Origin of the sequence: Streptomyces sp. 8L (genome assembly GCF_020176795.1) — a bacterium.
Classification (GTDB): domain Bacteria; phylum Actinomycetota; class Actinomycetes; order Streptomycetales; family Streptomycetaceae; genus Streptomyces.
In genome coordinates this window covers 1-43,661 of sequence record NZ_JAIUKE010000007.1, presented here as the reverse complement: position 1 = coordinate 43,661, position 43,661 = coordinate 1, and the positions used below count along the sequence as shown (strand labels likewise).

Below are 43,661 nucleotides of genomic sequence, written 5' to 3'. Positions count from 1 at the left end.
GTCCCGGGTCTCGCGGTCCTGGAGCCCGAGGACGAGCGCGGCCGCCTCCTCGTCCAGGACGAGAACGTCGTCCAGGGCGGCGGCCCGCGCCCCCCCCCCCGGCGCCGGGGGGGGGGCCCCCCCCCCCGCCCCGCGGCAGCCGGGCCGCCGGGCCCTCTCAGCCCCGGCGGGCCGGGAACCTCCAGTAGACCGAGCCCGCGCGGGTGACCGCGTTCAGGCCGAAGCGTTCTGCCGGAGGGTGCCCGTGCCGGACGAGCGCGTACAGGTCGGAGAGGATCGAGGAGTTGTCCCCGATGTACGAGTGGCCCGACAGGCCGGTGTCCAGGTCGGAGGCATCGACGGTGTCCACGCCGTCCACCAGGAGCATGCCGCTCCCGGACTGGCCGGCCCGTGGATAGCCGGCGAGCCGCCGGGACAGGGCCAGGGCCTTGTCGTTGGAGGAGGCGTAGAGCGTGCAGCCCCGGGCCCTCGGCACGAACGCAGGGGCAAGGTCGCGGAAGACCTCGGCGTCGATGTCGGGAGCGGCGAAGACCACTTGTCCGAGCGGCGCTTCCGGTGCGGGTCCCGGTTCGTGTCCGGGGTCCGCGAGGGCGTCGGCCACCACCCGGCACCCCATGCTGTGGGCCACGATGTGCACCTGGCCGGTGCCCGCCGCCGCGCGGACCACGCGCAGGAACTCCCGGAAGTGCGGGACGGTCCAGCGCGCGTTGTTCTCGTCGTGCGTGTAGCTGAGCACACTGCCCCTCGACGGCCAGCTGTAGAGGACCGCGAGGCCGGGGAACTGGAGGTCGTAGACGATCTGCGCGGTGCGGGTGAGGGCGTCTTCGAAACCCACGTGGTAGCCGTGCACGAAGACGAGCACGTCCTTGGCGCCCGCGGCCTCCCTCTCCGCGCCCGTCCCCGCCCAGGTGCGGGCCCGCTCGACGAAGGCCTCCCGCGACAGTGCCGTGACGTCGCCGACCAGGACGTCCCTCGCCGGCCTTGCCCGGAAGCGCAGGGACCAGCGGGCGGGCTTCTCCAGTACGCCCATCCGGTGATCGTCGGGCACGCCGACCCGGGCCGCTCCGAACACCAGAGGCCCACGCCGCCCGCCGAAGGCAGAACCCGGCCGCCCGCCGGTGGTGCTGACACCGGTCTGCGCGCTCCCGGCGTTCCGCGGGGTCCCGGCCCCGCGCCCCGCGGCACGGTCCGTGGCGTACAGGACCGTCAGGATCAGAGAGCGCAGGTACGGGACGCCGCCCGGCACGACGGGCCCGGCCTCGTCGTCGGAGAAACCGCCCTCGTCCTCGGCCGCGAGCTCGGCCAGCTCTGCCAGGAACCGGTCCGCCACCTCGGGCCTACGCGTGAAGAGCGACGCCAGACCGGCCGCGGCGCGCCGCCCGGCCTCGGCGGATTCCGCGCCTTCGACGGCGCGCAGGGCGATGACGACGGCGGATTCGAAGGACGCACGTTCCTCCGGGCACAGCAGGCCAGGGATGTCACTCCACACACCGGCCACCGCGCAGACCGTTGAGCTCGGCTCGTCCATGGTTCCCCCCCGTCGTGCAACAGCGGTGTGGCCATGATGATCGCACGGGGAAGGCAGGGGAATACCCCTGTTGTGCTCCTCTTGTCGAGTCCGCCTGCCCGTCAACTGCCGTACGCGTCCCGGTACACGGAGATCCTGACCGGTGCGTCCCGGCCCGGGCGCGCGGGTGCGGCGGCCGGGGCGGGAGGCGTCGCGGGCCGCTCCGGTTACGGCCCCGGCCGGTGTCACGCGGGTCGCCCGCGTCGCCCGGACTCCGCTCACACCCGTCGCCGTTGCACGCGGCCGACGGTCCGACTTGACGTCGCGTCGGGCGGCCCTCCGCAGGAGGCGGCGGACCGGTGGCGGTCGGCGACGAGAGCGGGCACGGCCGGGGCCGCGCTCGATGGATTCCACCGTGCGCGGGAGCCCGGCGTGCCGTCGGTGTCCGCGTGGTCAGTGTGGTCGGTGTCGTTGGGGTCGTCGGTGTCGTTGGGGTCGCCGGTATCGCCGGCGCCGTTGGTGTCGTCGCGGCCGGTGAAGGAGCCGTGTGGGCAGCCGCTCGCACCGGACCGCGCCCGACAACGTAACGGCCGCTGTCCGTCAGACGCTTGCGACGCCGTTCGTGTAGCTCTTCATGTTGAACGTGCCGAAGCCGTTCTGCACGGGGTCACCGGTGTTGTTGACGCAGTGCAGGATGCCGCCGCCGCCCGCGTCGTTGAGGCAGACGGTCATCAGCGAGGTGAAGACGACGCCGGGGGTGTCGGGGACCTCGTAGGCCCGATCGGTGTAGATGTCGGCGTCGAGGTTGAAGAAGCAGTAGCTGCCCAGGCCCCAGGCGTGGTGCTCGGAGACGTGGTCGCCGACCTTGTAGGCAGCGTAGCCGTTGGTGTCGCCGTGCTTCCAGGCGGACTGCGTCGGGACGTCGTAGGGGTGCTCGTTCTGGAAGAAGTAGGTGCGGCCGTGGTTGCCGTTCCAGAGCACCTCGTACTTCTGATGGTGCTCGACGAACAGGCCGTAGGCGGTGACCCGGTCGCCGTTGACGAGGAAGCCGGTGCCGGCCGGGTTGACCGACCAGCCCACCGTGCCGTCGAGGCCGTGGTCGGCACGCCAGGCCCAGACGTGGTCGACGATCACGTCGTCGCTGTCGATCTGGATGCTGACGTCGGTGCCGCCCGCGACGGCGCCGCCGATGCGGGGGAAGACGTCGAAGAGCGCGGTGGGCCGCGCGGCGTGGTTCCTCCTGCTGAACCTGTCGCCGACCCGGAGCAGGACGGGCGACCTGGGCGAGGCGGCCTCGAGGATCAGGCCGGCGACGGAGACGTCGTCCACGTCGGCGACCTCGATGAGCGAGTTGCCGTGGACGGCCTGGAGGGTGGCCAGGCCCAGGCCGAGGACGACGGTGCCGGGCCGGAGCACCAGCAGAGGGGCTGACAGCGGGTAGACACCGGGCGTGAACAGGAGGTGCTTGCCGAGGGCGAGTGCCAGGTTGATGGTGGCGGCGGAGTCGCCGGGCCGTGCCACGTGGAAGTCGGACAGCGGGACGCTGCGGCCGGCGGCCGGTCCGTGGGCCCAGGAGGTTCCGGTGCTGTTGCGGCGCAGCGCGGGCACGAACACCTGGTAGTCGCCGTGGCGGTCGACGGTCAGGAACGGCTTCTCGCGGACGGCCGGGGTGCGGTCGACGGTGGTGTACGGCGGGGTGGGGAAGGACGTGGCGGGGGCGCCCTCGACACCGACGAAGACCATGTTCCAGTTGGAGCTGGTCCAGCTGCCGATGGTGTCGTTGCGTGACAGCCACTGCTGCTGCGAGCCCGAGTCCACCTGGCCGTCCACCACGCTGTCGGCCAGGTAGCCGCCGCTGGACCACCCGTTGCCGGGCGGGCTCGGCATCAGGTTCATGTCGCCCTTGACGTGGACGCGGCGCAGCGGGCCGGCCTGGGCGACCGCCCAGCGCTCAAGGCCGTCCGGCGGCACGATGGTCAGGTTCTCGGCGGACCGCCAGAAGTCCTGGGTGCCGTTGCCGTCGAACCACTGGGCGTCGACGGTGACATGCCCGTTGATCACGACGTCCGAAGGGCTCTCGCCGAGTCCCAGGACGTGGGTGTAGAACCCGACGTTGACGTCGACGTGGTAGGTCCCCGGCTTGAAGGCCAGGGCGTACCGCTCGGTGCCGAACTGATTGGACGCCTGGGCGGCGAACACGGCGTCGACCCGGGCCTGGATCGCGGCATCGCCCATGGACGGGTCGAAGACAAGGACGTTCGAGCCCAGATCGACGGGTCTGCGCGCGGGCGGCGAGGCGAAGGCCGAGGTGGTGGCGATGCCGCCGGCCAGCGGTATCGCGGCAGCGGCGGTCGCCCCGCGAAGGACGGAACGGCGCGTGGGAATGACGGACACGGCTCTCCCTGAAGGGTGGACGGGGAAGGCGAATGCGGCTGGCCCAACCGCGAGAGAGCGCTCTCAGGGACGAAGTGAATCATTGCGGTTATGCGGCGTCAATAAACGGGACCGCCATAAATCGGTTCACCCGGCCCGCGTCCGGGGCCGCCGCGAGGCGCACTCCGTTGCGGGCGAGGCCACGCCCGTCGAGCCCGGGGCCGGGGCATCGCCAGCCCCTCGTTCCGGGACACCGCGAGCCTCGGTTCCAGGACACCGGAGTCCAGGTTCCGGGGCCCCGCGAGCCCGGTTTCCGGGCGGGCCGCAGCAGACGGGCGCGGCGTGCGATCTGCACGAGCGGGCTCCGGCAGACGGGCGCGACCTGTGACCCGCAGCGATTCCCAGGCGATTCCCGGGCGGGCCCCACCAGGCGGGCTCGGCGCGTGCGACCCGTACCGATTCCCGCGCGCCTGCCGAGTGAAGTGCCGCGCCGTGCGCCATTTGGTGCACTGCACCAAGTTGGCACAGCGCACCAAACGTGCCATCATGGGAGGCGTGACAACGTCGGAACGCCGGGCTCAGCGGCGCAACCAGGTGCTCTCCCGGGAGCAGATCATCGAGGCCGCGATCGAGCTGCTCGACTCGGGCGGCGAGGGCGTGCTGACCACCCGGGCGTTGAGCGAGCGCCTGGCCACCGGGTCCGGCGCGATCTCCTACCACGTCGGCAGACGGGACGACCTCCTGGACGCCGCGACCGAGACGGTCGTCACCGGCGCGCTGGCGACGCAACCCGCACAGGCCGGGGAGGCGCCCGCGGACGAGATCCGCGCCGCGGCGCTGGCTCTGTTCGACGCGATCGCGGAGCACCAGTGGCTCGCCACGCGGCTGACGCTTCAGATCATCCGCAACCCGGTGGGTCCTGTGACGGTGGGCATCTTCGAGAGGATCGGGGGGCAGCTGGGCGCGCTGGGTGTGCCGCGGGCCTCGTGGTTCGACGCGGCCTCCACGCTCGTGCACTACATCCTCGGAGCCGTCAGCCAGAACGCCCGCGTCGAAGGCGACACTTCCGGTGTCGAGCCCGACGCGGACCGCGGGGAGTTCCTCGGCGCCGCGTCCATGGCGTGGCAGGAACTCGCCCCCGAGGATTACCCGTTCATGCACGCCATCGCCGGCCAGATGGTGGACCACGACGACCGTGAGCAGTTCCTCACTGGCATCGCCATCATCCTCGACGGCCTCACCCGCCTCCGCTGACCTGCCCCGTCCGGCGGGCCGGCCCTCTCGCACCGGTTCCAGGAGGAACGCTCTCATGCACGACGTCATCATCGCGGGCGGCGGCCCGGTCGGCCTGTTCCTGGCCGGCGAACTCGCCCTGTCCGGCTGCCGCGTCCTGGTCCTCGAACGGGACGAGGAACCCAGCGCCCCGCTGAAGGCACTGCCGCTCGGGCTGCGGGGGCTGAACGCCGGTTCCGCCGAGGCCTTCTACCGCCGCGGCCTGCTGCCGGCCATGACGAAGGCTTCCGGCGTCGACGAGAAGAAGGTCGGCGCGGACCCCGAAGCCCTCCGGGCGCCGGCCCCGCGCGAGGTGAGCCACTTCGCGGGCATGACCCTCGACGCGGCGGACATCGACGTGGCCGCCCTCCCCGACCGGCTGCCAGGACCGGCCATGGAGGGCTTTTTGACCAGCCTGGAAGCGGTCTGCTCGGTACTGACCGAGCGGGCCGCCGTGCTCGGCGTGGAGATCGTACGGGGCGCGCCCGTCACGGCCGTGGTCCAGGACGGCCGGACGGTCACCGCGACCGCGGGCGGACGCGAGTTCCGGGCGCACTGGCTGGTGGGATGTGACGGCGGACGCAGTACGGTGCGCACGCTCGCCGGCTTCGACTTCGTCGGCACCGAGCCGCTGTTCACCGGCTATATAGCCCAGGTCGCCCTCTCCGAGCCCGAGCGGCTGCCCCTCGGGTTCAACCTGACCCCGAACGGCATGTACCTGCGGACCCCGCTGGAGGGGTACTTGGGCATGATGGACTTCGACGGCGGCACGTTCGACCGCTCCAAGCCGCTGACCCGCGAGCACCTGCAGTCGGTCCTGCGCCGCATCACGGGCACCGATGTGACACTGACCGATGTTCGTCTCGCTTCCAGCTTCACCGACCGCGCCATGCAGGCGACCACCTATCGCCAGGGGCGCGTGCTGCTCGCCGGAGACGCCGCGCACATCCACTCCCCCCTCGGCGGTCAGGGCCTCAACCTCGGTTTGGGCGACGCCATGAACCTCGGCTGGAAGCTCGCGGCGACCGTCCAGGGCCACGCTCCCGACGGTCTGCTCGACACCTACACCAGCGAGCGCCACCCCGTTGGCGCGTCCGTCCTCGACTGGTCGCGAGCCCAGGTGGCGACGATGAAGCCGGGTCCCAACGCTCCCGCCCTCCGGCAGCTGGTCCTCGACCTGATGAGCACTCCCACCGGGACGACACACGTCCACCGCAGGACGTCCGGGCTGTTCCACCACTACGACCTGGGAAGTGGCCACCCGCTCGTCGGCCGCACGGCCCCGGACTTCCGCTTCGAGGACGGCACCCACCTCGGCGACCTGATGCACGAGGGCCGGAGCGTACTGCTCGACTTCAGCGGCACTGACGGCCTGCGGACCGCTGCCGAGGGCTGGCGGGGCCGCCTGCGGTACGCGTCCGGTCCGGTACGCGACGGCCTCGGGCTGGAGGCCGTACTGATCCGGCCCGACGGTGTCGTGGCCTGGGGCGGTGAACACGCCTCCGACAGCGACACGTTCGAAGAGGCCGCGGCCCGATGGCTCGGCAGCCCGCGGCGGTAGCAGCCCACGATCCGGCGAACCGCGCACCACGACATCGACCATTGAGGGGCGATCATGACTTCCGGCATCACCCGACCCGCAACCACCGAGCACTGGGTCCGCACCTGGGGCGCCTCGCCGCAAGCGCCCGACAGCTCGGTCAGTTCCATCGAGCCGCTTGAGAACGCGACGGTGCGCCAGGTCGTGCGCGTCAGCGGCGGCGGACACCGCGTCCGCGTGCGCATCAGCAACGAGTACGGCGGGACCCCCCTGACCCTCGGCGCCGCCTCCGGCGCCGTCGCGGGCTCCGAGGGCGGGGACGGGGAGGGGAGCCCGCTAGCGGTGACGTTCAGCGGTCGGCCGTTCACGACCGTTCCGGCGGGAGCGCCCGTGCTCAGTGATCCCGTCGACATACCGGTCGCCGCCCTGTCGCGGCTGGTGATCAGCCTCTACCTGCCCGGCCGGGTCGACACCGTCACCTGCCACGGGACCTTCCACGCACTCGGCTGGACCGTCCCCGGCGACGCCACGCCGCACGCCTCAACTCCCGCGGACGCCACGCCGATGCCGGCGGGGGCCCTGCTCACGGCCGTGGAGGCGCAGACCGCCACGGCGTCGAAAGCCATCGCCGTCCTCGGTGACTCACGCGTCGACGGCATCGGCTCCACGCCCGGCGCGGACCGCCGCTGGACCGATCTGCTCGCCGAACGGCTCCTGGCCCGAGAGGGGGCGACGCCCTACGTGATCAACCAGGGCATCGGGGGCAACCGCCTCCTCAACGACGGTATCGGCACCGCCGCCGTCGCCCGCTTCGACCGGGACATCCTGTCGACTCCCGGTCTGGGTCACGTGGTTATCGCCGTGGGCAACGACGTTGTCTTCTCCTTCGCCCCGCGCACCGAGGAGACGGCCGGGTTCCTCGACATGTTTCCCGGCGCGCCCGTCACCGTGGACGACATCGTCGCGGCCCATCTCCAGCTTGCCTCCCGGGCCCGCGCGCACGGCGCCAAGGCGTACGCCGCGACCATCGCCCCCTACGGGGGCTCGGAGATGTACTCGGCCGACGGCGACAAGGCGCGTGAGCAGGTCAACGCCTGGATTCGCTCCAGCGGTGCCTTCGACGGCGTGCTCGACTTCGACGCGGTCTGGCGCGCCCCCGACGACCCGACGCGCATCCGCGACGGGCTGCACATGGGTGACCACCTGCACGGCAGTGACGCGGGGTACGCGGCTCTCGCCGAGGCCGTCGACCTCTCGCTCTTCGACTGAGCCCTGTTGCCTGATCCCTGACCGAAATTCCTGACCGAAATTCCTAACCCTGACTCCTGATCCCTGGTCCGGGATTCCCGACCCCTGATCCGGGACTCCTGACCGTGATCCCTGATCCGGGATCCCTGATCCCTGATCCCTGATCCGGGATCTGGCGGCGCCCGCGCCGAGCGGTTCGCGTGCCGGTCCGGTGCGAGCCGCCTGTCGTGGCGACGTCCGCTCGAACAGGCCACGCCCGCCGGCCTGAACTCCAGCCACAGACACGTCCGTCAAAGCCGAAAGCCGCACGGCGATCGTCGAGATCACCGTGCGGCTCCGGCCGCCTCCTCGTAGACCACGCCCGGGCGTCCGGTCAGCGACGTCCCAGGCGCGTCGAGAAAACGGGTCCACCCGCGGCGCCGCGCGGGCCGCTCCCGGGCGCCGGCGTCGTGCGGCGTCCGGGCAGCAGGCTGCCGGCCGCTCAGCCCAGGCCGGGCTTCGCGTCGCTCGTGGCGGTGACGCCCTGCGCGAACTGGACGATCTGCGCATTGGTCAGGCCCAGTTTGACGGGCACCTGGATCAGGACCTTCTGGCTCGCCTCGGACGGGAACATCAGCCATGTGGCTTCTTTGTCGCTGGTGAGCCCCAGCTGGCCCGTCCTGCCCTGCACGGTCACCTTCGTGAGGGACGCGCCGGCGGGGAACCGGGAGAGCCCCTGGAGCATGACGGCGATGCCGTTGGCGAAGGAGACGTCACCCTGGGGCGAGGGGCTCTCGTGCGTCCCCGGCGGCACGGCGACGAACTCCTCCTGGCTGACGGAGGTCACCTTCCAGCCCTTGGGAAGCGTGGAGACCTTGAACCCGACGGGCTGCGCGCCCGTGTAGGCGGCGAGCTCCAGCGTGCTCGACGGCACCGCGGGCGCGGACGACACCGGAACCCGCGAGGTGTGCCGCGCCGCCACGTCCGGCGCCTGCCCACCGAGGGGACCGGTCACCGCGGCGGTCACAGCGGCCGCCGCGACCGCGGCCGTGACGCCCACGCCCGCGATCCGCAGGCGGCGTCGGCGGTTCAGCGCGGAATGTCCGCGGGCGACGTCGGCTGCGAGCTGTTCCGTGCCGGGGTCGGGCTGTGCGGCCGTGGTACGGAGCGTTCCGAGCGCGTCGATCATGTTCTGCACGGGAGATTCCTCCATGGTGTGGTCCTGCACCTTTCAGACGTAGGCGTTCTCGTGGCGGGCGAAGTTGGCGCGGAGGCGTTCCAGGCCGCGGGCGCTCTGGCTTCTGACGGTGCCCTCCCGGCAGCCCAGTGCCTTCGCAGTGTCGGCCACGTCGAGCCCCTCGACGTACCGCAGCACGACCGCGGCCCGCATCCGGGAGGGCAGTGTGGCGAGCAGGGCGACGAGCCCCGTGTGGTCCGCGAGGTCGAGCTCGGCGAAGGCCACATCGGGAACCTCCGCGTGGGCCTGCTCGCGGCGGCGGAAGACACTGCGCCGTTCGTCTATCGTCGCGTTCACCACACAACGGCGTATGTAGGCGTCCCGGGTGTCGGGGCGAATCCGGGGCCAGGCCAGATACAGGCGGGTGAGCGCCACCTGCACCGCGTCCTCCGCCCTGTTCGGGTCGCCCGACAGCAGGAGGGTCGCCAGGCGCACGAGTTCGGTGCGTCGCCTTCGCACATACTCGCTGAATTCCAGGTCTTGTTCGCTGGTCGATCTCACAGATCTGCACCCTCCGGCGTCGGCACGTGCCACATGGACACCTCTTGTACGACGCCGCCCTCTCCCGCGTTGCACGACGCTCGAATATCTTTTCGTCGAACACCGGACGCGACGCACGCGGGGCCGGTTCCCGGCCGGTCCTCCGCCTGAGCGCACTCCCCACCGCGCACACCGCGAACTGTTCATCGCTCACTGCTCCGGGGGGCCCGAGACGAAATGGCCGTTCTTGTCATAGGGCCAGGCGTTGGCGACACATCCGTGCAGGCCCTTGATCTGCTGCATCATCACCGGCGCCGGCCTTCCCTGCCCCGGGCACGCCTGGTGCTGGAAGCCCAGGAAATGGCCCATTTCATGGTTGATGATCAGCGCCCGGTAGTCGTGGATCGGCCCGTCGAACGTGGGTGAGCCCTTGACCCAGCGTTTGAGGTTGACCACGACCCCGCCCGGTACCTCGCAGTCGTACTCGCCCGAGGTGTCCTGGTGTATCCCCGCCCAGCACAGGGCGTCGGTCGTGCCCGGTGTCGCGATTTTCACCACCAGGTCGTAGGGCTCCGAACTCACCAGCTGGAACGAGGAGGTCCCGTTGCGGGTCCAGCCCCGGGGAGCTCCGAGTATGTCCGCTATCTCGTTGGCCGCCTGGGTCGGCGACACGTCGATGCCGTCCTCGACCTCGACCTTGTAGCGGAGCAGCTTCGCCCCATGGCCGACTCTCGCACCGGATGCCTGAGCGGTTTCGAACGTGCCGGGACCGGTCGCGGGGACCTTGATCTCGGTGGGAGTCGGGCTCGGGGACGGCGGTGTCGGTGTGGGTGTCGGTTTGCGCGCTGCCGACCGGGACGGTGTGACGTGTGTCTCGCTCGCAGCGTGCGGCGGGCCGCTCGACGCGTCGCTCCGCGCCCCGTTGACCAGGAACGACGCGGTGCCCACCAGGGCCACGGCCGCCACGATGCCGAGCAGGGGCCCCCGGCGCCGGCGGGCGCGCCGATGGGAGGTCCCGTTCCGGATGTCTCCGCCGTGCGACGGCGTGGCACGCTGCCGGCGCGTGGGCGTGCCGGTCACCGAACCCCCGGCCGGGGCCCGGGGCGCGTGAGGGCAAGAGGTCCGCGCCGCGTACGAGTTCGGTACGTCATGGGCTCACGCGTTCACTGAACTCGGGGTCTCGTGCGGTGGTCGCTCTCACAGATATGCACCTCTCGTCATAGGCAGGGGTCACACGGACACCTCTTCTACGACGGCGGCGCGCCCCACGTTGCACGACATGGCAAACCGGCGTGCCGAGGGCGCCGGTCCTCGTCCGGCCGGTCCCGCTCCGACGCCCATCGGCCGAAGACCCACCGGGTTCCGGCATCCGAGGGCCGGCGCGGGGCGCTGAGCGGCTCAGCGGCGCAGGGCGCGCCGTGCGAGCCAGTTGCCGAGGAACTGGCCGGCCTGCACGATCACGACGATGGTGGCCACCGTGATGTAGACGATGGGCCAGTTGTAGCGCTGCGACCCGTAGGTGATCGCGAAGTCCCCGAGCCCGCCACCGCCGAACAGGCCTGCCTGGGCCGACATGTCCACCACCGCGACGAAGATGAAGGTGTAGCCGAGGACGATCGGACCGAGCGCCTCGGGGACGAGCACGGTCACCAGGATCGCGATCCGGCGCGCGCCCGACGCCCTGGCCGCTTCGACGACACCGGGCTCCACCGTGAGCAGGCTCTGCTCGACGATGCGGCTGACGGCGAACGCCGCCGACAGCGACAGCGCGAACGTCACGGCGTTGGTGCCGATCGTGGTACCGATGGTGTGCAGCATGAGCGGCTGGATGGCGGTCAGGAAGATCACGAACGGCACCGGCCGCACGACGTTCACCAGGATGTTCACCACCACGAACACCGATCGATTGGCCAGCAGGTTCCCCGGCCTCGTCGCATACAGCACCAGACCGAGGACCAGCCCGAGCAGACCGCCCGCCGCGACGGAGACGAGGACGATGAAGAACGTCTGCCGGATCGCCTCCTGGTAGACCGACAGGTTGTCGACGAATTCGTGCACGTCAGGATTCCTCCTCGATCAGGTCGACGCCGTCCCCGCGCAGTGTGTCCAGTGCCGCGTCCACCGCGTCGTCGGGGCCGACGAGTTCGAAGGTGAGGCTGCCGATGGGGCGTTCCTGGAGTTCGCTGATGCCGCCGAAGATGATCTCGGCGGCGACCGCGTGGTCCAGGAACACCCGGGCGACGTCGGTCTGGAAGCCCGTACGGTCCTGCACCCTGATGGAGACGATCCGGCCGGTGTGCCGCAGGCGCAGCCGTTCCAGGGTCGCCGCGGACGGGCGCTCGCGCAGTGCCGCGCCGACCAGACGCGCGGCAGCCTCGGTCTTCGGGTGCGCGAAAACGTCGTAGACCGCGCCCTGTTCGACGATCCTCCCCGCGTCGAGCACGGCGACCCGGTCCGCCACGGCGCGGATGACGTCCAGTTCGTGCGTGATCATTACGACGGTGACGCCCAGGGTGCGGTTGACGCGTCGCAGCAGGGCCAGTACCTCAGCGGTCGTCCCGGGGTCGAGTGCGCTGGTCGCCTCGTCCACCAGCAGCAGCGAGGGCTCCGTCGCCAGCGCGCGGGCGATGCCCACGCGCTGTTTCTGCCCTCCGGACAACTGCTCGGGATGGTCGTGGGCGCGGTCCAGCAGGCCCACGAAGTCCAGCAGGGCGGCGACCCTGTGGTCGCGCTCGGCCCGTCCGGTCCCGGCGACCTTGAGCGGATAGGCGACGTTGCCCGCGACCGTCCGGGACCGGAACAGGTTGAACTGCTGGAAGACCATTCCGATGTCGCGCCGCACCTGCCTGCGGTCCCGCTCGGTCAGCGCGGTGAGGTCGTGCTCGCCCACGCGCACCGTGCCGGACGTGGGCGTCTCCAGGCCGTTGATGAGCCGTACGAGTGTGCTCTTGCCCGCTCCGGACTGCCCGATGATCCCGAAGACCTCCCCTCTGCGGACTTCCGCGCTGATGCCGTCGAGTGCGACGAACTCCTCGCCGCGCCCGCCCTTGCCGGGAAACGTCTTGCGGATGTTCTCCAGGCGGACGTGGACCGCGTCAGGACGGACGGTCGGCTCGCCGCCGGTGATGTTCTTCGCTTCGGCCACGGCTACTTCGTCGCCGCCCTGGCCTGCTTCTCCACCGTCGTGAGCTCCGCACGCAAGCGTGCCGGTGCGACGGTGCGGAAGACGGCGGTACCGCTGTTGGCCTTCTGGACGCCCTTCTGGACGGAGGGGTCCTGGTAGAGGGCGGCCAGCTTCAGGTACGTGGGGTTGTCCTGGTCGGCGGCGCGGGCCACGAAGACGTTGACGTACGGTGCGGCGATGGCGCTCGACGGGTCGTCCTGGAAGATCGCGTCCGACTGCGACAGCTTCGCGCTCGTGGCGTAGTTGTTGTTGACGACCGACGCGGCAACCGAGCCGCTCTGCACCGCTCCCGCGGTCTGGGAGGCGTCCAGTGTCACCACGTCGACCTTGTGTGTCGCGATGTCCGAGGTGCTGGAGAACGCCGTGCCGCCTGCCTTGAGGGTGATCAGTTTCGCCGCCTGGAGGACGAGCAGCCCCCGCGCCTCGTTGATCGCGTCGTTCGGGATGGCCACCTTGGCACCGGCCGGCAGCGCCGCCGCGTTGTGGTATTTCAGCGAGTACAGCGGGAGCGGGTAGACGGCCGTGGCTCCGATGGGCTGGAGGTCGTCGTGCGCGCTCACGTTGTAGTTCGCGAGGTACTGGATGTGCTGGAACTCGTTGAGGTCGAGCCGCTTCTCCTTCAGCGCCGGGTTGGGCTGGCTGTAGTCGGTGAAGTTCACCAACTTCACGGTGACGCCCAGCTTCTTCTTGGCGAGCGCCGAGAACGTCTTCCAGTACGGCTGCGAACCGTCGGTGACACCGATGGTGACGGCTTTCGTGTCCCCATCGCCGCCGGTCCCGAGGACGAGGCCGACGACCAGCGCCGCGACCACGATCACCGCGCCTGCCACCAGCCAGATCACGCGCCGGCGGCTTCCTCCTCGACGCGGTGGCAACTGGGGCTCTTCCGGCGACCCGTCGGCTATGGAAGAAGTGGACATGACAATACCTCCGGAAGGCCGCGTACGCGCAGCGAAGGGGACGGGGGTGCGACAAGGGGTGTTCGAGGTGGCACGGGCTGGGGTGATACGGGCCGGGGGTGGTACCGACCGACCGCCGCGTTCGGCGACGCCACGGGAGGTGTGTGCGCCGTGCGGTCAAGTACGGCTGTGGCAGCCCGGGTTACCGGTAGAGGCCCGTGCGGAGTCGGAGGACGGCAGCGGGCGGTCCGCCCGGCCGCGTGTCAGTGACAGAGGCAGCTGGCGACGCGCGCGTAGTCGATCACACGTCGACTTGTCAGCAGCACGGGGTCCATGGCGGACACCCTAACAGTCCCGCCCGGCCGCTCGCACCGGGGTGTGATCCAGGGCCATGGCGCCGCCCGCACACACCACTTCGCGGACGTGCGGGCAGTGTCACACCGTGACCGCGACGGCGAGACCCGCCCCCGGGGAGGCCGCCGCCTCTCCGGGGCCGGGAGTGTCGTGTCGTACGGCGGGCGCCCCGGGACGCGGTGTGCGGGGCGCGGCCCGAGGCGTGATCGGGCATCGGGTACGGCGACGTGCTCGGCCGTAGTGCACGGGACGTACGGGGTCGCGGCCTTCCGCGCGGGACGCCGGGGTCCGGTGTGAGCGACCCTAGGACCCGCGGGCCGGGGCCGGAAGAGACACCGGGAACCGCAACACGACCGCAACGGCACGCAACACGCGGCAACACCGGCGCAATGCTGTGAGCGGGGTGCGAATGCCGGAGGTACGCGCACCCGCGGGTGCAGCAGGTACCGGATACGGACACGCACACCGCGGCGTCGGTAAATGCGTCGACAGCGCCCCTCGGCCCCGGCACAGTGGCCGTCCATGACGAGCAGTGAGCTGTGGAGCCGTGCGACCGCCGAACGCTACGACGCAGGGGAGGCCGAGACGTTCTCGGCCGCCGTTCTCGGACCGACCGTCGCCTTCCTCGCCGAGCTCGCCGGACGCGGCCGGGCGCTGGAGTTCGCCATCGGGACCGGACGCGTGGGCGTCCCGCTCCGAAGACACGGTGTGCCGGTGGTGGGCATCGAACTGTCCGAGCACATGGCCGCGGTGCTGCGCCGCAAGCTGGACGAGGACACACTCCCGGTGGTCATCGGGGACATGGCCACCACCGTCGTCCCGGGCGGGTTCACCCTGGTCTATCTCGTCTACAACACCATCACGAACCTGCTCACACAGGACGAGCAGGTCGAGTGCTTCCGCAACGCCGCACGTCATCTGGAGCCCGGCGGCCGATTCGTCGTCGAACTGGCCGTGCCGCCCCTGCGGTTCCTGCCGCCCGGCCAGGTCGCGGTGCCGTTCGACGTCTCCGAGCGGCATCTCGGCTTCGACACCTTCGACCTGGTCGAGCAGATGCTCGTCTCACATCACTTCACCCGCGACGGCGACGGCGGCCGCTACCGTCGAGACCAGTCCCGGCACCGGTACGCCTGGCCGGCGGAGCTCGACCTGATGGCGCGGATCGCCGGGCTGGAGAGGGAGCGTCGCGTCGGGGACTGGGACGGGGCGCCGTTCACCCAGGACTCCGCGAAGCACATCTCCGTATGGCGCAAGCCGGGCTGAACTCGCCGCGGCACCGCGTCCGGACGGTGCCGAGCCGGGCGGCGCCGGCCCCGCGCCGGTCGCCCCGCTCGGTCGGCCCGGGCCCTTCGCTACCCGTCGTGTTCCGTCAACCGCGCGGGTCCGCGGCCGATGAGCACCGCGACGACTGCGGCGCCGACGGCGAGGGCGGTGCCTCCGACGAGGAAGACGTCGTGGAAGCCCTGGACGGTGGCGGCGGGGATGCCGCCGGGATGCGCGGCGAGATAGGCGCTGGTTCCGCTCGCGGCGACGGCGCCGAGGACGGCTATGCCCAGCGACCCGCCGATCTGCTGGGTAGTGTTGACCAGTGCGCCGGCGGCTCCGGCGTCGGTCTCGTCGATGCGGGTCATGGCCGTGTTCGGTGCGATGACGAAGACGAGGCCGCAGCCGATGGCGGTGACCGCTTCGCCCGGAAGGACGTGCGCGAGGTATCCGCCGGAGACGTTCAGGCCGGCGAGGAGGAGCATGCCGCCTGCGGTGATGACCAGCCCGGCGACGGCCAGTGTGCGGGGCGCGAGCCGGCTCATCAGGCGTCCGGCGACTCCGGAGCCGACACCGACGCCGACGGCGGACGGCAGGAACGCGAGGCCGGTGCGCACGGGGCTGTACCCGCTGACTCCCTGCATGTAGTACGAGAGGAACAAGAAGATGCTGAACAGCGCCGCGCCGGAGAGCAGGCTGGTCAGGTAGGCGCCACCGCGCGACCGGTGCAGCACGATCCGCGGGGGCAGCAGCGGGTGCGCGCTGCGCGCCTCGATCACGACGAAGGCGACGAGGAGCACCACGGCCGCGATCAGCGCCTCCGATGTCACAGCAGCCGTCCATCCCTTCTCCTGGCCTTTGGTGATTCCGAAGATCAGACTCATGAGGCCGAAGGTGACCGTGAGCGCTCCCGGCACGTCGTACCGGCCCTTTCCTCCGGCTCTGCTCTCGGCGAGCACGACGGCGCCGATCACCGCGGCGATGACGCCGACCGGCACGTTGATCAGCAGGCACCAGCGCCACGACGTGTACTGCGTCAGCAGTCCGCCGACGATGAGGCCGATCGCCACGCCCGCGCCGGAGACCGCGCCGTAGACCGCGAAGGCGGTTCCGCGTCCCTTCGTCCGGGTGAAGGTGACCGAGAGGATCGCCAGGCCCGCCGGCGCCATCAGGGCCGCGAACGCTCCCTGGAGCCCGCGTGCGACGAAGAGCACCGACGCCGTCGTGGCGAGGCCGCCCAGTGCGGAGGCGGCGGCGAACCCGATCAGGCCGGTGAGCAGGACGCGTTTGCGTCCGGCGAAGTCGGCGATCCGGCCGCCGAGCAGGAGCAGACCGCCGAAGGTGAGCGCGTACGCGGTCACGACCCATTGCCGCGAGGCGTCCGAGATGTCCAGCGTCTCCTGCACCTTCGGCAGGGCCACGTTCACCACCGACGCGTCCAGCGCCAGGATCAGCTGCACCAGGGCGATCAGCCCCAGCACCCACCAACGCCATGGAACGGGCTCCGTGTCGGTGTTCGTGTCCTCGGGGCTCTCAAGCTGGGATTCCGGCATCGTTCGCATCCCTCTCGCGTCTCGCCGCCGATGACTCGCGGACCGAGACTCTAACAATGTTCGACTTGAGCAATGTTTGACTTGAGCGATGTTAGAGTCATGCCGTGTTAGAGTCAAACAACGTTAGGGTTTTGCTGAAGGAGGTCACGATGGTTCAAGTACGGCGCGGTGATGTGGTCGCCGGCGGCCTGGAGCTGCTCGACGCCGAGGGCCTGGAGGCCTTGACGACTCGCAAGCTGGCCGCCCACCTGGGCCTCCAGGCCGGCAGCCTCTATTGGCACTTCCCCAGCAAGCAGGCGCTGCTTGAGGCCATGGCCGACCAGATCGTCGCGGGCGTGGGCTCACCCTCGCCGGGAGGCACCTGGGACGAGAAGCTGGCCGAGTTCGCCCACGGGCTCAGGCGAACGCTGCGAGCGCACCGGGACGGCGGGCGCGTGGTCGCCGGTTCCTACGTCACCGAGCAGAACACCGTCGCCGTCAGCCGCGCCTGGGTCCAGGCCCTGCGCGATCACGGCCTCGCCGTGCGGGACGCGGCGTGGGGCGGGTTCGCCGTGTTCAGCTTCGTCCTCGGCCACGTCATCGAGGAGCAGGGCATGGCGGAGCTGACCCCGGAGCAGCGGTCAGCGAAGTCGGGGACCGTGCTGCCGGACGGCGACCGCCCCGACGAGGTCACCGCCGCGCTCGTCGACGCCGTACTCGCCGACCCGGACGACCGCTTCGAGTTCGGCCTGAGCCTCTGTCTCGACGGTCTCCGGCAGCGGCATACGAGCACGGCGGCGCGGACACCGGATGCCCGGAAGGCCGACTGACATGTCGTTGCTCCCCAGCGTCCGCCGGCCGCGCGAGCGGGCCATGGTCACCCTGGAAGTCCTGCGCGCCGAGCGCCTCAGCCCGAGCTTCGTCAGGGTGACGCTCGGGGGCGCCGAGCTCGGCAGGTTCCGGCCCAGCGGCCCCGACCAGGCATTCCGGATGTTCTTCCGGCGCCAGGGACAGCGGCGGCTGACGATGCCGACCTTCGCCAACGAGGCATGGATGGCGCAGCTGATCATGCAGCCGGTCAGCCGCCGGCCGTGGGTGCGCATGTACACCGTGCGGGCCATCCGCCCGCAGCTCGGAGAGCTCGACGTCGAGATCGCCCTGCACGAAGGAGAGCACGGTCCCAGCCCCGCCACCGCATGGGCGCTCAGCGCCGCCCCCGGCGATCCGGTGGGCGTCTTCGACGAGGGCTACACCTTCCGGCCCGCCCCGACGGCGCGCCGGCAGCTTCTCGTCGGAGACGAGAGCGCGCTGCCCGCCGTGCTGGCCGTCCTCGATCACGCCTCGCCGGATCTGCGGGCGGACGTCTTCCTCGAAGTCCCCACCGAGGCGGACATCCGGCCCGGCATCCACCGTCCGGAGGGCGCCGTCGTTCACTGGCTGCCGCGCGACGACCCGGCCCTGCGGCCGGGGGCGCGTGCGCTGGAGGCCGTGCGGGGCGCGGAGCTGCCGGCCCCGCCCGACTACGCGTGGGTCGCGGGGGAGTCGGCGCTCGCCACGGGCGTCCGCCGCCACCTCGTCAACGACCGCCGCCTCCCCAAGTCCGCCATCACCTTCACCGGCTATTGGCGCCACGGGCACGGCTCGCCCGGGTAGTCCGCGGCGCCAGTGCCGCGTGTACAGCTCGCTCAGGTAGTCCGCGACGTCGGCGCCGGGTGCACAGCTCGCCCGGATGGTCCGCGGCGCCGGCGCCGGGTGTCAGGAGAACAGGCGGTCGATCCACCGGTCGCGGGCCGCGACCATGTCCTTCGCGAGAGTGGTGTGCGACGCGAAGACGTCGAAGGCGTGGAACCCGCCGGGCCATACGTGGAGCTCGGCCTGCCCTCCCGCGGCCCAGATCCGGGTCGCGTAGGCGACGTCCTCGTCCCGGAAGACCTCCGCGGAACCGCAGTCGATGAAGGTCGGCGGGAGACCGGACAGCTCGGCGGCGCGAGCGGGCGCCGCGTAGACGGAGACGTCGCCGGTACCTCGGCGGGTCCCGAGCAGCGCGGTCCAGCCGGTGCGGTTGCTGCCGCGGTCCCACATGCCGACGCCGTGGATCTGCGCCGTCGAGACGGTGTCGTCGCGGTCGTCGAGCATCGGGTACATGAGGAGCTGGCCGGCGAGAGCCGGGCCGCGCCGGTCGCGGGCGAGCAGGGCGGTGCCCGCGGCGAGGCCGCCGCCCGCGCTGCTGCCGGCGATGACGAGCCGGTCCGGGGCGATGCCGAGCTCGCCCGCGTGCTCGGCCGTCCAGACGAGTCCCGCGTAGCAGTCCTCGACCGGGGTCGGGTCGGGGTGCTCCGGCGCGAGGCGGTAGCCGACGCTGACGCCGACGGCGTCATAGCGCAGGAGCCAGTCCGCGAGCACCTCGACGCCGCCCAGCGCGTCGCCGAACATCATGCCGCCGCCGTGGCAGTAGTAGAAGCCGGGCCCCGCGCCGGAGTGGCCGGCCGGCCGCACGACGCTGAGGACGACGGCCCCGCCGTCGTACGAGGAGATGGTGACGTCCCGTACGTCGAGGCCGCGCCGCGTGAGCGTCTCCCGCGCGTCGGGCCCCTGGCCCATGGCCTGCCGCATCGGCTGGATCATCTCAGGGGTGATCGTGGGCGGAAGCTGCGCGGACAGGGTGTCGAGGACGGCTTGAAGCTCCGGGTCGAAGGGCGGGCGCGGGAGCGGTGTGTCCGCCGCGCTCATCACTGCTTGCTCTCCAGGCGCCCGCCGGGCTCCGCCTGGGCGCGCAGAGCGTCCGCCGCCTTGGTCCAGGCGTCGGGATCGTCGAGGACGGCGGTACGCAGGTAGGCGGTGGTGAGGCGCTGGACGAGCTCGACGCGCTCGGGGTTCTCGTCGGTGGTCGCGGCGGCCTCGTAGCCGTTGATGCCGCCGAGTCCGTGCTCGCCGCCGAAGAGGGTGAGCAGGGTCTTGTTCGCGGGGCTCATCGTGTACACGTCGGTGAACCAGTCCGGACCGCGCGTCGACAGGGGAGACTGGTCGTGGTCGCCTGCGGCGATGAACACCGGGGCGGAGAGCTCGGTGAAGTCGGGGCGCATGAACGGGAAGTACGTCTGCGCCAGCTCCGTGAGGCTGTCCCCGTCGCCGGGGTGGGCCAGCAGGACGCCGACCGTGAAGCGGGCATCCCTCATGCTCGCGCCGGCGACGCCTGCGGTGTCGCGAACGCGTTCGCCGAGCAGCATGGCCGCGGTCTGGGCGCCGTACGAGTGGCCGGCGGCGACCAGCCGGCTCCGGTCGATCCGCCCGGCCAGGCCCGGCACGGCCTGCTCGACGAGACCGAGGCTGTCGGCGACGAGGCTCATGTCCTGCACGCGCAGCCGCCAGATGTCCGGGGTGCGCGAGTCGTCGGGGGCGAGGCCGAGCGTCTTGGAGTCCAGGAAGGTCGGCTGGACGACGACGAAGCCGCGGGCCGCCCAGTAATCGGCCAGCGGGGCGTAGTCGCGGGAGGAGAGGCTGAAGCCGTGGGCGAAGACGATCACGGGCAGGCTGTCGCCGGAGCTCGGCGCGGATACCTTCACCTGCAGGTCCTGGCCGCGGTGCGGAGCGGGGACCGTGACAGGCGAGACGGTGATGACGGGAGCCGGATCGGTCGTGGTGGTGGTGGTCATCATGGTGCTTTCTGAGAAGTTGCGAAGGCAGGGGGGTGTGTCGAGGTCGAATCCGCTATCATCGGCTAAGCGGATCAACGATCCACAACGATACGGAACACCGATCCGTTTAGCAAGCACCACGACGTGAGGACAGAACGCTGACGGCGAACAGCAGGGAACCGAGCGAGGCGAAGAGGGCCGACGCCGTGCGCAACGCGCGGACGGTGCTGGACGCCGCGGCCGCGGTGTTCGTCGAATCCGGCGTGGATGCGCCGATCCGCCAGATCGCCGCCCGTGCGGGTGTCGGCATCGCGACCATCTACCGCCACTACCCGACGCGGCAGGAACTCATCGTCGCCGTCTACGGGCATCAGGTGGAGGCCTGCGCCGCGGCCGCCCCCGAACTCCTCGCCTCTTCACCCTCACCCCGCGCGGCCCTGCGGAGCTGGGTGGGGCTGTTCGTGGAGTTCCTCACCACCAAGCACGGACTCGCCTCCGTGATGAGCTCGGACGACGGCGAGTTCGGCACCCTGCACGCCTACTTCCTCGACCGGCTGGTGCCCGCGTGCGCTCAGATCCTGGACGCGGGGATCGCCCAGCGGTCGCTGCGGACGGACATGCCGCCCGCACTCCTGCTGCGGGCCATCGGCAACCTCTGCGTCACGAGCCGGTTCGACCAGGGCGACGAAACCCAGACCATGGTCGACGTCTTCCTCGACGGACTCACCGTGACCCCCGGTCCCGACGGGGCCTAGGGGTGCGCGCCGCTCGCGAGGCGCCGCTGACACGGCTCGGTCGCCAGTCCGGCCGCCCCCGAGATCCGCATCCCCGCGGACCGGAGTGGTCTGCCCCTCCGCCATCGCGACCTCGGCCGCGCACACCCACGGCAGCCAAGGCCGGGGGCGCGGCGGTCCACTAGGGCGTTGTCTCGCCGGGCCGGGGTCTCCGGGCTACATCAGAGCTGCTCACCCACCGAGGAAGCAGACCTGCGCCCGGCGTTCCGTATGGGCCGCGCTCCTGTCCGCCGTCCCCGTTGCTACGACGCGTGACCGGCGACCGGCGACACGATCACGGCGGACGAGTGCGGAGCCGATTGCGGGGACGCCGCTCAGGGGCCCGGTCGCCGCCCAGGGTCAGCCGTGCGCGGCCGCACCGGTCGGGGCGTGGGTACCGAACTGGTGGCAGTGGTAGACGAGCGGCGCGAGGTCCTCCCCCACGCAGGCGTCGGTGACCAGGCCCGCCGCGATGGTGTGATCCCCACCCGGAAGGAACTGCTCCACCACGCACTCCACCCAGATGCTGACGCCCGCCAGGCGGGGCAGGCCCGCTTCCTCGTGCCAGGCGACGCCGGCGAACTTGTCGCCGCCCCGGCGGGCGAAGACACCCGCCAGGTCGTGCTGGCCGGCGCCGAGCACGTTCAGGGCGAAGCGATGGGTACGGCGAAGAGCGGCGAGTAGTCCGGATTTCTCGTCGAGCGCGATCATGGCCATCGGCGGGTCCATCGACAGGGAGGCGAACGCGCTCACCGTGGCGCCGTAGGGGATCTCCCCTTCCATGGTGGTGACGACGGAGACGGGCGTGGCCACCGCGGCCATCGCCCGCCGGAAGGCGGTGTCGGAGACGCGACGCGCCACAGTGCCGCTGGCGGGTGCGCTGTCGTGGTCGGACAAGATCGCTCGCTTTCAGGGTGCCGGCTGGAGGGGGCCCGGAGGCGACGCGTCCCACGCCCACGCGGAATCGGGGCCGTCCGACCGCGGAGCCGGGCGCAGGGCACGTGTGTACGCGGAGGTCGGCGCCACGCCGGTCCCCTGCCCCGGGCCCGAGCGGCCGGGCGCGGCGTGTCACGGGCCCGGAGGTGTCGCCGCCGTCCGGGAAGTGCGTTCCAGGACGTACCTGTTGAGACCGGCCTCCCCCGTGGCCCGCCGCACCGAGGACAGGAACGCCGACAACCGTGACGGGCCGGGCAGTTCGACGTACTCGGCGCAGTCACACGCCGGGGTGCCGGGGCCCCGCCGCTGCCCCTACCGGATTCCGGATCGGGCGGCCGTCAGCGGTGCTCTCCCGGCGCCGTCGAACCGCTCGGTCATGCACGCCTCTTCTGTTCCCGTGCGGTGTGCGCGGTGCCGCGGGGTACGGTGGGAGCCGGTCAGCGGTCAGCGGTCACCGCACCCGGCTGGGTTCGGTGACCTCGCCCGGGCGATCCCCTGCGGGGGTTTTCACGCGGGTTCATCCGATCTCCTCCGCGAGGGGAGGGGCCGCCGGGCCGCCGGCTTGTTCCGATCCGTCGGCGCCGCGCTGCCGCGCCGCGTGGAAGGGGCAACGCGTCATGCGTTCCTGAGGGGTGTCGGGCAGGAAGTACTGCCGCCACTCGCGGTTGGCCGGGTCGCCGTAGTTTCCCAGCTCCCGCGCCGGCTCCATGCCGTCGTAGCGGCGGATGCGGTTGCGTATGACCTCACGCGCCTTGGCGCCCCGCGGGGAGTCGGGCGCCAGCCCGTCGAACACCCAGCGCGGCTGGAATGTGATCATGAAGCCCGGGCTGTGCCGGCTGAGCCGGGTCACGTGCGCCGGGGTGTTGCAGACGACGAAGATCTCGGTACCGCCGAAGCTGAACTCCCACCAGGTGTCCTCGGGGTCGGTGGGGGTCTCCGCGGGCCACGGCTCCGGGTCCTTCTCGTGCAGGAACTGCAGGACCGACCAGAATCGTGTGAAATAGTCCTGCAACGACTCCTGTTGCTCGTCCGGCTGGAAGAAGACGACCAGCGAGGTGTCCCTGCCCAGCTCCTGGTAACAGTCGAGGTAGGCACGGAGGATGTCGACGAGCGGGCCCCAAGTGCCCTCGTCGCGCGCGCTCTCGACAAAGCCGAACCGCAGCGAGTGCTTCTTCGCGGCGGCCACCGCGAAGCTGCAGGGAAACGGGCTCTCCTGGGAGAGCAGGGTGGTGACGAGATCGTGTGCGACCGGCAGCCCCCAGGCGGGGACGTCACCGATGACGCAGTCTTCCAGCGACTGAGCCGTGCGTGAGTCCAGGGGCCGGTCGGGCCCTTCGGTGGAAGTGTGCACGAGAGGGGAACTCCATCCCGGAGAATTCGGACAACTGACAGGACCGCCACCGGAGTCCGCGGCGCGGTGGGCCCGGGGCCGGTGCGGCGCCCGCTCAGAACCGCTGGTACATCTCTTCCGGGATGATCGGCTGGTGGTAGGTGCACTCGCCGGAGAGCACCGTGGAGCCGTGCAGCCGCGTCACCGGTATGAGGAGTTTGTCGCCCTCGTGGAGTTCCACCTTGTGGGTGACGTTGTTCCAGAAGTGCATGTCGCCGCGCTCGATCATCACGAGGCGGTGCTCGTCGTGCACGTGCGTGGTCGAGGTCTCCTCGTTGCTCTCCACGAACGTGTCGAGGTCGACCTGGATGTTGTTCTCCTGGATGTGGGCGTTGATGCGCTCCGCCTTCTCCTGGTGCAGGGGGATGGCGTCGGCCCAGGTCAGCTGCTGGGCCAGGTCGTCGTCCCAGAGCTCGGCGAACCAGCGCGCGTCGGCGAAGCCCTGGTGGAAGCGCTCGATGGCACTCGGGCCCCACTGGCGTTCGAGCGGGGCCGCCAGACGCCGCGTCAGTTCCGCCAGGGAGTCGGCGGTCGTGCCCGAGCCGAGCCGGGTGAACAGGTCGGTGTGCACACCGAGTCCGTCCTCGAAGACATCGCGGAAACGCGGGCCGGTGACGGCCTCGTCGAGCTTGTGGTGGACCAGCGCGCCCAGGAACTCCGGGTAGGTCTCCCGGTTCCGGCCCAGCCAGTGCAGGTGGTTGCCGCGAGCCAGGGAAGAACCCAGGTAGAGCTGCCAGTAGGCCGCCGCGGTGGGCTTCAGGCCGGCGCCGTCGAGCAGCGCGCGGTACGTTTCGTGCAGGTCGGCCCAGTCCCGGTAGTCGTCGAGGAGGAGGAGGCGTCCGCCCGGGTGCGCGACGTCGAACTCGCCGAGCGCGGCCCGTCCCGCCGCCGCGTGGGCCGCGGGCAGGTAGGCGCTGAGCTGCAGCATGACGAACGTCGCGGAGGCTTTGCGGTCCTGCGTGGACAGCGCGGCGCGGAAGGCGGCGCCGGGCTCGGCGGTCCGGCGCTCGTAGGTCTCCCGTACCTCCTGCTCCAGGTGTCCGAGGCTGGTGCCGCCGAGCGGCTTGCGTTCGGCCTCCAGCAGGGTGAACAGGTGCTGTTCGAGCACCGGGGCGGCGAGCGCGGAGAGGATGCGGTTGCGCGTGCTGTAGAAGGCGGCGCCGTCCTGCTCCGCGGGGCCCCCGGCGACGGGCGGCAGGTAGAGGAGATCGCTGTCGTAGACGTTGCGCAGCATGCGGTGGCCGAGCAGGGCGCTGAGCTTGAGCGCCTTGGCGACGGGCATCGGCTTGCTGTAGTCGAGCCAGGCCAGGTCGTCGGGGCGCACCGGGCGCCGGTAGGGGTTCTCCTCTGTGGTCAGCTCCTCCCATTCGGCCGCCCGGAACGCGGTGTTGGCCGCGAACGCCTTGACGATGCCGTTGGTGTCGGACGGATCGAGCCCGTCCAGTATCTCCGCATGCTCCAGGGACATGGAAACCTCCCGAGGGATTGGGGCCGGGTGTGGCCTGAGGGCGGTCACGCGGGACAGGCCGCGGCCTGGGGGACGTTCCACCCGACGTGACTTAGGGTAGGCTTACCTAATTATCGGCACGCGTCAAGCCCTTCTCCTGGAGGACGGCCTCCGCGGCCGGGGGCGACGGCGCGACAACCGGCCGCCGGGCGGCTACGCCTGACGCGACGCCAAAGGCGGTCAGGGGACGCGGAACGTGGGCCGCACGGACAGCGGCGCGGGTGGATTCACCAGTGCGCGGTCATCTCGCGCGCGATGTCGGCGTGTTCGCTCGCGGCGTCGGCTGGACAGGGGTCTTCGGACCCGTCCCAACGGCGGACGGTCGCACTGATCGACGGGGGGACGGCGTCAACACGCCGTACAAGAGCGGTACATGAGACAGCGAGGGAAAGCGGGGGCCCGGCTCGGGCGGAAGGCGTCCGGCCTCCCGCCGGCCGAGCCACCGGGGTCGGCCACCTCCACACGGCGCGGGTACGCGACCGACGCCGCGGAGCGGCCCGCGTGCGGCGCCGGTCCCGCGCGGCTCGGACCCGGAGCCCCGGCTCCTCGCAAGAGGACAAGGCGACAAAGCGACAAAGCGAGAGAATCCCCGCCCCGAGGGCGGGGCGCCACGGCCGCGGGAAGGGCAGCGGCCGGGCGCGGCGCACGCGCCGGTGTCACCTCTCCCCGGTCGTCGCCTCCCCGGTCGTCACCTCTCCTCAGTCGTCGCCTCCTCGGTCGTGACCTCCTCGAACACGACGTCGGGACGCGCCTCGGCGAGGACGTCCCGGAGAGTCTGCCCGATCGCGTCCGAGTGGTCGGCGCCCTGCCCCGGGCAGCCCAGCACGACCACCAGCGCCTCGGTGTCGTCGGGCCGCAGCTGCCAGTCGGCCGCGTCACAGTCGCGCCGGCCGAGCCAGGCGAAAGGTTCGAACGTGCCGTCGGCCGCGCGCAGTCCGTACACCAGGTCGCCCGCGGGCACCGGCTTCGAGCGGGTGGAGAAGGCGGGCACGATGCGTTCGCCGCCCGCCGCCCTGGCCACCACGAGCGGACCCGGCCCTGCGGGGCCGGGGCGGTGGAGACCGATCCCGGCGCCGTACCGCAGGGTGGCCGCGGTGACCGCATCGACGACGGCTCCGTGCGAGCCGAAGCCCCGGGTGCGTACGAGTTCCCTGAGCCGCTCCCCCGCGGGGACGGAGTCGGGGTGGCCCAGCTCGGCAAGCAGTTTGCGATATCCCTCGGGCAGCGGTGACGCGTCGTCGTACAGGGCCCGCACACGGTCGGCCGACAGGCCGTCGTCGGCGAGCAGCGGGCGGTCCGAGGACAGCCGCCAGACCCTGACGTGGTGCAGCCCCAGTGCTCGGACCTCCGGTGTGACATGGACCCGCATCAGACCTCCTGGATCGTTCGGTGGATTCGTCCCTCGCGTCCCTGACCGCCGGACACCGGACCTCGGGCCGGGCCGTGCGGGCGGGGCGCGCATCCTACCGGGCGGGCCCCGCCCGTCACTTCAGACGCTTCTCCCGGTCGACGGTGCCTTCTCCCTCGACCGCTCATTGCCGGATCGACCGCTCATTGCGAGCAACCAAAAGGTTAGGCTAGCCTAACCAATCGTGTCCACTGCCTCATCCGCACCACCCGCGCCCTCTCCCCGCCCCGGCCTCTCGACGCGGTGGCCGCCGCGCCAACAGCGTTGTCGGGCCCGAGGAGAAGGAGCGGCGAGGAAGTGACAAACGCATGACAGTCGATGCGGCACGGAGGACACAAGGGGCCACCAGCCCCTCCGAGGCGCCCGGCGGCCGGGACACAGCCGGGGCCCCCACGGACCTCGAACCCACCCAGCAGGGCGTGCTGCGCTGGGCCTTCCGGCGGCGCCGACGGTGGATCGTGGGCGCCGCCCTGTTCACGTCGGTGCACCAGATGTGCGAGGCAGCGATCCCGGTCCTGATCGGCGCCACCGTCGACCACGCGCTGCACGGCGGGGGTCCGGGCGCACTGGCGCTGTGGATCGGGCTGCTCGGCGCGGTGTTCCTGGTCCTGTCCGCGGCGATGCGCCTGGGCGGCCGGTGGAACCGGCAGGGCAGCCAGGGCGCGGCGCACGACCTGCGCATGGCGGCAGCCACCCGGCTCCTCGACGCCCGGGGATTCGAGCGGACCTCCCTCAGCTCCGGCGCGCTGCTGTCCACCGCCACCTCGGACGCGCTGCGCGTCGGACTCGGCAACCGCTTCTGGGTCCTGGGCGCGGGCAGTGTCGCCGCGATCGCCTTCGGCGCCGCGGCTCTTCTGATCACGTCCGTACGGCTCGGCCTCGTCGTCCTGGTGGGACTTGTCCCGCTGCTCGTGCTGACCCAACTGCTGTCCAAGCCCCTCGCGGCGCGTGGCGGCGCGGAGCAGGCGCAGGTGGCCGAGGCCACGGCCACGGCGGCCGATCTGGTGCGCGGGCTGCGCGTACTCAAAGGGCTTGGCGCGGAGGCCGCCGCGCAGCAGCGCTACCGGGGAGCCAGCCGGTCGGCCCTGGCCGCGACCGTGCGGGCGGCGCGCTGGGACGCCGGCCACCAGGGCGTCAGCCTGCTGCTGAACGGCCTCTTCCTCGTCTGCATCACCTGGTTCGGGGCCCGGCTCGCCATGGAAGGCCGCCTGTCCGTGGGCGAGTTCGTGTCCTCCGTGGGCCTCGCGCAGTTCCTCGTGGGCCCCTGCAACGTGTTCGCCGGGGCGGTGGGCCTGCGCGCCCGGGCCCGGGGCTCGGCCAAGAGGATGGCGCAACTGCTGGGCGAGCCCTACGCGCTCACCGGGGGCGCGGGCGACGGGACACCGGAGACCGGGCGTGGCGGGCTGACCCTGGCGGGCCTGTCCCACGGGCCGCTGAAGGAACTCGATCTCCACGTCGGCGGCGGCGAGTTGGTCGGCGTCGTGGCGCCGGACCCGGTCGCGTCGGCAGCCCTCGTCGACGTGCTCGCCCTGCGGGTGCCACCGGACGGCGGCGCGATTCTGCTGGGCGGGGAGCCGCTGGCGGCCCTGTCCCTGAGCGCGGCGCGCGGCGCGGTCCTCGTGGCCGATCACGACGGCGACCTCTTCGACGGCACGATCGAGGAGAACGTCGCGATCGCCGCCGTGCCGGAGCGTGTACCGGCGGCGCTCGCCGCGGCCGACGCCGACCAGGTCGCCTCAGTCCTGCCCGGCGGTGCCGGGAGCCGGATCGGCGAGCGCGGCAGGCAGCTGTCGGGCGGTCAGCGCCAACGGGTCGCCCTGGCCCGCGCGCTCGCGGCCGACGCCCCCGTACTGGTTCTGCACGAGCCCACCACCGCCGTCGACCCGGCGACCGAGGCGCGCATCGCGCGGGGGCTGCGCGAGCTGCGCCGCGGACGCACGACACTCCTGGTGACCACGAGCCCCATCCTGCTGCGCCACTGCGACCGGGTCGTCCTCATCGGCGACGGCGCCGTGGCGGCGGACGGCGCCCACGCCGATCTGCTCCGCGACCACTCCGTCTACCGGGCGGCGGTGACAGCATGAACAACCAGGTCACCGCGCGGGGCCCGGCGCCCGTCAGCATCCGGGCGACGGACCTGCTGCCCACGGCGACGGCTCGCGAGACGCGCGCCGAACTCGTCGCCCGGCTGCGCCGGGCCCCGCTGCGTCCGCTCCTCGCCCTGCTCGTCACCGTGGCGAACGTGGTCGCGGGGCTCCTCGTGCCGCGCGCCCTCGGCCGCATCATCGACGTGGTCGCCCAGGGCGGACACGCCGTCTCGGCGATCACAGGACCGACCGCCCTGGTGGCGGCGTCCTGCCTGGCACAGGCGGTCCTGACCGGGTGGGGCGGCGCCCTGGTGGCCCGCACCGGCGAGGAGTTGCTGGCCGGGGTGCGCGAGAGCGCGCTCGGCCGGGCGCTGGCCGTCCCGACGGAACGTCTGGAGCGCTCCGGCGCGGGCGACCTGGTCTCGCGGGTCAGCAACGACGTCTCCGTACTGGCGGACGCGGTGCGCTCCCTGGTCCCCCAGCTCGCGAGCTCCGTCCTCCAGGTCGCGCTGACCTTCGTCGCGCTGATCGTCCTCGACTGGCGGTTCGCCGCGGCCTCGTTGCTCGTCGTGCCCTTGCAGGTGGTGGCGGTGCGCTGGCTGCGCAGGACCTCCCGGCCGGTGCGGGTGGCCGAGCGGCTCGCGCTCGGGGAGCAGACCCGGGCCATCCTGGAGTCCACCGAGGGCGCGCCCACCGTGCGCGCCTTCCGCCTGGAGAAGGACCGGCTGGAACTGGTGGGCAGCCGCTCACGCCGCTCACGCGACCTCGCCCTGCGCGCCACGCAGATCGGCACCCGCTTCTTCGGGAAGCTGAACGGCGCCGAGTGGACGGGGCTGAGCGCCCTGCTCGCCATCGGCTGGCTGCTCGTCCGCGACGGGGACGTGCCGCTCGGCACGGCGAGCGCGGCGGCGCTCTACTTCCATCAGCTCTTCGAGCCGGTCAACGGGCTGCTGTCGTCCTTCGACGAGGTCCAGTCGGCAGGTGCGGCGGCGAACCGCCTGGTGGGCCTGACGACCCTGGACGATCCCGACGCGCGGGAGGCCGGCCTGGCGCCCTCCCCCGGCGCCCCGTCCGCCCGCGAGTCCGCTGCCCCGCAGGCGGCGGACGGCGCGGCGGCAGGCGACGGCGACTTCGCGCGCGCACGCACCGGCGAAGGGGCGACACCGCTGCCGTCTCAACGCCCCTCCCCCGTCGGCTCCGGCGCCATCCCGGTCGCACTGGAGGGTGTGACGCACGCCTACGTTCCCGGGCACCCCGTGCTGCACGACATCGATCTGCGCCTCGCGGCGGGCGAACGGGTCGCCCTCGTCGGCACCTCCGGCGCGGGCAAGAGCACACTGGCGCGCCTCCTCACCGGCATCCACCGGCCCGCCCATGGCCGGGTCCTCCTCGGCGACCGCCCGCTGGAGAGCCTGCGCGCCGCGGAGGTGAGCACCACGATCACCCTGATCAGCCAGGAGACGCACGTGTTCGCGGGTCCGCTCCGCGACGATCTGCGGCTGGCCCGCCCCGGCGCGACGGACGACGAGATGTGGGCGGCGCTGGACACCGTCCGGGCCCGGAGCTGGGCGGAGAACCTGCCCGACGGCCTGGACACCAAGGTCGGCCAGGCCGGCCTGAGGCTGGACCCCATCCGCGCCCAGCAACTGGCGCTGGCCCGCCTGGTGCTCGCCGATCCGCCCGTGGCCGTACTGGACGAGGCCACCGCGGAGGCCGGCAGCGCGGGCTCCAGGGTCCTGGAGGCGGCGGCCGAGCGGGCCCTCCGCGGCCGTACGGCCCTCGTGGTCGCGCATCGCCTCACCCAGGCGGTCCGCGCCGACCGCGTCGTCGTGCTGGAGGAAGGCCGTATCGCCGAGTCGGGCACCCACGACGAACTGGTGGGCGCGGGCGGCGTGTACGCGGGGCTCTGGGAGGCGTGGTCGGGCGCGCGCACCTGACCGCGCGGCCGGGCGGAGGCGCCCGTCGGTGAGCGGTGCCCCCTCGCGGGACCGAGGAGGGGAGCACGGGGCATCCGGCCCCCGGCACGCCCCCGTTGCCGAACGCCGGGGCCGCCCGGTCCGCGAGCACGCTGCCGCTGCCGCCGGGCGACGGAGCGCCGCGCCTCGGCAAAGAGCAGCGTCAGCCATCCCGTCGGGGTCGCCGTCCCCCCGCGCGCCGGGTCACCGTCCCCGCGCCCGTGCGCGTACGTCCTCGGTCGCCCCGCCCCCTTTTCGGTGGCCGATCGCGAGGTGTCTCAGGCGTGTCGGGCGATGCCGCGGCGCAGGCGAGGTGTGAGCGGATACCGGCCTGGGCAGGCCGCCCATTGCCGGTGAGTGAATGGTATGACTATTATCTGTTGCACATTGATCGCTCTTGCAGATCGTTCGCAATAGATGCCTAGGGGGCTGCGCCGGTGGGAAGGGATGGCATACCGCGTTCCGCGGGTTACCGGACCCGGGGAGGCGGCGGTCCCCTCTCCCGTGAGGCGGTCTTCTCCACCTATCTGCCCGCCTTCGTGCTCTCGCTCGGGGCGGGTATCGCGGTACCCGCCGTGCCGACCCTGGCCAAGTCGTTCCATGTCGGCTTCGGTTCGGCCAGTGGCGTCGTCACGGCATTCGTCCTGGGCAACCTCGCGGGCACCGTACCGTCCGGCTGGCTCATCGACCGGTTCGGACGGCGCGCGGTACTCCTCGGCGGGCCGGTGCTGACCGCGCTGATGGCGTTCGCTGTGGTGTTCACCCACTCCTTCGGAACACTCCTGGTACTGAGGTTCTTCGACGGGGTCGCCGCGCAGATGTGGCTGATGGCGCGCCTCGCGGCGATCTCGCACGGGGCCGCGGCGAACCGGCGCGGACGCGAGGTCAGCTGGCTGTTCGGGATGAACAACTCGGGCAAGCTGGCCGGCCCCCTGGTAGGAGGGTTCCTCGCGAGCGGCGGCGGGGCACGGGCGCCGTTCGTCGCCTACGGCGCGCTGGCGATCGCCGCCCTCGTCCCCGCCTACCTCTTCGCGCAGGACACCCCGCGACGCGAGCGGAGCGAGGTGCGCCGGCCGCGGGGCGGCCGGATCGCGATGCTGCGCCGTATCGTGCTGCCGCGGCTCGTGTACTTCGGCGTCGCCCTGTTCGCGGGCCTCACCCGCGGACCCGTACAGGCCGACCTGCTCCACCTGTACGCGGCGTTCGCCTACCGCCTCGGGCCCGCCGAGATCGGCTATCTCTCGACCGCCGCCGCCGCCATCACCTTGCCCATCGGGTTCCTCAGCGGGTGGCTGATGGACCGTTACGGACGCAAGCGCACCATGGTTCCCGGCTTCACCGGTGTGGCGCTGGCCATGTGCGCGCTGGCGGCCTCCGCCCTGTTCCACCTCTCCCTGTTCTGGTACGTGGTCCTCTTCCTCGTCGGAGTGGCCGCGCAGGCGCTGACCGGCGGCTCCATCCAGACGGTCGGGGCGGACGTGGCCCCGGCGGAGGGACGCGGGATGTTCCTGGGCCTGTGGCGGTTCACCGGGCAGGGCGGACAGACCCTGAGCCCCCTTCTGTTCGCCCTGCTTGCGGCCCAGCTGGGGTACGCCTCGTCCTTCGCGTTCACAGCGGTCTCGGCGGCGGTCGTCGCGTTCCTGCTGATCCGGTACGTGCCGGAGACCGGAACCGGCCGGCCGGGCCGTGGGGCGGCCGACGCGGTGCAGCCGCCGGCGAAGGCCGGCGACGCAGGGGCCGACACGGGCTGACGAGAGCCGCTTCACACCCGGTCGCAGGACCACACCGCGCCGTGTCGCAGGACAGGTGCGCGTCACCACCGTCGCAGTAACCAGCGGAAGGACTTCCCCGCATGAACACCAGACGTTCGAGGCGCGGGCGCGCCACGGCGTGCGCGGCAGCCGCAGCCGCGCTGGCAACCGTCGCCGGCTGCACCTCCGGAGGTTCGGGCGGATCGCCCGAGGCCTCGGACACCTTCGTCTACGGCGACCCGCTCGAATCGAGTTCGTTCAACCCGCTGTTGCAGAGCCAGACCGATTCGGTGACGGAGATGGTCTTCCGCGGTCTGGTCGGCCACGGCGACGACAACCGGATCGTCCCGGCGCTCGCCACGTCCTGGACGATCTCGCCCGACGGCACGCAGTACACGTTCCACCTGCGCGAAGGGGTGCGCTGGCAGGACGGCGAACCCTTCACCGCTGCGGATGTCGCCTACACGCTCGGGGAGGTGCGCGACCCGAAGGTCAACTCCCCCTCCGCCTCCCAGTTCGACGCCGTCGACACGGTGGAGACCCCCGACGACCACACCGTCAGGCTGAAGCTGAGCCATCCGTTCGCCGGCCTGCTGGACGCACTGAGCCTGGGCATCCTGCCCAAGCACCTCCTCGCGGGCCGGGACATCACCCGGGACGCGGCGTTCAACGACAAACCCGTCGGGACCGGCCCGTACCGCATCACCTCGCGCCGCAAGGGCGACTCCGTGACGCTGCGGGCCAGTACGTACTGGTACGGATCTGACAAGCCGCACATCCGCAACATCGTCGTGCGGTTCGTGCCCGACGCCTCACAGCGTCTCGTACAGCTGCGCAACGGTGAGCTGAACGGCGCCTTCCTCGAACCGGAGGAGGTTCCGGCGGCACAGAAGATCTCCGGCCACTCCATCCTGCGGGAGCGCAACGCCGACTTCCGCGCCCTGAGTTACAACCTTCGCATCCCCCTGCTCAAGGACCGGCGGGTCCGTGAGGCGCTGGACGCCGCCATCGACCGCGGCCAACTGGTCACCTCCGTACTGCACGGCTACGGTGCTGCGGGCTACGGCCCGCTCGACCGCAGCCCCTACGCCGACACGTCCCTGCCGAAACACGCGGGCGCCGACCTCCCCAGGGTCGAGGACCTGATGACGGGCGCGGGATGGAAGAAGCAGGACGGGGTGTGGACGAAGGACGGCAGACCCGCCGCGTTCCGGCTGAGCACCTACACGAACGACCAGGTGCGCGCGGACATCGACGACCTGCTCGCCAACCAGTTCAAGAAGGCGGGCTTCCGGGTCACCACCTCGGTCCAGCCCGCCGCGTACGTTTCCTCGCACCGCTCCGAGGAGGAGGTCTTCCAGGGCGGCAACGCGGCACAGTACGACCCGGACACCGCCGTGTTCAGCTCGTTCCACTGCGGCGCGCAGGGGACGGGGAACCACGGAGCCTACTGCGACCAGCAGGTCGACAAGGACCTCGACACGGGCCGCGGCAGTACGGACACCGCCGCCCGGCGTGCGGCCTACGGGGACCTCCAGGCCCGGTTCCGCACCGACCCGCCGGAGTCCTGGCTGGTGTACCTCGACACCGTGTACGCCATGCCGAGCGGTCTCAAGGGCATCCAGCACAAACTGCTCGGGCACCATGGCGCGGGGCTGTTCGAGAACGCGCAGGACTGGCTGCTGAACACCAAGTGACGCCGCGAGAAAGCCGTTCGCCGCGCGGCGCGCGCCCTCGGCACGGGCGCGGAGCGGACCTCCACGGACGGCGTCCGTGATCCGCTTCGCCGCCGTCCGGGTGCTGCAACTGGTCCCGATGCTCCTCGCCCTGTCCTGGATCTCCTTCGCCCTGCTGGAGATCGCCTCGGGCGACGCCGCCGCCGCCCAGCTCACCGCCCGCTCCGTCATCGCCCCCACCACGACCGAGCTCGCCAGGGCGCGCCACAATCTCGGGCTCGACCAGCCGCTTGCCGTGCGGTACCTCCACTGGCTGTGGGACGCGCTCCACGGGAACCTCGGCTTCTCCTACGACACCGGTGAGCCCGTCGCCTCGGTCCTGGGCCAGGCCCTTCCCTGGACGCTGCTGCTCGTCGGCTCCTCCCTGATCCTGACGGCGGCGCTCGCCCTGGTGCTCGGCACCGCCGCCGGAGTCGTACGGACGAATCGGGCGGGCCGGTGGGCGGCACGCGCCGTGCACGCGCTCACTCTGGTGCTCGGTGCCTGTCCCGCCTTCGTGTTCGCCCTGCTGGCGATCGGTGTCTTCGCCCTGCTGCTCGGCTGGCTGCCCGCGGGCGGTGTGAGCACGCCCGGTGTCCCGGCCGGTGCCGGGCAGGTGGCCCTGCATCTGGTGCTCCCCGCGGCCACCCTCGCGGGCTCCCACCACCTCGGGGTGTTCACCCGTCTCGTGGAGACCGGTGTGGTGGAGGCCCGGGACGACCAACACGTGCTGACGGCGAGGGCGTTGGGCCTGCCGCGGCGGACCGTCACGGTCCAGCACATCCTGCGCACGGCGCTGGTCCCGTTCGTGGCGCGGGTGGGCACGTCGTTCGGTTCCCTGGTCGGCGGCTCGTACGCGGCCGAGGTCATCTTCGGCTGGCCCGGCATGGGGCGCGTCACGCTGAACGCCGCGCTGGGCCACGACTACGCGACGCTCACCGGCGTCGTGCTGCTGTCCGGCGCGGTCGTACTGGCCGTCAATCTGCTGGCGGACCTGGTCGTCGCCTGGCTCTCGCCGGCCACCCGCGAGGGGCGGGGGCGTCCCTCGCGCCGCTCGCTGCCCGCACCGGGCGAGGCCGCCGCTCCCCCGACCGAGGAGGTGCCCCATGGCGCGGGAGAGTGACGTGCCGCGTCCCGCCGGCCCCGGCGCGGCGAAAACCCGGCCGCTCGGCACCGCGGCGGACACGGCGCCCGCACCCGTCCGCGCGGAGGGGGCCGAGGGCGGGTCGGACTCCTGCCCCGGGACGGACGCGGTCCGTGCTTCCCTGCGGCGCCGGTGGCACGTGCGGGACATCCCCGTACGCCGGTGGGCGGGCCTCGCGCTGCTCGCCCTCGTCGTGCTGCTCTGCGCGTGCGCGCCGCTGCTCAGCACGTACGACCCGCAGGCCACCGGCGTCGCGGGCGAGTTGCTTCCTCCCGGCACCCCCGGCCATCTCCTGGGTACCGACCAGCTCGGCAGGGACGAACTGGCGCGGCTGCTGTACGGAGGGCGCACCTCGCTGATCGTGGGGCTCGCGGCCGCGAGTGTCGCCACGCTCGTCGGGACGGCCGTCGGCCTCGGCTGGGCCTACCTGGGCAGCGCGTCCGCCCACGCCGTCTCGACGGTGGTCGACGCCCTGCTCTCGCTGCCCCTGCTCGTGGTGGTCCTCGCCTTCCAGGCGGTCGTCCGCCCGGGCGTGACGGGCGTCGTGCTCGCCATCGGGCTGACCAGCTGGATGCGCGTCGCCCGTACGACCAGGGCACAGACCGCATCCTTGCGCATCCGCCCGTATCTCACCGCGGCACGCGGCCTGGGCGCGCGCAGGCGCGACCTGCTCCGCCACCACCTGCTGCCGGGGGTGGCACCGGCGGTACTGGCGGTCAGTGTGTTCGAGGTGGCGAGCGCCGTACTGACGGAATCCACACTGAGCTTCCTCGGACTCGGCGTGCCGCCCTCGCTGCCCACCTGGGGCAATCTGCTGAGCCGCGGTCAGGACAACCTGCTGGGCGGCCAGTGGTGGCTGGTCGCCCTGCCCGCCGCCTGCATCGTCGTCACCGTCCTGGCCGTCAATGTCGTGATCGCTCCCCGGAAGGCCACACGACCCGCCCGAGCGAGAGGCACCGCGCTGTGAGCACCTCCGTCAGCCTGTCCGTGGAAGACCTCACGGTGGTGCTCCCCGACGGTTCGGCCGCGGTCGAGGGACTGTCACTGACCCTGCGGCCCGGGCAGATCCACGCCCTGGTGGGCCCCAGCGGCAGCGGCAAGTCCCTCACGGCCCGCGCGCTGGCCGGCCTGCTGCCACCCGGCGTCCGGGCGCAGGGCCGGGCCCTGGTCACCGGCCCGGACGGGCGGTCCCATCCGCTGATCGGACCGCACGCCGAGCGGGCGGAACGGCTCAGGGGCGCGGCGCTGTCCTATGTGCCGCAGCAGACGGCGACCGCCCTGCACCCTGGCCGTACGCTCGGTGCGCAGGCGCGTGCCGTGCTGCGTGCCCACGGGCGCCGCGAGGGCTGGCCCGAGGCGGCACGCGACGCGGTGCGCTGGGCGGGGCTGGTCCTGGACGGCGGGCGCGACCCGCTGCGCTCGTACGCCCATCAGCTCTCGGGCGGACAGCGGCAGCGGGCCGTCCTCGCCCTCGCGGAACTCTGCCGCCCGTGGGTGAGCATCCCCGACGAGGTCACCACCGGTCTCGACCCGGCGACCAGGACCGCGCTGCTGCGAGCGATCCGCGAGCGCGCGGACACCAGGGCCCGCGCCGTCCTGCTGATCACCCACGACCTCGGCGTCGTCGAACGGTGGGCCGACCACGTCACTGTCCTGTGCGACGGCGAGGCCGTGGAGTCCGGCACGGTCGACCGGGTCGTGCACCACCCGCGGCACCCGTTCACCCGGCGACTCCTCGCGGACCGGCCGGAGTCCACTTCCCCGGGCCCCGCTCACCCGGCCGACACCGCCGGAACGGCTGCGGCCGCCGTCGCCACGCCACCGCCGCGCGCCACGGCGCCGTCGCACGCCCCGGGCCGGGGCCGGCCCCCGCGAAGCCAGGCAGGGACGGCGCGGACACCGGAGCGCGTCCTGACGGCGGAACACCTGCGTGTCGTCCACGCGCCGCGCGGTCGGAGGCACTCCCCCGTGACGGCCCTGGACGACATCAGCCTGACCCTCGTACGTGGCGAAGCCGTCGCCGTCGTCGGCGCGAGCGGATGCGGCAAGTCCACCCTGCTCTCCTGCCTCGCCCAGCACCAGCGGCCCACGACGGGGCTCGTACGCCGGCACCTGCCCGAGTCCGCGGGCCCGGCTCCCGTGCAACTCCTCTTCCAGGACGCGGTCTCGTCGTTCAACCCCCGGTGGACCGTGGGCCAGGTGATCGCGGAAGCACTCCGCTACCGCCCGCACGCGCAAGCGGACGCGGCGGCGCCGATCGTCCGCCTGCTGCACGACGTCGGCCTCGCGCCGCGCACGGCCGGCCTCCGGCCCGCGGAGCTGTCCGGCGGACAGGCACAGCGGGTCGCTCTCGCCCGCGCCCTCGCCGCCGCGCCCGCCGTGCTGCTGTGCGACGAACCCACCACCAATCTCGACGTCACAGCCCAGGCCCAGATCCTGCGGCTCCTCGCGCGGCTGCGCGCCGAGCACCACCTCACCTCGGTGTTCGTCACCCACGACATGGCCCTGGTGCCCCACGTCGCGGACCGGGTCCTCGTCATGGCGGAGGGCCGGGTCGTCGAAGACCTTCCCGCGGCCGCCCTGCGGGACACCCGACACCCCACCACGCGAAGGCTGCTGTCCGGGACCTGACCGACTGCGCGTGAGGTGCCGCCCGCCGGCGTGTCCGCACCGGCCGGGACGGTACCGGGCGGCGGTGAAGAGGCTGCTCGGCGGCGGGTGGGCGGAGGTACCCCCCGCCCCGCGCGAGGAGCCACCCCTTGACCCGCACAAGTAAGGTTAGGCTAATCTAACAACTCGGGGGTTCGCGGGCCTTGCGGATCTCCGGCCGTCCCGGGAGTCCGCCGCGGTGCACACCGGCGGACCGGCCACGCGGGCCGAACGCGCGGGCGTCCTCGTCGGATTCGGCCCGGCCGGGGCCGGGGGCGCCCGGCACGGCCGCGGAGTCCGACCGCACACACGACCGTCACCGTCCCTTCCACGGCTGTGCCAGAACGCGGAGTTGCGAGACTGATGACCACAGATGAAACGATCACCGTGCCGACGCCGGTGCGCCGGACCGTACCCCTTGGCGGCGACCCCGTCGCCCTCGCCGCCGGACTCCTGCGGCACGGGCTCTCCGACACGCAGGTGCTCTACGAGCGCGACGCCGAAGTACGCGTCGGCGTGGGCGTACTGGCCGAGGTGACGCTGACCGGGCGGGCCGCCGTCTCCCGCGGCCCCTGGGGCGAGTCCTCCCTCGACGCGGCGGGCGACCCGCTGGGGGCCTTCGCCCGCCTGCTCGGCGAACTGCCGCTGCCCGGCTGGTCCGGCTACGGCTGGGCCGCCTTCGAACTGGCCCACGCCCTGGCCGGGGACGCCGTACCCGCAGACGCCACCCTGATACGGGCCGTGGTGCCGAGGACCGAGGTGCGGCTGTGCCCCGGGGCAGCCGTGATCACCTCCGACACGACGCGGCAGCTCGACCTCGTCACCTCGCTGCTCACCGGCCCCCAGGCCGAAGCGGACCGCCGCGAGCCGGTCGAGGTGCCCGTCGAGACACGCGACGAGCACTATCTCGCCGCCGTCGCCGACTGTGTGCGCGCCATCAGGGCGGGAGAGCTCCAGAAGGTCGTGCTCTCCCGCGAACTGGCCGTCGACGGCCCGGTCGACTTCGTCGCCAGCTACCTCGTGGGCCGGCGCAACAACACCCCGGCACGGTCCTTCGTGGTCGACACACCCGACTTGCGCGCCTTCGGCTTCAGCCCGGAGACGGTGGCGGAGGTCGACGCCGACGGTACGGTGCGCACCCGCCCGCTCGCCGGCACCCGGGCGCGCACCGGCGACGCCGAGGACGACCTGCGGCTGCGCGGCGACCTGACGACGGACCCCAAGGAGGTGTACGAGCACGCCGTCTCGGTCAAACTCGCGCACGAGGAGCTGACGCGGATCTGCCGGCCCGGCACCGCGACGGTCCCGGAGTTCATGGACGTCAAGGACCGCGGCAGCGTGCAGCACCTCGGCTCCATGGTGACCGGACGGCTGCCGGAGGCGCGGGACTCCGGGGACGCGCAGGAGCGCGCCTGGCGTGCCTTCGGCGCGCTCTTCCCCGCCGTGACCGCATCCGGTGTGCCCAAGCGCGCGGCCTACCCCGTGCTGCGGGACCACGAACGGACGCCGCGCGGCCTGTACTCGGGAGCGGTGTTCTGCCTGGACTCCGAGGGCGCGCTCGACGCCGCCCTCGTGCTGCGCACCGTCTTCGGCGCGGGCGACCGCGTCTGGCTGCGGGCGGGTGCGGGCATCGTGAGCCAGTCGAAGCCGGAGCGCGAGTTCACCGAGACCTGCGAGAAACTCAACAGCGTGGCCCGCTACCTGGTGCGGCCCGCCACCCGCTGACCCGGTCCCTCCGGGACAGGCCGGGCACGGGGCGGCGCCCCGGCACCGGCGCGTACGGAGAGGCGGCGCGCACACTCCCAGTGGATCTGCCCTCGGGGGGGGCCCGGCCGGGGGGGGGGCCCCCCCCCGGCGGGGCCGGGGGGGGGCGCGCCCCCCCCCCGGCCCCGGCGGGGGGGCCCGGGGGGGGGGCGGCGGGGGGGGCGCCCCCCCCCCCCCCCCCGGGGCGGGGGGCGCCCCGGCCCGGACGCCTCCCGCGGCGGGCGCCGCGGGAGCGTTCGGGAGCGGACCGCTCAGCCCGACGCGAGCTCGCGGGCCAGATCCTCGGGGGACATCGAGGCGACCGCCAGGGTGAGTTCGGCGATCTCCTCCCAGCCGGGGTCGGCCGCGAGCAGCGCGCGTGCCATGGCGGCCACCGTGTGCGAGCCCAGGACGTCCTGCACCCGCACCGCGTCCGTCTGCGTCAGATCACGCAGCCTGGCCACGATCCGGGTGGCGAGCACCGAGTCCCCGCCGCCGGAGATGAAGTCGTCCTCGGGCCCCAGGTCCGGCGCCCGCAGGATCTCCTGCCACACCGTCAGCAGCAGTGCCTCCAACGCCCCGCTCGGCGCCGCGGGTCCGGCGGCCTCCCCGGCGGTCCACAGCGCGTCGGCGATCGCCGCCCGGTCCGGCTTGCCGTTGCGGTTCAGCGGCAGCGCGTCCCGTACGACGACCCGGTCGGGCACCATGTAGCCGGGCAGCCGGCTCCCGGCGTCCTCGCGCAGCGCCGCCTCGTCCGTGCCGGGGTCCGCCTCGACCATCGCACGCAGCGAACCGCCGTTCCGCTTCGAGCAGCAGGCCACCGCGCGCTTCACGCCCGGCTGGGCGGCGAGCGCCGCTTCCACCTCGCCCAGCTCGATCCGGTAGCCGCGCAGCTTGACCTGCTGGTCGGCGCGGCCGAGGAACTCCAGCACCCCGCCGGGCAGATAGCGCGCGAGGTCACCGGTCCGGTACCAGCGCAGCCCGTCGTGCTCCACGAACCGGTCGGCGGTGCGCGCGGGGTCGCCGCGGTAGCCGCGGGCGAGGCCCGCTCCGCCGATCCACAGCTCGCCCGCCGCCCACTCGGGCCTGTCACGCCCCTGCTCGTCGACGACCCGGCAGGCGACGCCGCCGAGCGGTGTCCCGTAGGGGACGGCGCGCCAGGAGGCGGGCAGCGCGTCCGGGTCCTCGACCTCGTACACCGTCGAGTGGATGGCCGTCTCCGTCGTACCGCCGAGCGCCACGAAGCGGCAGCCGGGCACCCGCGCGGCGAGCCGGCCCGGCAGGTCGGTCCCCACCCAGTCGCCGCCGAGCAGCACCAGCCCGAGCGTGTCCCCGAGCCCGCCGTCCGCCGCGTCCCCTGCCGCCACCAGCAGCATGTCCAGCAGGACGGGCACGCAGTTCAGCACCGTGACCGCGTGCTCCCGCACCAGCTTTGCCCAGGCGCGCGCGTCGCCGCGCTCCTCCTCGCACACGACGACGACCGCGCCGCCCGCGGTCAGCGCGGCGAACACGTCGAACACGGACAGGTCGAACTCCATCGCCGAGACGCCGAGGGTGCGGTCCCGCGGGCCGAGGCCGTACCGCCCGATCAGGTCCGTGACCGTGTTCATCGCGGCCTCGTGGCCGACCTCCACGCCCTTGGGCTCGCCGGTCGAGCCCGAGGTGAACAGCACATAGGCGGGCGCGAGCGCCTCGGCGGGCACGCCGTCGCCCAGGTGCGGGGCGGGCAGCGGCCCGTCGTGGCCGAGCGCGTCGGCCGGGCGCAGCACCACGACCCCCTCGCCCGCCGCCGAGGCCCGGTCGGTGACGGCGACCCGGCAGCCCGCGAGGGTCAGCACACGGCGCAACCTGGCCTCCGGCTGGTCCACGCCGATCGGCAGGTACGTGCAGCCGGCGGCGAGCACGCCGAGTACCGCGGCGACCTGCTCCGGCCCCTTGGGCAGGCTCACCGCGACGGTGTCGCCCGGCACCGTGCCTGCGGCGCGCAGCGCACCCGCCACGCGCAGCGCGCGGTCCGCGAGTTCCGCGTAGCTCCAGGTACCGGACTCGCCCCACAGCAGCGCGGGCGCCTCGGGCGTGCGCGCGGCAGCCGCGAAGAACCCGGAGTGCAGCAGCGCGCCCGGTTCCTGACGCGCCGCCGCGGTGGGTGCCGCCGTGCCGGCCGCCCCGCTGACCGCGGCGGTGTTGGCCTGCTCGCGCACCCGGCGCTGCTTCTCGGGCAGCAGGGCGCCGACGGCCGACGTCCAGGCCTCGGCGTCGTCCGTGAGCCGGTCGAGCAGCCCGAGGAAGGCGGCGAACATCGCGTCGGCGACGCCCGGCAGCAGCAGGTCCTCGCGTACGTCCCAGTTGACGAGCACTTCGCCCGCCACCTCGGTGACCTGGGCGTCGAGGACCACCTGCGGCCCCTGCGAGATCATCCACACCGGTTCGCCGAAGGCGTCGGTCACCTCGGGCGCGAACAGGTCGCCGAGCCCCAGGGCGCTGGTGAAGACGACGGGCGCGACGACCGGCGAGCCCGTCGCGCGGCCCAGTTCGCGCAGCAGGTGCACCCCGGAGAAGGCGGCGTGCCGCGCCCGCTCGTGCAGCTGGGCCTGGAGCCCCAGGGCGCGCTCGGCGAACGGCTCGGGCCGCGACACGTCGGCGCTCAGCAGCACGGAGGAGGTGAAGTCGCCGACCAGCCCCGGCACCGCCGGGTCGAGCGGCTGCCGGTCGAACAGCGGCACGTTGAGCAGGAACCGCGGGTTCGCGCTCCACGCGCCGATCACCTCGGCGTACGCGGTGGCGAACGCCACGGCGAGGGTGACGCCGTGCGCGCGGGCGCGGGCGGCGAGCCCGTCCCGCTGCCCGGCGGTCAGCCGGTGGGCGCGGCGGCCGATGCGCTCGGGGCGGCGCGCGCGGGGGTCCGTCGGCAGTTCGGGCGCGTCGGGCAGCGAGTCGAGCCGCTCCCGCCACCAGCGCGCGTCGCGCTCGACCTCCTCGGCCCCGGACTCGTCGCGTTCCGCGAGGTAGCGCCGGTAGTCGTAGGCGGGCGCCGGGGGCAGCGCCTCGCCGGTCGTGTAGGCGCGGGCCAGCTCGGCGAGCAGCAGCCGGTAGCTGCGCGCGTCGGCGGCCACCATGTCCACGTCCACGGCCACCCGGGTGCGCCCGCCGGGGAGGCGGACGAGCCCGATCCCGAAGACCTGGCCCTCCTCGATCGCGAGCGTCTGGTGCGAACGCTCCTGCCGCAGCCGTTCGAGCACGCGGTCCGCCTCGACCGGGTCCTCCGCGCGCAGGTCGGTCACGTCCACCGGCGGGAACGGGCGCTCGGGCAGCACCCGCTGCCGGCCCTCCCCGCCGACCTGGACGCGGAGCATCGGATGGCGCCGCGTCAGCTCTCCGACGGCGCGGGCCAGCCGCTCGGGGTCGACCCCGGCACCGTCGAACTCGGTGTAGAGGTGGGCCGCGACGCCACCGAGCCGCTGGCCCGGCTCCCGGCCGATCCAGTAGGCGTGCTGGAGCGGGGCGAGCGGGAACGAGCCGTCCCCGTCGCCGGGTTCTGCCGCGGACCCCGCGGGCACGGGGTCCGCCGCTGCGGCGGCCTGCGCCGGGCCGGGGTTCTCGGTGTCCGCCGCGAGCAGCAGGGTGCGCCAGTGCGCCAGGGTCGGCCGGACGGCCAGGTCGCCGAAGGAGACGTCGATGCCCTCCCGGCGCCAGCGCGCGGCGAGCCGCATGAGGCCGATCGAGTCGAGCCCCCACTCGATGAGGTTGTCGGACGCCTCGGGAGTCTCGTCCCCCTCGGTCAGCTGGGCGCGCACCTCGCCGATCAGGGCGTCGACGGTGCTGGCATCAGTCATGGAGCGTGTTCCGATCACTTGTCGCGGATGAGGTGTCTGCGCCGTCCTCCCCGGCGGCGCCCGGCGGCGCGAAGCGGCGGCGCAGACGGTCGAGCTGGCCGCCGGAGAGCGCGACCAGGTGCGGGCGCCGCCCGGCCGGCGGGGGGGGCCGGGGGGGCCCCGCCCCCGGGGGGGGGGGGCCCGGGCGAGGCGGGCGGCCCCCCCCGGCAGCATCTGGTGGTCCAGTTGGCCGCGAACAAAACCGTAGGCCCCAACATCGCCACCGTT

31 protein-coding genes are annotated in these 43,661 nt (G+C 72.8%); 15 read left to right on the top strand and 16 right to left on the bottom strand.

Annotated elements, in window-relative coordinates; all coding sequences use genetic code 11:
• Positions 1–157 precede the first annotated feature (157 nt).
• A complete protein-coding gene (locus LCE31_RS00930; RefSeq protein WP_225011946.1) occupies positions 158–1,528 on the bottom strand; it encodes an alpha/beta hydrolase in 1,371 nt (456 codons plus the stop codon).
• A 579-nt stretch (positions 1,529–2,107) separates the two neighbouring features.
• Positions 2,108–3,901 (bottom strand): adenylyl cyclase, encoded by a 1,794-nt coding sequence (locus tag LCE31_RS00925; protein WP_225011945.1) that lies wholly within the window; start codon positions 3,899–3,901, stop codon positions 2,108–2,110.
• A gap of 525 nt (positions 3,902–4,426) precedes the next feature.
• Here LCE31_RS00925 and LCE31_RS00920 point away from each other — a divergent pair.
• From LCE31_RS00920 to LCE31_RS00910, 3 genes are read left to right on the top strand one after another with little or no spacing between them, the layout of a single operon-like run.
• Positions 4,427–5,134 carry a TetR/AcrR family transcriptional regulator gene (locus LCE31_RS00920; protein WP_263631252.1) on the top strand — a complete coding sequence of 236 codons (708 nt, stop codon included), beginning with the start codon at positions 4,427–4,429 and terminating at the stop codon, positions 5,132–5,134.
• A gap of 55 nt (positions 5,135–5,189) precedes the next feature.
• Positions 5,190–6,713, top strand: a complete 1,524-nt coding sequence (locus LCE31_RS00915) for an FAD-dependent oxidoreductase (protein ID WP_225011941.1) — start codon at positions 5,190–5,192, stop codon at positions 6,711–6,713.
• Between the two features lie 54 nt (positions 6,714–6,767).
• On the top strand, positions 6,768–7,961 hold the full coding sequence (locus LCE31_RS00910) for an SGNH/GDSL hydrolase family protein (protein WP_225011939.1): 1,194 nt from the start codon (positions 6,768–6,770) through the stop codon (positions 7,959–7,961).
• A gap of 460 nt (positions 7,962–8,421) precedes the next feature.
• On the opposite strand, the gene LCE31_RS00905 is transcribed toward LCE31_RS00910, so the two are convergent.
• The 6 genes from LCE31_RS00905 to LCE31_RS00880 form a co-directional block, all read right to left on the bottom strand.
• On the bottom strand, positions 8,422–9,132 hold the full coding sequence (locus tag LCE31_RS00905) for a hypothetical protein (RefSeq protein ID WP_225011937.1): 711 nt from the start codon (positions 9,130–9,132) through the stop codon (positions 8,422–8,424).
• Between the two features lie 18 nt (positions 9,133–9,150).
• Positions 9,151–9,657, bottom strand: coding sequence for a sigma-70 family RNA polymerase sigma factor (locus tag LCE31_RS00900; RefSeq protein WP_225011935.1), 507 nt, complete (start codon positions 9,655–9,657; stop codon positions 9,151–9,153).
• Between the two features lie 189 nt (positions 9,658–9,846).
• Positions 9,847–10,602, bottom strand: coding sequence for a DUF3152 domain-containing protein (locus LCE31_RS00895; protein ID WP_308042157.1), 756 nt, complete (start codon positions 10,600–10,602; stop codon positions 9,847–9,849).
• 432 nt (positions 10,603–11,034) lie between these two features.
• Entirely contained in the window at positions 11,035–11,694 is a 660-nt protein-coding gene (locus LCE31_RS00890; RefSeq protein WP_225011932.1) for a methionine ABC transporter permease, read from the bottom strand.
• A gap of 1 nt (position 11,695) precedes the next feature.
• Entirely contained in the window at positions 11,696–12,781 is a 1,086-nt protein-coding gene (locus LCE31_RS00885; protein WP_225011930.1) for a methionine ABC transporter ATP-binding protein, read from the bottom strand.
• 2 nt (positions 12,782–12,783) lie between these two features.
• Positions 12,784–13,662 (bottom strand): MetQ/NlpA family ABC transporter substrate-binding protein, encoded by an 879-nt coding sequence (locus tag LCE31_RS00880; protein WP_225011928.1) that lies wholly within the window; start codon positions 13,660–13,662, stop codon positions 12,784–12,786.
• Positions 13,663–14,595: 933 nt separating this feature from the next.
• Here LCE31_RS00880 and LCE31_RS00875 point away from each other — a divergent pair.
• The gene (locus LCE31_RS00875; protein WP_225011927.1) at positions 14,596–15,336 is read left to right on the top strand and encodes a class I SAM-dependent DNA methyltransferase; all 741 of its coding nucleotides are present in this window, start codon (positions 14,596–14,598) and stop codon (positions 15,334–15,336) included.
• An 89-nt stretch (positions 15,337–15,425) separates the two neighbouring features.
• Here the strand turns inward: LCE31_RS00875 and LCE31_RS00870 are convergent, their stop codons facing one another.
• Entirely contained in the window at positions 15,426–16,889 is a 1,464-nt protein-coding gene (locus LCE31_RS00870) for an MFS transporter (protein ID WP_225011926.1), read from the bottom strand.
• A 149-nt stretch (positions 16,890–17,038) separates the two neighbouring features.
• Between LCE31_RS00870 and LCE31_RS00865 the strand changes: the two genes are divergently transcribed.
• Both LCE31_RS00865 and LCE31_RS00860 read left to right on the top strand, forming a co-directional pair.
• Complete coding sequence (locus LCE31_RS00865) at positions 17,039–17,698, top strand: TetR/AcrR family transcriptional regulator C-terminal domain-containing protein (protein WP_225011924.1); 660 nt, start codon at positions 17,039–17,041, stop codon at positions 17,696–17,698.
• A 1-nt stretch (position 17,699) separates the two neighbouring features.
• Positions 17,700–18,521 carry a siderophore-interacting protein gene (locus LCE31_RS00860; protein WP_225011922.1) on the top strand — a complete coding sequence of 274 codons (822 nt, stop codon included), beginning with the start codon at positions 17,700–17,702 and terminating at the stop codon, positions 18,519–18,521.
• 102 nt (positions 18,522–18,623) lie between these two features.
• Here LCE31_RS00860 and LCE31_RS00855 read toward each other — a convergent pair whose 3' ends face one another.
• Both LCE31_RS00855 and LCE31_RS00850 read right to left on the bottom strand, forming a co-directional pair.
• Positions 18,624–19,598 (bottom strand): alpha/beta hydrolase, encoded by a 975-nt coding sequence (locus LCE31_RS00855; RefSeq protein WP_225011921.1) that lies wholly within the window; start codon positions 19,596–19,598, stop codon positions 18,624–18,626.
• Complete coding sequence (locus tag LCE31_RS00850; RefSeq protein ID WP_374118369.1) at positions 19,598–20,521, bottom strand: alpha/beta hydrolase family protein; 924 nt, start codon at positions 20,519–20,521, stop codon at positions 19,598–19,600. The genes LCE31_RS00855 and LCE31_RS00850 overlap by 1 nt, the downstream gene beginning before the upstream one ends.
• 188 nt (positions 20,522–20,709) lie before the next feature.
• On the opposite strand from LCE31_RS00850, the gene LCE31_RS00845 reads away from it, so the two are divergent.
• Entirely contained in the window at positions 20,710–21,258 is a 549-nt protein-coding gene (locus LCE31_RS00845) for a TetR/AcrR family transcriptional regulator (protein WP_225011919.1), read from the top strand.
• 378 nt (positions 21,259–21,636) lie between these two features.
• On the opposite strand, the gene LCE31_RS00840 is transcribed toward LCE31_RS00845, so the two are convergent.
• From LCE31_RS00840 to LCE31_RS00825, 4 genes are all read right to left on the bottom strand, one after another.
• Entirely contained in the window at positions 21,637–22,173 is a 537-nt protein-coding gene (locus LCE31_RS00840) for a flavin reductase family protein (RefSeq protein ID WP_225011917.1), read from the bottom strand.
• A 556-nt stretch (positions 22,174–22,729) separates the two neighbouring features.
• The gene (locus tag LCE31_RS00835) at positions 22,730–23,563 is read right to left on the bottom strand and encodes a YqcI/YcgG family protein (RefSeq protein ID WP_225011915.1); all 834 of its coding nucleotides are present in this window, start codon (positions 23,561–23,563) and stop codon (positions 22,730–22,732) included.
• Positions 23,564–23,657: 94 nt separating this feature from the next.
• The gene (locus LCE31_RS00830) at positions 23,658–25,070 is read right to left on the bottom strand and encodes a hypothetical protein (protein ID WP_225011913.1); all 1,413 of its coding nucleotides are present in this window, start codon (positions 25,068–25,070) and stop codon (positions 23,658–23,660) included.
• A 727-nt stretch (positions 25,071–25,797) separates the two neighbouring features.
• Entirely contained in the window at positions 25,798–26,478 is a 681-nt protein-coding gene (locus LCE31_RS00825; RefSeq protein ID WP_225011911.1) for a hypothetical protein, read from the bottom strand.
• Positions 26,479–26,825: 347 nt separating this feature from the next.
• On the opposite strand from LCE31_RS00825, the gene LCE31_RS00820 reads away from it, so the two are divergent.
• From LCE31_RS00820 to LCE31_RS00785, 8 genes are all read left to right on the top strand, one after another.
• Positions 26,826–28,601 carry an ABC transporter transmembrane domain-containing protein gene (locus tag LCE31_RS00820; RefSeq protein WP_225011910.1) on the top strand — a complete coding sequence of 592 codons (1,776 nt, stop codon included), beginning with the start codon at positions 26,826–26,828 and terminating at the stop codon, positions 28,599–28,601.
• Entirely contained in the window at positions 28,598–30,541 is a 1,944-nt protein-coding gene (locus LCE31_RS00815; RefSeq protein ID WP_225011908.1) for an ABC transporter ATP-binding protein, read from the top strand. The genes LCE31_RS00820 and LCE31_RS00815 overlap by 4 nt, the downstream gene beginning before the upstream one ends.
• A 455-nt stretch (positions 30,542–30,996) precedes the next feature.
• Positions 30,997–32,310: an MFS transporter gene (locus LCE31_RS00810; protein ID WP_225011906.1), complete on the top strand. Its 1,314-nt coding sequence runs from the start codon at positions 30,997–30,999 to the stop codon at positions 32,308–32,310.
• Positions 32,311–32,411: 101 nt separating this feature from the next.
• Complete coding sequence (locus LCE31_RS00805) at positions 32,412–34,007, top strand: ABC transporter substrate-binding protein (protein ID WP_225011904.1); 1,596 nt, start codon at positions 32,412–32,414, stop codon at positions 34,005–34,007.
• Positions 34,008–34,083: 76 nt separating this feature from the next.
• The gene (locus LCE31_RS00800) at positions 34,084–35,148 is read left to right on the top strand and encodes an ABC transporter permease (protein ID WP_225011902.1); all 1,065 of its coding nucleotides are present in this window, start codon (positions 34,084–34,086) and stop codon (positions 35,146–35,148) included.
• Positions 35,132–36,136 (top strand): ABC transporter permease, encoded by a 1,005-nt coding sequence (locus LCE31_RS00795; RefSeq protein ID WP_225011900.1) that lies wholly within the window; start codon positions 35,132–35,134, stop codon positions 36,134–36,136. The genes LCE31_RS00800 and LCE31_RS00795 overlap by 17 nt, the downstream gene beginning before the upstream one ends.
• Complete coding sequence (locus tag LCE31_RS00790) at positions 36,133–37,800, top strand: ABC transporter ATP-binding protein (RefSeq protein ID WP_225011899.1); 1,668 nt, start codon at positions 36,133–36,135, stop codon at positions 37,798–37,800. Before LCE31_RS00795 ends, LCE31_RS00790 begins: the two co-directional genes overlap by 4 nt.
• 381 nt (positions 37,801–38,181) lie before the next feature.
• Positions 38,182–39,543, top strand: a complete 1,362-nt coding sequence (locus LCE31_RS00785; protein ID WP_225011898.1) for a salicylate synthase — start codon at positions 38,182–38,184, stop codon at positions 39,541–39,543.
• 290 nt (positions 39,544–39,833) lie between these two features.
• Here LCE31_RS00785 and LCE31_RS00780 read toward each other — a convergent pair whose 3' ends face one another.
• A complete protein-coding gene (locus tag LCE31_RS00780) occupies positions 39,834–43,394 on the bottom strand; it encodes a non-ribosomal peptide synthetase (protein WP_225011896.1) in 3,561 nt (1,186 codons plus the stop codon).
• Between the last annotated feature and the right edge of the window lie 267 nt (positions 43,395–43,661).

Bases quoted from the DNA above. Each gene is read 5' to 3' on its own strand.
- LCE31_RS00930 (WP_225011946.1), bottom strand. From the start codon at position 1,528: ATGGACGAGCCGAGCTCAACGGTCTGCGCGGTGGCCGGTGTGTGGAGT.
- LCE31_RS00920 (WP_263631252.1), top strand. From the start codon at position 4,427: ATGGGAGGCGTGACAACGTCGGAACGCCGGGCTCAGCGGCGCAACCAG.
- LCE31_RS00915 (WP_225011941.1), top strand. From the start codon at position 5,190: ATGCACGACGTCATCATCGCGGGCGGCGGCCCGGTCGGCCTGTTCCTG.
- LCE31_RS00910 (WP_225011939.1), top strand. From the start codon at position 6,768: ATGACTTCCGGCATCACCCGACCCGCAACCACCGAGCACTGGGTCCGC.
- LCE31_RS00905 (WP_225011937.1), bottom strand. From the start codon at position 9,132: ATGGAGGAATCTCCCGTGCAGAACATGATCGACGCGCTCGGAACGCTC.
- LCE31_RS00875 (WP_225011927.1), top strand. From the start codon at position 14,596: ATGACGAGCAGTGAGCTGTGGAGCCGTGCGACCGCCGAACGCTACGAC.
- LCE31_RS00870 (WP_225011926.1), bottom strand. From the start codon at position 16,889: ATGCCGGAATCCCAGCTTGAGAGCCCCGAGGACACGAACACCGACACG.
- LCE31_RS00865 (WP_225011924.1), top strand. From the start codon at position 17,039: ATGGTTCAAGTACGGCGCGGTGATGTGGTCGCCGGCGGCCTGGAGCTG.
- LCE31_RS00860 (WP_225011922.1), top strand. From the start codon at position 17,700: ATGTCGTTGCTCCCCAGCGTCCGCCGGCCGCGCGAGCGGGCCATGGTC.
- LCE31_RS00855 (WP_225011921.1), bottom strand. From the start codon at position 19,598: ATGAGCGCGGCGGACACACCGCTCCCGCGCCCGCCCTTCGACCCGGAG.
- LCE31_RS00850 (WP_374118369.1), bottom strand. From the start codon at position 20,521: ATGACCACCACCACCACGACCGATCCGGCTCCCGTCATCACCGTCTCG.
- LCE31_RS00830 (WP_225011913.1), bottom strand. From the start codon at position 25,070: ATGTCCCTGGAGCATGCGGAGATACTGGACGGGCTCGATCCGTCCGAC.
- LCE31_RS00825 (WP_225011911.1), bottom strand. From the start codon at position 26,478: ATGCGGGTCCATGTCACACCGGAGGTCCGAGCACTGGGGCTGCACCAC.
- LCE31_RS00820 (WP_225011910.1), top strand. From the start codon at position 26,826: ATGACAGTCGATGCGGCACGGAGGACACAAGGGGCCACCAGCCCCTCC.
- LCE31_RS00815 (WP_225011908.1), top strand. From the start codon at position 28,598: ATGAACAACCAGGTCACCGCGCGGGGCCCGGCGCCCGTCAGCATCCGG.
- LCE31_RS00805 (WP_225011904.1), top strand. From the start codon at position 32,412: ATGAACACCAGACGTTCGAGGCGCGGGCGCGCCACGGCGTGCGCGGCA.
- LCE31_RS00795 (WP_225011900.1), top strand. From the start codon at position 35,132: ATGGCGCGGGAGAGTGACGTGCCGCGTCCCGCCGGCCCCGGCGCGGCG.
- LCE31_RS00785 (WP_225011898.1), top strand. From the start codon at position 38,182: ATGACCACAGATGAAACGATCACCGTGCCGACGCCGGTGCGCCGGACC.
- LCE31_RS00780 (WP_225011896.1), bottom strand. From the start codon at position 43,394: ATGACTGATGCCAGCACCGTCGACGCCCTGATCGGCGAGGTGCGCGCC.